The organism is Streptomyces sp. NPDC023481 (assembly GCF_055560195.1).
Window position 1 is genome coordinate 55,049 of sequence record NZ_JBVHJE010000001.1, and the last position, 55,938, is coordinate 110,986.

At 71.3% G+C, this 55,938-nt stretch carries 55 protein-coding genes (2 of these 55 only partly in view); 37 read left to right on the forward strand and 18 right to left on the reverse strand.

All coding sequences use genetic code 11. The annotated features are described in order from the left end of the window. Positions 1-724 carry the 5' portion of an aminotransferase class III-fold pyridoxal phosphate-dependent enzyme gene (locus tag ACZ3ZD_RS00285; protein ID WP_467391915.1) on the reverse strand. Its footprint begins 632 nt before the window's first position, so only the first 724 of its 1,356 coding nucleotides appear in the window; its start codon is at positions 722-724; its stop codon lies off the left edge, out of view. Positions 725-931: 207 nt separating this feature from the next. Here ACZ3ZD_RS00285 and ACZ3ZD_RS00290 point away from each other — a divergent pair, with 207 nt between their 5' ends. Next, positions 932-2,803 carry a serine/threonine-protein kinase gene (locus ACZ3ZD_RS00290; protein WP_467391917.1) on the forward strand — a complete coding sequence of 624 codons (1,872 nt, stop codon included), beginning with the start codon at positions 932-934 and terminating at the stop codon, positions 2,801-2,803. Between the two features lie 7 nt (positions 2,804-2,810). Here the strand turns inward: ACZ3ZD_RS00290 and ACZ3ZD_RS00295 are convergent, their stop codons facing one another. After that, on the reverse strand, positions 2,811-3,560 hold the full coding sequence (locus ACZ3ZD_RS00295) for an SLATT domain-containing protein (protein ID WP_467391919.1): 750 nt from the start codon (positions 3,558-3,560) through the stop codon (positions 2,811-2,813). A gap of 246 nt (positions 3,561-3,806) precedes the next feature. Here ACZ3ZD_RS00295 and ACZ3ZD_RS00300 point away from each other — a divergent pair, with 246 nt between their 5' ends. The 7 genes from ACZ3ZD_RS00300 (at position 3,807) to ACZ3ZD_RS00330 (ending at position 10,214) form a co-directional block, all read left to right on the forward strand. Beyond that, positions 3,807-4,151 (forward strand): YbaB/EbfC family nucleoid-associated protein, encoded by a 345-nt coding sequence (locus ACZ3ZD_RS00300; RefSeq protein ID WP_361468534.1) that lies wholly within the window; start codon positions 3,807-3,809, stop codon positions 4,149-4,151. Positions 4,152-4,224: 73 nt separating this feature from the next. Beyond that, the gene (recR, locus tag ACZ3ZD_RS00305; RefSeq protein ID WP_030619515.1) at positions 4,225-4,824 is read left to right on the forward strand and encodes a recombination mediator RecR; all 600 of its coding nucleotides are present in this window, start codon (positions 4,225-4,227) and stop codon (positions 4,822-4,824) included. Continuing rightward, positions 4,817-5,479: a DUF5063 domain-containing protein gene (locus ACZ3ZD_RS00310; RefSeq protein WP_030342448.1), complete on the forward strand. Its 663-nt coding sequence runs from the start codon at positions 4,817-4,819 to the stop codon at positions 5,477-5,479. Before recR ends, ACZ3ZD_RS00310 begins: the two co-directional genes overlap by 8 nt. Before the next feature lie 171 nt (positions 5,480-5,650). Further along, a complete protein-coding gene (locus tag ACZ3ZD_RS00315; RefSeq protein WP_467391923.1) occupies positions 5,651-6,922 on the forward strand; it encodes an aspartate kinase in 1,272 nt (423 codons plus the stop codon). Continuing rightward, the gene (locus ACZ3ZD_RS00320) at positions 6,922-8,001 is read left to right on the forward strand and encodes an aspartate-semialdehyde dehydrogenase (RefSeq protein WP_467391925.1); all 1,080 of its coding nucleotides are present in this window, start codon (positions 6,922-6,924) and stop codon (positions 7,999-8,001) included. Before ACZ3ZD_RS00315 ends, ACZ3ZD_RS00320 begins: the two co-directional genes overlap by 1 nt. A gap of 312 nt (positions 8,002-8,313) precedes the next feature. Then, positions 8,314-8,994, forward strand: coding sequence for a SigE family RNA polymerase sigma factor (locus tag ACZ3ZD_RS00325; protein WP_467391927.1), 681 nt, complete (start codon positions 8,314-8,316; stop codon positions 8,992-8,994). Positions 8,995-9,137: 143 nt separating this feature from the next. Next, positions 9,138-10,214 (forward strand): hypothetical protein, encoded by a 1,077-nt coding sequence (locus ACZ3ZD_RS00330; protein WP_467391929.1) that lies wholly within the window; start codon positions 9,138-9,140, stop codon positions 10,212-10,214. Here ACZ3ZD_RS00330 and ACZ3ZD_RS00335 read toward each other — a convergent pair. After that, entirely contained in the window at positions 10,184-12,004 is a 1,821-nt protein-coding gene (locus ACZ3ZD_RS00335; RefSeq protein WP_467391931.1) for a S9 family peptidase, read from the reverse strand. The genes ACZ3ZD_RS00330 and ACZ3ZD_RS00335 overlap by 31 nt on opposite strands. Before the next feature lie 226 nt (positions 12,005-12,230). Here ACZ3ZD_RS00335 and ACZ3ZD_RS00340 point away from each other — a divergent pair, with 226 nt between their 5' ends. Beyond that, positions 12,231-13,019 carry an SURF1 family protein gene (locus ACZ3ZD_RS00340; RefSeq protein ID WP_467391933.1) on the forward strand — a complete coding sequence of 263 codons (789 nt, stop codon included), beginning with the start codon at positions 12,231-12,233 and terminating at the stop codon, positions 13,017-13,019. Between the two features lie 34 nt (positions 13,020-13,053). Here ACZ3ZD_RS00340 and ACZ3ZD_RS00345 read toward each other — a convergent pair whose 3' ends face one another. Next, positions 13,054-14,883: an NAD-binding protein gene (locus tag ACZ3ZD_RS00345; RefSeq protein ID WP_467393223.1), complete on the reverse strand. Its 1,830-nt coding sequence runs from the start codon at positions 14,881-14,883 to the stop codon at positions 13,054-13,056. Between the two features lie 158 nt (positions 14,884-15,041). Here ACZ3ZD_RS00345 and ACZ3ZD_RS00350 point away from each other — a divergent pair, with 158 nt between their 5' ends. Beyond that, entirely contained in the window at positions 15,042-16,052 is a 1,011-nt protein-coding gene (locus tag ACZ3ZD_RS00350; protein ID WP_467391935.1) for a permease, read from the forward strand. Beyond that, positions 16,049-16,762, forward strand: coding sequence for a TIGR03943 family putative permease subunit (locus ACZ3ZD_RS00355; protein ID WP_467391937.1), 714 nt, complete (start codon positions 16,049-16,051; stop codon positions 16,760-16,762). The genes ACZ3ZD_RS00350 and ACZ3ZD_RS00355 overlap by 4 nt, the downstream gene beginning before the upstream one ends. A gap of 208 nt (positions 16,763-16,970) precedes the next feature. Here the strand turns inward: ACZ3ZD_RS00355 and ACZ3ZD_RS00360 are convergent, their stop codons facing one another. Together ACZ3ZD_RS00360 and ACZ3ZD_RS00365 are read right to left on the reverse strand one after the other, a co-directional pair. Beyond that, on the reverse strand, positions 16,971-19,037 hold the full coding sequence (locus tag ACZ3ZD_RS00360; RefSeq protein WP_467391939.1) for an NAD(+) synthase: 2,067 nt from the start codon (positions 19,035-19,037) through the stop codon (positions 16,971-16,973). 280 nt (positions 19,038-19,317) lie between these two features. Further along, positions 19,318-20,010 carry a cysteine hydrolase family protein gene (locus tag ACZ3ZD_RS00365; protein ID WP_467391941.1) on the reverse strand — a complete coding sequence of 231 codons (693 nt, stop codon included), beginning with the start codon at positions 20,008-20,010 and terminating at the stop codon, positions 19,318-19,320. 68 nt (positions 20,011-20,078) lie between these two features. On the opposite strand from ACZ3ZD_RS00365, the gene ACZ3ZD_RS00370 reads away from it, so the two are divergent. After that, on the forward strand, positions 20,079-20,591 hold the full coding sequence (locus tag ACZ3ZD_RS00370; protein ID WP_467391943.1) for a PadR family transcriptional regulator: 513 nt from the start codon (positions 20,079-20,081) through the stop codon (positions 20,589-20,591). Positions 20,592-22,191: 1,600 nt separating this feature from the next. Here ACZ3ZD_RS00370 and ACZ3ZD_RS00375 read toward each other — a convergent pair. The 3 genes from ACZ3ZD_RS00375 to ACZ3ZD_RS00385 form a co-directional block, all read right to left on the reverse strand. Then, a complete protein-coding gene (locus ACZ3ZD_RS00375; RefSeq protein WP_467391945.1) occupies positions 22,192-22,389 on the reverse strand; it encodes a dehydrogenase in 198 nt (65 codons plus the stop codon). A 215-nt stretch (positions 22,390-22,604) separates the two neighbouring features. Beyond that, entirely contained in the window at positions 22,605-23,729 is a 1,125-nt protein-coding gene (locus ACZ3ZD_RS00380) for a hypothetical protein (protein ID WP_467391947.1), read from the reverse strand. After that, positions 23,695-24,582, reverse strand: a complete 888-nt coding sequence (locus ACZ3ZD_RS00385; RefSeq protein WP_467391949.1) for an ATP-binding protein — start codon at positions 24,580-24,582, stop codon at positions 23,695-23,697. Before ACZ3ZD_RS00385 ends, ACZ3ZD_RS00380 begins: the two co-directional genes overlap by 35 nt. Positions 24,583-25,499: 917 nt before the next feature. On the opposite strand from ACZ3ZD_RS00385, the gene ACZ3ZD_RS00390 reads away from it, so the two are divergent. Next, complete coding sequence (locus tag ACZ3ZD_RS00390; protein ID WP_465934818.1) at positions 25,500-25,646, forward strand: hypothetical protein; 147 nt, start codon at positions 25,500-25,502, stop codon at positions 25,644-25,646. A 147-nt stretch (positions 25,647-25,793) separates the two neighbouring features. Here ACZ3ZD_RS00390 and ACZ3ZD_RS00395 read toward each other — a convergent pair whose 3' ends face one another. The 4 genes from ACZ3ZD_RS00395 to ACZ3ZD_RS00410 form a co-directional block, all read right to left on the reverse strand. Further along, positions 25,794-26,420, reverse strand: a complete 627-nt coding sequence (locus ACZ3ZD_RS00395) for a TRADD-N-associated membrane domain-containing protein (RefSeq protein ID WP_467391951.1) — start codon at positions 26,418-26,420, stop codon at positions 25,794-25,796. Positions 26,421-26,772: 352 nt separating this feature from the next. Continuing rightward, positions 26,773-27,150 carry a hypothetical protein gene (locus ACZ3ZD_RS00400; RefSeq protein ID WP_467393225.1) on the reverse strand — a complete coding sequence of 126 codons (378 nt, stop codon included), beginning with the start codon at positions 27,148-27,150 and terminating at the stop codon, positions 26,773-26,775. Further along, entirely contained in the window at positions 27,150-27,578 is a 429-nt protein-coding gene (locus ACZ3ZD_RS00405) for an ATP-binding protein (RefSeq protein ID WP_467391953.1), read from the reverse strand. The genes ACZ3ZD_RS00400 and ACZ3ZD_RS00405 overlap by 1 nt, the downstream gene beginning before the upstream one ends. Positions 27,579-27,624: 46 nt before the next feature. After that, a complete protein-coding gene (locus ACZ3ZD_RS00410) occupies positions 27,625-28,032 on the reverse strand; it encodes an NUDIX hydrolase (protein ID WP_467393227.1) in 408 nt (135 codons plus the stop codon). A 109-nt stretch (positions 28,033-28,141) separates the two neighbouring features. Here ACZ3ZD_RS00410 and ACZ3ZD_RS00415 point away from each other — a divergent pair, with 109 nt between their 5' ends. From ACZ3ZD_RS00415 to ACZ3ZD_RS00465, 11 genes are all read left to right on the forward strand, one after another. Then, complete coding sequence (locus ACZ3ZD_RS00415; RefSeq protein WP_467391955.1) at positions 28,142-28,930, forward strand: GntR family transcriptional regulator; 789 nt, start codon at positions 28,142-28,144, stop codon at positions 28,928-28,930. 168 nt (positions 28,931-29,098) lie between these two features. Further along, entirely contained in the window at positions 29,099-29,455 is a 357-nt protein-coding gene (locus ACZ3ZD_RS00420; protein WP_053710567.1) for an SCO3933 family regulatory protein, read from the forward strand. Next, a complete protein-coding gene (locus ACZ3ZD_RS00425) occupies positions 29,455-30,831 on the forward strand; it encodes an FtsK/SpoIIIE domain-containing protein (RefSeq protein ID WP_467391958.1) in 1,377 nt (458 codons plus the stop codon). Before ACZ3ZD_RS00420 ends, ACZ3ZD_RS00425 begins: the two co-directional genes overlap by 1 nt. Positions 30,832-30,864: 33 nt before the next feature. Continuing rightward, complete coding sequence (locus ACZ3ZD_RS00430; RefSeq protein ID WP_467391960.1) at positions 30,865-31,485, forward strand: DUF2637 domain-containing protein; 621 nt, start codon at positions 30,865-30,867, stop codon at positions 31,483-31,485. Between the two features lie 10 nt (positions 31,486-31,495). Continuing rightward, on the forward strand, positions 31,496-31,687 hold the full coding sequence (locus tag ACZ3ZD_RS00435; RefSeq protein ID WP_101417899.1) for a mobile element transfer protein: 192 nt from the start codon (positions 31,496-31,498) through the stop codon (positions 31,685-31,687). A 16-nt stretch (positions 31,688-31,703) separates the two neighbouring features. Further along, positions 31,704-31,898 carry a hypothetical protein gene (locus ACZ3ZD_RS00440; RefSeq protein ID WP_020940615.1) on the forward strand — a complete coding sequence of 65 codons (195 nt, stop codon included), beginning with the start codon at positions 31,704-31,706 and terminating at the stop codon, positions 31,896-31,898. A 25-nt stretch (positions 31,899-31,923) separates the two neighbouring features. Then, on the forward strand, positions 31,924-32,169 hold the full coding sequence (locus tag ACZ3ZD_RS00445; RefSeq protein WP_467393229.1) for a SpdD protein: 246 nt from the start codon (positions 31,924-31,926) through the stop codon (positions 32,167-32,169). 157 nt (positions 32,170-32,326) lie between these two features. Further along, on the forward strand, positions 32,327-33,607 hold the full coding sequence (locus ACZ3ZD_RS00450; protein WP_467393231.1) for a replication initiator: 1,281 nt from the start codon (positions 32,327-32,329) through the stop codon (positions 33,605-33,607). Beyond that, a complete protein-coding gene (locus ACZ3ZD_RS00455; RefSeq protein ID WP_467391961.1) occupies positions 33,600-33,839 on the forward strand; it encodes a helix-turn-helix transcriptional regulator in 240 nt (79 codons plus the stop codon). The genes ACZ3ZD_RS00450 and ACZ3ZD_RS00455 overlap by 8 nt, the downstream gene beginning before the upstream one ends. After that, positions 33,839-35,068 (forward strand): tyrosine-type recombinase/integrase, encoded by a 1,230-nt coding sequence (locus tag ACZ3ZD_RS00460; protein ID WP_467391963.1) that lies wholly within the window; start codon positions 33,839-33,841, stop codon positions 35,066-35,068. The genes ACZ3ZD_RS00455 and ACZ3ZD_RS00460 overlap by 1 nt, the downstream gene beginning before the upstream one ends. A 535-nt stretch (positions 35,069-35,603) precedes the next feature. After that, positions 35,604-35,771: a hypothetical protein gene (locus tag ACZ3ZD_RS00465; RefSeq protein WP_467391965.1), complete on the forward strand. Its 168-nt coding sequence runs from the start codon at positions 35,604-35,606 to the stop codon at positions 35,769-35,771. An 86-nt stretch (positions 35,772-35,857) separates the two neighbouring features. Here ACZ3ZD_RS00465 and ACZ3ZD_RS00470 read toward each other — a convergent pair whose 3' ends face one another. Beyond that, positions 35,858-36,619, reverse strand: a complete 762-nt coding sequence (locus ACZ3ZD_RS00470; RefSeq protein ID WP_467391967.1) for a phosphoglyceromutase — start codon at positions 36,617-36,619, stop codon at positions 35,858-35,860. Positions 36,620-36,813: 194 nt separating this feature from the next. Between ACZ3ZD_RS00470 and ACZ3ZD_RS00475 the strand changes: the two genes are divergently transcribed. From ACZ3ZD_RS00475 to ACZ3ZD_RS00490, 4 genes are all read left to right on the forward strand, one after another. Beyond that, positions 36,814-38,508: a stealth family protein gene (locus ACZ3ZD_RS00475; RefSeq protein ID WP_467391969.1), complete on the forward strand. Its 1,695-nt coding sequence runs from the start codon at positions 36,814-36,816 to the stop codon at positions 38,506-38,508. 12 nt (positions 38,509-38,520) lie between these two features. Then, positions 38,521-40,656, forward strand: a complete 2,136-nt coding sequence (locus ACZ3ZD_RS00480) for a stealth family protein (RefSeq protein ID WP_467391971.1) — start codon at positions 38,521-38,523, stop codon at positions 40,654-40,656. Between the two features lie 156 nt (positions 40,657-40,812). Then, positions 40,813-42,108 carry an MDR family MFS transporter gene (locus tag ACZ3ZD_RS00485; protein WP_467391973.1) on the forward strand — a complete coding sequence of 432 codons (1,296 nt, stop codon included), beginning with the start codon at positions 40,813-40,815 and terminating at the stop codon, positions 42,106-42,108. Positions 42,109-42,270: 162 nt separating this feature from the next. Continuing rightward, positions 42,271-43,083 (forward strand): GAF and ANTAR domain-containing protein, encoded by an 813-nt coding sequence (locus tag ACZ3ZD_RS00490; protein WP_467391975.1) that lies wholly within the window; start codon positions 42,271-42,273, stop codon positions 43,081-43,083. 41 nt (positions 43,084-43,124) lie between these two features. Here ACZ3ZD_RS00490 and ACZ3ZD_RS00495 read toward each other — a convergent pair whose 3' ends face one another. Together ACZ3ZD_RS00495 and phoU are read right to left on the reverse strand one after the other, a co-directional pair. Then, positions 43,125-43,373 (reverse strand): SCO4226 family nickel-binding protein, encoded by a 249-nt coding sequence (locus ACZ3ZD_RS00495; RefSeq protein ID WP_467391977.1) that lies wholly within the window; start codon positions 43,371-43,373, stop codon positions 43,125-43,127. A gap of 483 nt (positions 43,374-43,856) precedes the next feature. Further along, positions 43,857-44,546, reverse strand: a complete 690-nt coding sequence (gene phoU, locus ACZ3ZD_RS00500; RefSeq protein ID WP_467391979.1) for a phosphate signaling complex protein PhoU — start codon at positions 44,544-44,546, stop codon at positions 43,857-43,859. 180 nt (positions 44,547-44,726) lie between these two features. Here phoU and phoR point away from each other — a divergent pair, with 180 nt between their 5' ends. Next, positions 44,727-45,974, forward strand: coding sequence for a two-component system sensor histidine kinase PhoR (gene phoR / locus ACZ3ZD_RS00505; RefSeq protein WP_467391981.1), 1,248 nt, complete (start codon positions 44,727-44,729; stop codon positions 45,972-45,974). Positions 45,975-45,979: 5 nt separating this feature from the next. Next, entirely contained in the window at positions 45,980-46,651 is a 672-nt protein-coding gene (gene phoP / locus ACZ3ZD_RS00510) for a two-component system response regulator PhoP (protein WP_467267396.1), read from the forward strand. A 913-nt stretch (positions 46,652-47,564) separates the two neighbouring features. Here the strand turns inward: phoP and ACZ3ZD_RS00515 are convergent. Next, positions 47,565-48,245, reverse strand: coding sequence for a copper chaperone PCu(A)C domain-containing protein (locus ACZ3ZD_RS00515; protein WP_467391983.1), 681 nt, complete (start codon positions 48,243-48,245; stop codon positions 47,565-47,567). A gap of 624 nt (positions 48,246-48,869) precedes the next feature. Between ACZ3ZD_RS00515 and ACZ3ZD_RS00520 the strand changes: the two genes are divergently transcribed. The 7 genes from ACZ3ZD_RS00520 to ACZ3ZD_RS00550 all read left to right on the forward strand — a co-directional run bounded on the left by ACZ3ZD_RS00520 (position 48,870) and on the right by ACZ3ZD_RS00550 (position 55,704). Further along, complete coding sequence (locus ACZ3ZD_RS00520) at positions 48,870-49,352, forward strand: CarD family transcriptional regulator (protein ID WP_003953493.1); 483 nt, start codon at positions 48,870-48,872, stop codon at positions 49,350-49,352. 278 nt (positions 49,353-49,630) lie between these two features. After that, positions 49,631-50,383: a 2-C-methyl-D-erythritol 4-phosphate cytidylyltransferase gene (ispD, locus tag ACZ3ZD_RS00525; RefSeq protein ID WP_467391985.1), complete on the forward strand. Its 753-nt coding sequence runs from the start codon at positions 49,631-49,633 to the stop codon at positions 50,381-50,383. Further along, positions 50,373-50,870: a 2-C-methyl-D-erythritol 2,4-cyclodiphosphate synthase gene (gene ispF / locus ACZ3ZD_RS00530; RefSeq protein WP_467391987.1), complete on the forward strand. Its 498-nt coding sequence runs from the start codon at positions 50,373-50,375 to the stop codon at positions 50,868-50,870. Before ispD ends, ispF begins: the two co-directional genes overlap by 11 nt. 57 nt (positions 50,871-50,927) lie before the next feature. After that, complete coding sequence (locus ACZ3ZD_RS00535) at positions 50,928-51,332, forward strand: PPOX class F420-dependent oxidoreductase (protein WP_467391989.1); 405 nt, start codon at positions 50,928-50,930, stop codon at positions 51,330-51,332. Between the two features lie 102 nt (positions 51,333-51,434). Next, positions 51,435-52,838 carry a cysteine--tRNA ligase gene (gene cysS / locus ACZ3ZD_RS00540; RefSeq protein WP_467391991.1) on the forward strand — a complete coding sequence of 468 codons (1,404 nt, stop codon included), beginning with the start codon at positions 51,435-51,437 and terminating at the stop codon, positions 52,836-52,838. Positions 52,839-52,936: 98 nt separating this feature from the next. Continuing rightward, the gene (gene rlmB / locus ACZ3ZD_RS00545; protein ID WP_467391993.1) at positions 52,937-53,878 is read left to right on the forward strand and encodes a 23S rRNA (guanosine(2251)-2'-O)-methyltransferase RlmB; all 942 of its coding nucleotides are present in this window, start codon (positions 52,937-52,939) and stop codon (positions 53,876-53,878) included. A gap of 149 nt (positions 53,879-54,027) precedes the next feature. Beyond that, positions 54,028-55,704, forward strand: coding sequence for a DoxX family protein (locus ACZ3ZD_RS00550; protein WP_467391995.1), 1,677 nt, complete (start codon positions 54,028-54,030; stop codon positions 55,702-55,704). A gap of 94 nt (positions 55,705-55,798) precedes the next feature. On the opposite strand, the gene ACZ3ZD_RS00555 is transcribed toward ACZ3ZD_RS00550, so the two are convergent. Further along, positions 55,799-55,938, reverse strand: the final stretch of a protein-coding gene (locus ACZ3ZD_RS00555) for a nucleotidyltransferase family protein (protein WP_467391997.1). Its footprint extends 592 nt past the window's final position; the window shows 140 of its 732 coding nt (coding positions 593-732); its start codon lies off the right edge, out of view; it ends in the stop codon at positions 55,799-55,801.

The window sequence follows — 55,938 nt, forward strand, 5'->3', positions numbered from 1 at the left end:
CGCAGATCTCGCGGACGCCGGCCAGGTAGCCGGGCGGCGGGACCATGATCCCCGCGGTGCCCGGAATGGTCTCCAGGATGATCGCGGCGATCGTCCCGGGGCCCTCGAAGGCGATCGTCGTCTCCAGGTGCTCCAGCGCCCGGGCGCACTCCTGCTCCTCGGTCTCGGCGTAGAAGCGGGAGCGGTAGAGGTACGGAGCCCAGAAGTGGACGACGCCGGCGGCGGCGCCGTCGGAGGCCCAGCGGCGCGGGTCGCCGGTGATGTTGATGGCCTGCTGGGTGCCGCCGTGGTACGAGCGGTAGGCCGAGAGCACCTTGGGGCGGCCCGTGTGCAGCCGGGCCATGCGCACCGCGTGCTCGACGGCGTCCGCCCCGCCGTTGGTGAAGAAGATCTTGTCCAGGTCGCCGGGGGTCCGCTCGGCGATCAGCCGGGCCGCCTCGGAGCGGGCCTCGACGGCGAACGCGGGCGCGAAGGTGGTCAGCTTCGCGGCCTGCTCCTGGATCGCGGCGACGACCCTGGGGTGCTGGTAGCCGATGTTGGTGAAGACGAGTCCGCTGGTGAAGTCGAGGTACCGGGTGCCGTCGTAGTCCCAGAAGTACGACCCCTCGGCGCCGGCGACGGCGAGGGGGTCGATGAGGTCCTGGGCGGACCAGGAGTGGAAGACGTGCGCGCGGTCCGCGGCCTTCACCGCGGCGCCGGTTTCGGGGCTGGGCTGAGGGGTCATGCCGGTGAGGGTAGATGTCCGCGATGCGGAAGTCCTATCGGCGTCCTGTTCCGTGGACGACGGCAATCCGCGACAGGTTGTCGAAGGAAGGGGGGCCCGGGAGGGGGATGGCCTGTTACGGAACCGTGGAGACGGGGCCGGGACCGCTGCCGTGCCGCCGCACTATTCTCGGTCGGCGTGGACCGATGGGGGGAAGGCGGCGCGGGGATGGAGAAGCTGGGACCGGGGGATCCCCCGCGGATCGGGGCGTACCGGCTGCTGGCACGGCTCGGCGCGGGCGGCATGGGGCACGTGTACCTGGCCCGCTCGGACCGGGGGCGGACGGTCGCCGTCAAGCTCGTCCGGCGGGAGCTGGCCGCGCGGGAGGAGTTCCGGGCGCGGTTCCGGCAGGAGGTGCAGGCCGCGCGCCGGGTCGGCGGTCACTGGACCGCGCCCGTGCTGGACGCGGACACCGAGGCGGCCGTGCCGTGGCTGGCGACGGGCTACGTGGCCGGACCGAGCCTGCAGCAGGTCGTCGGGCACGACCACGGGGCACTGCCCGAGCGGTCGGTACGGATCCTGGCGGCGGGGCTCGCGCAGGCGCTGAAGGACATCCACGCGGCCGGGATCGTGCACCGGGACCTCAAGCCGTCGAACGTGCTGGTGACCATCGACGGTCCGCGCGTGATCGACTTCGGCATAGCGCGGGCCCGGGAGACGGCGACCGCCGGCGGCGAGGGGCTCACCCGCACCGGGGCGCTCGTCGGCTCGCCCGGGTTCATGGCGCCCGAGCAGGTGCGCGGGGACCGGATCACCCCGGCCTGTGACGTGTTCTGCCTGGGGTCCGTGCTGGCGTACGCGGCGACCGGGGCGCTGCCCTTCGGCGGCAGCGAGAGCGGGGCGCACGCCCTGATGTTCCGCATCGCCCAGGAGGAGCCGGACCTGACGGGGGTCCCGGAGGGGATCGCCGACCTGGTCCGGGACTGCCTGCGCAAGGACCCGGGGGGCCGGCCCTCGCTCGACGCCATCCTGGAGCGGACCGGGGTGGAGGACACCGTGACCGGGGGCCGCTCCCGGGACCCCTGGCTGCCGGGTGCGCTGGTCGCGCAGCTGGGGCGGCACGCGGTGGGGCTGCTGGAGGTGGAGGACCCGGAGCGGGACGGGACGGCCGCCGAGAACGCCAGTGGTGCCGGTGCCGCCCCGGGTGCCGCCGGTGCCGGCGCGTCCCCCGAGCACGCCCCCGTGTCCGACGGCGGCCAGGCCGCCTCCCCCGACGACCGCCGGCCGACCGGGACCGCGCACGGGACCCCGCCGTCATCCGCGTTCGGGGCGCCGTACGGGGCCCCGCCGCAACCCCAGCCGCATCCCCCGCACCCGCAGCCCGCCGCGTACGGCTATCCGCCCCAGCCCGGCAGCTGGGGCGGGGCCCAGCCGTCGTACCCCTACGCGGGGCCGGGCGGCGGGTTCGGTGCCACCCCGCCGTACGGGCCGTCGGCCACCGGTACCCCGGCGGAGCCGGAGCGGCGCAACGGGCGGTCCACCGCGCTGCTCGTCGTCATCGCGCTGGTCGTCGCGCTGGGCTCGGGCGGCTCGGTGTACGCGCTGATGAACAACGGCGGTGCGACGGACGCCAAGGGCGACGGCAGGGCCACCGCGGCGCCGACCACCGGCTCCGCGTCACCGGACGGCTCCGGCGCGGCCGCCCCGGCCGACGCGACGCCGTCCCCGTCCGCCTCCACCGCCGGGGCGGTCCCGGAGACCTACCTGGGCACCTGGCGGACGGCCATCGACAGCGCGAACGGCTCCCACACCCGCCGACTGACCATCCGGCAGGGCGAGGTGGGCGACCCCGTGCTGACGCTGGTCGCGGACGGGCCGACCGAGAGCGGCGGGTCGTACCACTGCGTCTTCGCGGCGCGGCTCACCGAAGTGCCCGGCGGCGGCGGGCCGTTGGAGATCGGGCCGTCCACCGTCACCAGCGGTGAACCCGCCGCCTCCTGCACCCCGGGCGAGGCCACCGAGATCAGCCTGCTGCCCGACGGACGGCTCGAACGGGAGAAACGGAACGGCGGGGAGAGCCTGGTCTACGACAAGGGGTAGCGCACGTCTAGCGAGGCTCCGGCGGGCGTTGCCGGGGCATGTTCGGGCGGCTGCCGTTCGCCGGGGGCAGCGGGAGCCGGCCGCCGCCGCCCCCGACCTCCTGCCGTGGCACCGCCGCCACCGCCGTCTGGATCCCCAGGGGCGCCGACCCGGTGCGGAACTCCACCATCCAGTCGGTGGTCTCCGCGCGGACCAGCTCCGTGACGTCCTCCGAGAAGCGCCGCAGCACCGTCAGGCACCGCTCGGCCGCCTCGCTCGCCGTGCCCTCCGCCGGCCCCAGCACCTCCCGTACGCTCTCCGAGGCCCAGTCGAACTGGAACGCCTGCAGCCGCCGCTGCACCGCCTGCGCGGACGCGATGTCCCTCATCCAGCCGGACGTGACCCCGAAGAACCGGTCGACGCCGACACACGCGGCCGTGACCAGCAGCGCCAGACAGCCCCAGGGCGCCACCCCGCCGGCCACCCCGGTCAGCTCCAGCAGGGGCAGCGCCGCCCCGGCCACCGCACCGGCCGCCGCCCCGATCCGCAGCACGCGCGCCCCGCGCCGCTTCCAGACCCGGTCCCGCAGGTACCAGGCCGCCGTCTCCAACGCCCGCCGCTCCGCCCACCGGTACAGCTCGTCGAGCCGCTCGGCCGGCTCGCCCCAGTCGCCGAGCGGAAAGGGCCGCCCGATCAGATCGCCCGGCCGCAGCCCGGCCGCACCCTCGCCCCGCCCGTCCTGAGGCGGACCCTCGGGCTGCATCTCCGGCTGACCCACCCGGCACTCCCTACTGATCACTGATGCTCACCACCGGTCACTTTGCGTGACATTCCATGTCGGCGCGCGGCCCCCTTCCTACCGCCCAACGGGTGGCGGAGAGGGAGCTTTCCCGGCTTTTCCGCCCGGAAGAGGGCCTTGATCAGGTATACGACTGCCGAACTTGTCACTCGAAAGAGTGGCGGGGCGATGGGGGCGTGGACCACGTAGGCTCGTGCTCAAGGAGAAGACGCAGAGGAGCTGATCGTGTTTCCCGGTGGTGGCCAGGCCAATATGCAGCAGTTGCTCCAGCAGGCCCAGAAGATGCAGCAGGATCTGCAGCGGGCCCAGGAGGAGCTGGCGAACACGGAGGTCGACGGGCAGGCGGGCGGCGGTCTGGTGCAGGCCACCGTCACCGGTTCCGGCGAGCTGCGTGCGCTGAAGATCGACCCGAAGGCGGTGGACCCGGAGGACACCGAGACCCTCGCCGACCTGATCGTGGCGGCCGTCCAGGCGGCCAACGAGAACGCCCAGGCGCTCCAGCAGCAGAAGCTGGGCCCGCTCGCGCAGGGCCTGGGCGGCGGCAGCGGCATCCCGGGCCTGCCGTTCTGACGCCTCCGCCTTCCGGGCGGAGGCGGGCGCCGACTACCGTACGTACCGAAAGGTCTCCAGGAAGGGCAGTGCGTTGTACGAAGGCGTGGTCCAGGACCTCATCGACGAGCTGGGGCGGCTGCCCGGCGTCGGTCCCAAGAGCGCGCAGCGGATCGCCTTCCACATCCTGCAGGCCGAGCCGGCGGACGTGAAGCGGCTCGCGCACGCCCTCCTGGAAGTGAAGGCGAAGGTCCGCTTCTGCGCCACGTGCGGCAACGTGGCGCAGGAGGAGCTGTGCGGCATCTGCCGCGACCCGCGCCGCGACCCCGCCGTCATCTGTGTGGTGGAGGAACCCAAGGACGTCGTCGCGATCGAGCGCACCCGCGAGTTCCGGGGCCGTTACCACGTGCTCGGCGGCGCGATCAGCCCCATCGAGGGCGTGGGACCCGACGACCTGCGTATACGAGAACTTCTCGCGCGGTTGGCCGACGGGACCGTCACGGAACTGATCCTGGCCACGGATCCCAATCTGGAAGGCGAGGCCACGGCGACGTACCTCGCCCGCATGATCAAGCCCATGGGCCTGAAGGTCACCCGCCTGGCCAGCGGCCTCCCGGTGGGTGGCGACCTGGAATACGCGGACGAGGTGACCCTCGGCCGCGCCTTCGAGGGGAGACGACTCCTAGATGTCTGACGCCACGCTGCACGCCTCGACGCAGAACCCGGACGACTTCGTGGTCCAGATCGCGGACCAGGTCGAGAGCTTCCTGGTGGCCGTCACGGAGGTGGCGAGGGGCGACGAACCGGAATCGGCCGTGCCCTTCCTCCTCCTTGAGGTCTCCCAGCTCCTGCTGGCCGGCGGCCGGCTGGGCGCCCACGAGGACATCGTCCCCGAGGAGCGCTACGAGCCCGACCCGGGCCCCGAGCCCGACCTGGACGAGCTGCGGGAGAACTTCGCCCGGCTGCTGGACCCGGTCGACGTCTACTCCGAGGTCTTCGACCCCTACGAGCCCCGCAAGGCGCCGGTGCCGGCCCGGATCTCCGACGACCTCGCCGACATCATCACCGACCTGCGGCACGGCATGGTCCACTACCGGGCGGGCCGCACCACCGAGGCCCTGTGGTGGTGGCAGTTCTCCTACTTCTCCAACTGGGGTCCGACGGCCTCCGCGGTGCTGCGCGCCCTCCAGTCCGTCCTCATCCACGTCCGCCTCAACCAGCCCCTGGAGGAGCTGGACGGCCTTGACACCGACCAGGCGGACATCGGCGACGAGACGCTGGAGTTCGAGGCGGGCCGGGTCATGGCACAGGAGATCGGCGGGCCGCTCGGGATCCGGCCGGGGAAGTAGTCCGGCCGTCCCGCGGCGGCTGTGACACCGGGCACGTTCCGAGTGTCCGGCGGTCCGCTGGGCAGGTGCCGGGGGCGGGCGTCCGGACGTCTCACCATGCGGGAGCACGGTGGTGGAATGCGGACGCTCGATAGACTGAGCCGACACAAACGAACCGAGCGAGGAGCGCACGTGGGCCTTGTCGTGCAGAAGTACGGAGGCTCCTCCGTAGCCGATGCCGAGGGCATCAAGCGCGTCGCCAAGCGGATCGTGGAAGCGAAGAAGAACGGCAACCAGGTGGTTGTCGTCGTTTCCGCGATGGGCGACACGACGGACGAGCTGATCGATCTCGCCGAGCAGGTCTCTCCCATGCCTGCCGGGCGCGAATTCGACATGCTGCTGACCGCCGGAGAGCGGATCTCCATGGCCCTGCTGGCGATGGCGATCAAAAACCTGGGTCACGAGGCCCAGTCCTTCACCGGCAGCCAGGCCGGCGTCATCACCGACTCGGTCCACAACAAAGCCCGGATCATCGACGTCACGCCGGGCCGGATCAGGACGGCGCTGGACGAGGGCAACATCGCCATCGTCGCCGGTTTCCAGGGCGTCTCGCAGGACAAGAAGGACATCACCACGTTGGGCCGCGGCGGGTCCGACACCACGGCCGTGGCGCTGGCCGCCGCGCTCGACGCCGAGGTGTGCGAGATCTACACGGACGTCGACGGGGTGTTCACCGCCGACCCGCGTGTGGTGAAGAAGGCGAAGAAGATCGACTGGATCTCCTTCGAGGACATGCTGGAGCTCGCCGCCTCCGGTTCCAAGGTGCTGCTCCACCGCTGTGTGGAGTACGCCCGCCGCTACAACATCCCGATCCACGTCCGGTCGTCCTTCAGCGGACTGCAGGGCACGTGGGTCAGCAGTGAGCCGATTGGGGACAAGAAGGTGGAGCAGGCCATCATCTCCGGTGTCGCGCACGACACCTCCGAGGCCAAGATCACGGTCGTCGGTGTGCCGGACAAGCCGGGTGAGGCCGCCGCGATCTTCCGGACCATCGCCGATGCCGAGATCAACATCGACATGGTCGTGCAGAACGTGTCCGCCGCCTCCACGGGACTGACGGACATCTCCTTCACGCTGCCGAAGACCGAGGGCCGCAAGGCCATCGACGCGCTGGAGAAGAACCGCCCCGGCATCGGCTTCGACTCGCTGCGCTACGACGACCAGATCGGCAAGATCTCCCTGGTCGGCGCCGGCATGAAGACCAACCCGGGCGTCACCGCCGCCTTCTTCGAGGCGCTCAGCGACGCCGGTGTGAACATCGAGCTGATCTCGACCTCCGAGATCCGCATCTCGGTGGTCACCCGCGCCGACGACGTCCCCGAGGCCGTCCGCGCCGTGCACACCGCCTTCGGGCTGGACTCCGACTCCGACGAGGCCGTCGTCTACGGAGGCACGGGCCGCTGATGGCACCGACCGGCAAGCCGACGCTCGCGGTCGTGGGGGCGACCGGGGCCGTCGGCACGGTCATGCTCCAGATCCTGTCCCAGCGGGCCGACATCTGGGGCGAGATCCGCCTGCTCGCCTCCCCGCGCTCGGCCGGCCGCAAGCTGACCGTGCGCGGGGCGGAGGTCGAGGTGGCGGCCCTGACGGAGGACGCCTTCGCCGGGGTCGACATCGCGCTGTTCGACGTGCCCGACGAGGTCGCCGCCGAGTGGGCGCCCGTCGCCGCCGCGCGCGGCGCGGTCGTCGTCGACAACTCCGGCGCCTTCCGGACGGACCCGGACGTGCCGCTCGTCGTGCCCGAGGTCAACGCGCACACCGTACGGTCCCGCGCGCGCGGGATCGTCGCGAGCCCCAACTGCACCACCCTGACGATGATCGTCGCCCTTGGCGCGCTGCACGCCGAGTTCGGGCTGCGCGAGCTGGTGGTGTCGTCGTACCAGGCGGTGAGCGGGGCCGGGCGGGCCGGTGTGCAGGCGCTGCGGGCCCAGCTGTCCCTGGTGGCCGGGACCGAGCTGGGCACCAAGCCCGGGGACGTGCGCCGGGCCGTCGGGGAGGACACCGGGCCGTTCCCGGAGCCGGTCGCGCTGAACGTCGTCCCGTGGGCCGGCTCGCTGCGCGAGGACGGCTGGTCGTCGGAGGAGATGCAGGTCCGCGACGAGTCCCGGAAGGTCCTCGGCCTGCCGCGGCTGCCGGTCGCCGTGACCTGTGTGCGGGTGCCGGTGGTCACCACGCACTCGCTGACCGTCCACGCCCGCTTCCAGCGGGAGGTGGGCGTCGACGGCGCCCGGGAGATCCTCGCCACCGCGCCGGGCGTGGTGCTGTGCGACGACCCGGCCGCCGGCGAGTTCCCCACCCCCGCCGACGTGGTGGGTACCGACCCGACCTGGGTGGGCCGGGTGCGGCGGGCGCTGGACGACCCGACCGCGCTGGAGCTGTTCGTGTGCGGCGACAACCTGCGCAAGGGGGCCGCCCTGAACTGCGTGCAGATCGCGGAGCTGATCGCGGCGGAGACCTCGGCCCACGCTCCCCACCCTTTGTAGGATCTGTGGACGAAGTGTGGCCAGGGGCATGGTCCAATCCACTTGAACCGGCCCCCCTCGGCGACAGAGGATTTCACTCCCCGTCTCCCGCAACCGCGGGGAGGCGGGGAGCGTCTTTGCGGTCACCCTTGCGGGGCCTGGGGACGTGGTGATCCTGGCGTGGGGACGCCGTGATCGGGGCGTGGGGACGCCCGTTCAAATGGGACATAAGGGAAGAGCGGGACGCATGACGGCACTTGAGGCACCGCCGGTCGTCGCACATGTGACGCCCGGCACGTACAACCCCCGAGGGGGGAAACGTGTCCAACAGGCGTGGCAGAGGTACTCGAACTCACTGCGGTCCGCGGCGCTACGGCCCTGCGTCCCCGCGCGGCGCTCCGGCCCCGCACGCCCGGCGGCATGCCGGTGATCGCGCCCATGCCCGCAGCGCGGCCCGCCCGCATACCCAGTCAGCGCGACGGCGCCGAGGAGACCGCGGGCGCCGTGGCCACCGAGGCCGCCGGGACGACCGTCGACCACCTCACCGAGACCTACCGGGCGCACTACCGCTCGCTGCTCGGCCTCGCCGCGCTCCTCCTCGACGACACCGCCTCCTGCGAGGACGTCGTGCAGGAGGCCTTCATCCGCGTCCACTCGGCCCGCAAGCGCGTCCGCGACCCCGAGAAGACCCTCGCCTACCTGCGGCAGACCGTGGTCAACCTCTCCCGGTCCACGCTGCGCCGGCGCATCCTCGGCCTGAAGCTGCTCTCCAAGCCGATGCCCGACATGGCGAGCGCGGAGGAGGGCGCCTACGACCAGCTGGAGCGCCGGGACCTCATCAAGGCGATGAAGGGCCTGCAGCGCCGCCAGCGCGAGGTGCTCGTGCTGCGCTACTTCGCGGACATGACCGAGGCCCAGGTCGCCGAGAGCCTCGGCATATCACTGGGCTCGGTGAAGGCGTACGGCTCGCGGGGCATCGCCGCGCTGCGCGTGGCCATGGAGGCACCGGCATGAGCGACCACGCCGAAGGGGGCGACCGGAATGACGGTCACTCCGCTGACCACCACTCCCACGATCGACACGAGCCCTACGCCTGGCACGAGCCTACAGAGCGCACCCGGCACGAGCACACGCCATCGCACCCTGGGAACGGAACTGTGAACCACGGCCCCGAGGACAAGGGTCCCGAAAGGCTCGGCGGAGTCCACAGCCTGGACGGGCTCGACACGGACGAACAGGCCCTGCGCCGGCTGCTGCACTCGGCGGTCGACGACGTCCAACCGCGCACCGGCGCCCTGGACCACCTGCGCCGCGCCGTCCCCGCGCGCCGCGCCCGCAAGCGGCAGGCGGTCGTCGGCGTGGCCGCGGCGGCCCTGTTCATCGGCACCGCCGTCCCCGCCCTGGTGCACGTCTCGCAGTCCGGCGGCACCGACCCCAACACCGCCATGGCCGGCCAGAGTTCCCAGGCCCACGGCGGCACCGGCAAGGGCAGGGACAAGAGCGGCGACAAGGGCGGCAGGAAGGACGGCCCCGGTACGACGGTCAAGCCCGGCAAGGAGCAGGGCAAGAGCGGCGAGAAGAGCGACAAGGGCGGCCACACCGGCGGCACCGCCGGCGGACCCAACCCCTCCGCCACGTTCGCCTCGGGCACCCCGGTGTGCACGGCGGCCCAACTGGGCTCGGCCACCGGCACGGTGAACGCCCCCGACACCGCCGGCGTCGTCTACGGCACCTTCCGCGTCACCAACACCTCCGGCACCGCGTGCACCCTCGACGGCCCGGGCAGCGTCACCGCGACCGCCCAGGGCGCCGCCGACCCGGCCAAGATCTTCAGCGCCCGGCATGTCGCCGGTGACGCCGCGACCTCCCTGCCCGACCCCTCCCTCGAAGTCACCTCCCTGGTCCTGCAGCCCGGCTCGGCCTACGAGGAGAAGTTCGCCTTCGTCCCCTCGGAGACCTGCCCCACCGGCGGCGGCACCAGCACCGGCGGCACCGACCCGAGCGAGCCGACGCCGGACCCGACGCCGACCCAGGACGCGAGCGCCTCCGGCGGGACGACCGACGCGGGCGGCTCCGCGGGCACCACCACCCAGCTGGCCACCGAGGACGGCCCCGCCGACGGCAGCGTCGTGGTCACCCACACCGCCCAGGGCGGCGCGCCGTCGGCCACGGCGGTCGTCCCGGGCGCGTGCGCGGGCACGGTCTACTTCACCGGGGCACTGCCCGGCGCGTGACGCTCCGCGAACTCCAGTTCCAGCCTCACCTGCTTGATCCGCTCGTCCACGACCAGGGAACCGTGTCCCGCGTCGTACCGGTACACCTCGTGGACCGCGCCGCGGGCCTCCAGTCTCCTGACGTAGTTGTCGATCTGGCGGATCGGGCAGCGGGGGTCGTTGACACCCGCCGAGATGTAGACCGGGGCCTTGACCTGGTCGACGTAGGTCAGCGGGGAGGACGCGGCGAAGCGGTCCGGGACCTCCTCGGGGGTGCCGCCCAGCAGGGTGCGGTCCATGGCCTTCAGGGCCTCCATCTCGTCGTGGTACGCCGTCACGTAGTCCGCGACCGGCACCACCGCGATGCCCAGCGTCCAGGCGTCCGGCTGGGTGCCCAGCCCGAGCAGGGTGAGGTAGCCGCCCCAGGAGGCACCGGTCAGGACGAGACGGTCGGGGTCGGCGAGACCGGAGGAGACCGCCCAGTCGCGCACCGCGGCCACGTCCTCCAGCTCGATCAGGCCGACCCGGTGCTTGAGGGCGTCGGTCCAGGCGCGGCCGTAGCCCGTGGAGCCGCGGTAGTTGACGCGGACCACCGCGTACCCGTGGTCCACCCAGGCGGCCGGGCCCGCGGCGAAGGAGTCGCTGTCGTGCCAGGTCGGGCCGCCGTGCAGGTCGAACACGGTGGGCAGCGGGCCGGTGGCGCCCGCCGGCTTCTGCACCAGGGCGTGGATCCGGCCGCCGGGGCCCTCCACCCACACGTCCTCCACCGGCACCGACGGCGGGCACACCAGGCCCGGCGGGTCCAGCACCACACCGCCGGACGTGGACCGCACCGCCGGCGGCTCGGCCGCCGACGACCACAGGTACTCCACACTGCCGTCCGGGCGGGCCGTCGCACCGGAGACCGTGCCGGGCAGGGTGGGGATGCGGGTCAGCTCGCGGGCCGCCAGGTCGTACCGGAACAGCTCGCTGCGGGCCTCGAAGCCGTGGGCGACGAGCAGGGCCGAGCCGTCCGGATACCACTCGGCGCTGACGTCACCCGGCAGGTCCAGGACCAGGTCCGTCTCCTCACCCGTCGCCACGTCCCACACCAGGGGCTCCCAGCGGCCCCGGCGCTGGTGGCCGATGAGCAGCCGGGTGTCCCCGTCGACCGGGGCGAAGCCCAGCACCTCCAGGCCCAGCTCCCGCGTGCCGCCCTCGGTGTCGTCCAGCTCGGCGACCGTCGTGCCGTCCGGGCGGAGCACCCGCAGCGCCGCGTGCATGGCGTCGCCGTGCTCGGTGTGCTCGACGGCGATCAGGGAGCCGTCGTGCGAGAGGTCGCCGACACCCGCCGACTCGCGGTGCCGGTAGATCTCCACCGGGGCCGCGTCCCCGCTCGCCAGGTGGATCGTCGTACCGTCCTCGTCCGTGGAGCGGCCGACGACCGCCGTGCGGCCGTCGCGGGACAGGGCCAGGCCGGCCGGGTAGGACGGGTCGAGGCCGGGCACGGCCGGCTCGTCCGGGCCGCCCGCGAAGGGCTGGCGGCGCCAGATGCCGAACTCGTCGCCGTCCTTGTCGTCGAACCACCAGATCCACGCGCCGTCCGGCGAGAGCACGCCGTCCGTCGTGCCGTTCGGCCGGTCGGTCGCCTGCCGCTGCTCACCTGTCGCTCTGTCCCAGGCGTACAGCTCGTACGTCCCGGTCGCGTTCGACACGAACAGGGAACGGTCCGGGGCGTCCTCCGCCCAGTCGGGCAGGGAGACCCGCGGCGCCCGGAAGCGCTTCTCCCAGTCCGGCATGTCCGGTGTCCCCGGCGTCCTGCTCTCACTCATGGCCCCAGTCATGCGCCCATACTGCCTGGCCGCGCCGACAATCGGGGGACGGGTGTGCCCAGCCTGTGGACAACCTCCCGCGCGGGCGGTCCGGGCCGGGCGGGCGGAGGCCGGCCCGCGGTCCGGGCACAGGGCGACTCGCAGTCCGGGCACAGGGCGACTCGCGGCGCGGGCAAAGGCCGACCCGCGGCCGAGCGGCCGGCGCGGGAGCCGTACCGTGGAGGGCGTGTACCGGTTTCTGCTGACACCCCGCTGGTGGGGCATCAACGTCTTCGTGCTGCTCGCCATCCCCTTCTGCGTCTTCATGGGGTCGTGGCAGCTGAGCCGGTTCGAGGACCGGGTGCAGGACCACCGTGCCGTGACCGAGCAGGTGGCGGCCGGCCGCAGGGAGGCCGCGCGCCCGCTGGACTCGATGCTGCCCGTCGACAAGAGCACGGCGGGCCGGCGGGCCACGGCCAGCGGGCGCTACGGCAAGCAGCTGCTGGTGCCCGGGCGCGAGCTGGACGGCAAGCGCGGTTTCTACGTGCTGACGCTGCTGCGCACCGGCACCGGTAAGGCGCTGCCGGTGGTGCGGGGCTGGCTGCCGGGTACGGCGGACGCGGCCAGGGCGCCCGCGCCGCCCGCCGGCGAGGTCACCGTCACCGGGGCGCTGCAGGCGTCCGAGACGCCCGGGGACAACGGGGTGAGCGCGCAGGGCGGGCTGCCGGCCGGGCAGACCTCGGCGATCAGCTCGGGCACGCTGGTGAACCTGGTGCCCTACCGGCTGTACGACGCGTGGATCACCCTGGACAAGGGCGACGCCGGGATGCGGGCCGTGCCCGCGAGCGCGCCGAGCGGCAGCGGGCTGGACCTGAAGGCGTTCCAGAACCTCGGTTACACGGGTGAGTGGTTCGTGTTCGCCGGGTTCGTGGTGTTCATGTGGTTCCGGTTGCTGCGGCGGGAGATCGAGTTCCGGCGGGACGCGGCGCTCGGCCTGGTTCCCGACGAGGACCGGGCACCGGTACCCACCAGCTGACCGGCCCCGGCGCGGGCCCCGGGCGGCCCCCGGGTCAGCGCAGCTCGGCCAGCCCCCGCCGGGTCGCCGCCACCACCACCCGGTCGTCCTTCGTCAGGACGTGGTCGGGGGAGGTGGAGTGGCGGCCCAGCAGGGCGAGGACCCGCCACGAGCCGGAGTGGAAGGCCTCGCGGACGGTGCGGCCCTCCAGCCGGGGATGGCCGTCCACGTCGATCGCGGCGAACAGCAGCACCCGGCGTTCCACGGCGATCGCGCCCAGCACCTGGCGGCCCAGCATCGCCCCGGCGAAGGCCGGGGCGGCGAGGTGGGTGACGCTGCGGCTGCGGGTCAGGGCCTGCGGGTAGGCGGTCCGCAGGGTGCGGTAGACGGCGGTGGCGAAGTCGTCGTCGTACAGGCGCAGGACCACGCGCAGGTCGGGGCGTACGGTCCGGGCGTAGAGCACGGCCTCCAGGTTGGTGGTGTCGGAGCTGGTCACCGCGAGCAGGGCCTGGGCCCGCTGGACCTGGGCGCCCTCCAGGACGCCCTCCTGGGTGATGTCCCCGAGGACGACCGGCACCCGCAGCCGGCGGGCGGTGGCGAGGCCGCGCGCCTCCGGGTCGGACTCGACGCACACCACGGGGATGTTCAGTTCCCGCAGCCGGGTCAGCACCCGGGTGCCGATCTTGCCGAGGCCGAGCAGGACCACGTGCCCGCTCAGGCCGCGCGGGGGCCTGCGCAGGGAGGAGGCGGTGCGGAAGGTGCCGAACGCCTCCAGCGCGGCGGCCAGCAGCAGCGGCAGGAGCAGCAACCCGGTGAGCGCGGAGAGCAGTTGGAGGAGCTGGCGGCCGAGGGGCTCCCGCAGGGCCGGGTCGTCGATCGCGAACAGGTCGAGCAGGGTGACGTAGAAGGCGCGCAGCGGGTGGATGCCGGTGACCAGCCACAGGGCGACGGCGAGGCCGACCACGCAGCCGACCAGTCCGGCCAGGGACCAGCGCAGCCGGCGGGAGAAGAGGGAGGCGAGCGGCATCACGCCGGTCATCCGGCGGGTGGGCGCGGCGGACCGCGCACCGGTCGGGACGGAGACGTGTTCCAGCACCACGGCCTGGCGCCCGGCGGCCTGCCGTACCTCCTCGTCGTCGGGGAGCAGCCGCGGGTGGTGTTCGCCGCCGCCGTCCGGGTCGCCGCCCGACAGCAGGGCGAGGGTGCACAGGCCGGGTCCGGTGCCCGGTCCGGTGCCGGGCTCGTCGTCGCCGGTGAGCGGTCGTTCGACGGCCCGTAGCAGCAGGTCCTCGGTCTGTACGACCCGGCCGGTGCCGGCGACGGCGGTGGCGGCCAGCGCGGGCGCCGCGGTGTCGGCGTCGGACAGCACGGTCGTGGAGGCCTCGGCACCGGCGCCGAGGCCGCCGTCGTCACCGCCGGCGGCCAACGCGGCGGCCTGGTCGAGGAGTTCCTCGATGTGCTGGCCCAGCCGCCGGTTGTACAGGCGCAGGACGAGCCGCAGCCGGGGGTTCAGCCGGCGGGCGGACAGGGCGGCCCGGATGTTGGTCTCGTCGTCGTCGTACACGAGGGCCAGCGCGGCGGCCCGGCCCACCCCGGCCTCCGCGAGCACCTCCTCCGTCAGCTCGGCCGCCTCCAGCACGCCGTCCGTTGCCGGGCGTTGGGGGAGCGGGCCGTCGACGGCCGGCCCGGTCCGGCCGACGGTGCCCACCGCGGCGCTGACCACACGGTCGAACAGCGCCGCCGACGCGGCCCGGGCCCGGCCGACCACGGGGGGCCGGGCGGTGCGCCCGTTCGGCGGTACGACGAGGGTGACCGCCTCGCCGTAGACCCCGCGCAGCTCGGCGGCCAGCCGGTGCGCGAGCCCGTCGTCACCGCACACCACCATGTGCGCCGGCCGGCCCCCCGGGCCCCCCTGCTGCGGAACGCTCGTCACAAGGGAAAAGAGTGCCCCAAGGAGACGCGTGGTTCCAGCAACGTCCTGAACGCCCGTGCGACGGCTCGCGTACGCAGGGGAGGCAGCCCAGCAGCCGGAGGTAACCACCCGTGGCCATCACCGAAGACGCCCCGCCCGGCGCCGACCTGGACCGTCCCGCGCCCCCGCGGGAGCGGCGGCTCAGCTCCCCGCTGGTCCTGGTGCTGACGCTGCTGCTGGCCGTGCTCGCCCAGTCCCCGATCCGCGGGCTGCTCGGCACCCCGGCGATGCAGAGCTGGATGACGGTGTTCGTGGCGGTGACCGTGCAGGCGCTGCCCTTCCTGGTGCTCGGCGTGCTGCTGTCGGCGGCGATCGCCGTGTTCGTCCCGGCGTCCTTCTTCGCGCGCGCCCTGCCGCGCCGGCCCGCCCTGGCCGTGCCCGTGGCCGGGATGGCGGGCGCGGTGCTGCCGGGCTGCGAGTGCGCGTCGGTGCCGGTGGCGGGCGCCCTGGTGCGCCGGGGCGTGACCCCCGCCGCCGCCCTCGCCTTCCTGCTGTCCGCGCCCGCGATCAACCCGGTCGTGCTGACCGCCACCGCCGTCGCCTTCCCCGGACACCCGGAGATGGTCCTGGCCCGGTTCGCGGCGAGCCTGCTGGTGGCCTGCGCGATGGGCTGGCTGTGGCAGCGGCTCGGCCGCACCGACTGGCTGCGCCCGCCCGCCCACGGCGCGCACGAGGGCGCGAGCAGGGGAGAGGCGTTCTGGGACGCGGTCCGGCACGACGTCATGCACGCCGGCGGTTTCCTGGTGCTCGGCGCGACGGCCGCGGCCACGCTGAAGGCCGCCGTCCCGGCGGCCTGGCTGCGCGCGGCCGCCGGCACCCCGCTGGTCTCCGTGCTCGCCCTCGCCGTCCTGGCCGTCCTGCTGTCCATCTGCTCGGAGGCGGACGCGTTCGTCGCGGCCTCCCTCACCCAGTTCTCCCCGACGGCCAAGCTGGTGTTCCTGGTGGTGGGCCCGATGATCGACCTCAAGCTGTTCGCGATGCAGGCCGGCACCTTCGGCCGCGGCTTCGCGCTCCGGTTCGCGCCCGCCACCTTCGCGCTGGCCGTCACGGGCGCCGTACTGACCTCGGTGGTGCTGCTGTGAACCGCCAGGCCCAGGCGGCCGTCCAGTTCCTGCTCGGCGCCGCCCTGCTGCACGCGGGCGCCACCGACCTGTACCTGCGCTACGTCAAGGCGGGCCTGCGCCCCCTCCTGCTGGCCTCCGGCGCCGTCCTGATCGCGGCGGCCGTGGCGACGGCCTGGTACGAGCGCCGCCGCGCCGGCCGGCCCGGCCCGGGGCACACGCACCCCGAGCCGCGCGTGTCCTGGCTCCTGCTGCTGCCGCTGCTCGCGCTGATCCTGATCGCCCCGCCGGCCCTCGGCTCGTACAGCGCCCTGCGCTCGGGTACGGCCCTGCAGAAGCCGTACGCCTACGGCCCGTTGCCCGCCGGCGACCCGGTGCCGCTCTCGGTCGTGGACTACGCCTCCCGCGCGGCCTACGGCCACGGCCGCTCCCTGCACGGCCGCCCGGTCCGGGTCACCGGCTTCCTCGCCCTGGACCGGGCGGGCCGGCCCTACCTGGTCCGCATGGCCCTCAACTGCTGCGCCGCGGACGCCCAGCCGGTGAAGATCGCGCTGACCGGGACGCTGCCGCCGGTGCTGCGCCCGGACGCCTGGCTGGAGGTCACGGGCACGTACGCCCCCCGCCTGACCCGCGACCCGGTCAACAACGGCCCGATCCCGTACCTGTCGGTCACGGCGAGCCGACCGGTGCAGGCCCCGCGGGACCCGTACGACGAGACGTGGAACACCTGAGCCGGGGCGCGGAGTTCAGCATCTCGCCGTTGAGCGGGGGCCGTTGAGCGGGGCCGGCGAGCCGGGGCGTCGAGCGGGGGCCGGGAGGGGGCCTCCGCGCCGCCGGGTCGGCGGGCCGGCGATCCGTCTGGCTGCCGATCCGTCTGGTTGCCGATCCGTCTGGCCGCGGATCCGTCGAGGCAGGGGGCCGTCGAGTCCGTGGGGTCGGTCAGTGGTCCGTGGCCGCGCCGTCCAGGTCGAAGCAGTCCAGGTCGGCCAGCCATGCCCGGGCGTTGCCGTCGGAGGGGGCGCGCCAGTCGCCGCGCGGGGAGAGCGAGCCGCCCGCCGAGACCTTCGGTCCGTTCGGCATCGCCGAGCGCTTGAACTGGGAGAACGCGAAGAAGCGGCGGCAGAAGACCTCCAGCCAGTGCCGGATCTCGGCCAGGTCGTACGCGACCCGCTTGGCCTCCGGGAAGCCGGGCGGCCAGGCGCCGGCGTCCGCGTCGTGCCAGGCGTGCCAGGCCAGGAAGGCGATCTTCGAGGGCCGGAAGCCGTAGCGCAGCACCTGGAACAGGGTGAAGTCGTGCAGCGCGTACGGGCCGATCTTCGACTCGGTGGACTGCATCTCCTCGCCCGGCACCAGCTCCGGGCTGATCTCGGTGTCCAGGATCGCGGCGAGGACCTCGCCGGTCTCCTCGTCGAACTGCCCGCTGCTGACGACCCAGCGGATCAGGTGCTGGATCAGGGTCTTAGGCACCCCGGAGTTGACGTTGTAGTGACTCATCTGGTCGCCGACGCCGTACGTCGACCAGCCGAGCGCCAGCTCGGAGAGGTCGCCGGTGCCGAGGACGATGCCGCCGCGCTGGTTGGCCAGCCGGAACAGGTAGTCGGTGCGCAGGCCGGCCTGGACGTTCTCGAAGGTGACGTCGTACACCGGCTCGCCGGAGGCGAACGGGTGGCCGATCTCCTTCAGCATCAGCCGCGCGGTCGGCGTGATGTCCAGCTCGGCGGCGGTGACGCCGAGCGCGCGCATCAGCCGGTGCGCGTTGTCCTTGGTGTGGTCGCTGGTGGCGAAGCCGGGCAGGGTGAAGGCGAGGATGTCGCCGCGCGGCCGGCCGGCCCGGTCCATCGCCCGGGCGGCGACGATCAGCGCGTGCGTGGAGTCGAGCCCGCCGGACACACCGATGACGACCTTGGGCCCGCCGATCGCCGCGAGCCGCTGCTGGAGCCCGGCGACCTGGATGTTGTAGGCCTCGTAGCAGTCCAGGGCGAGCCGCTCGGGGTCGGCGGGCACGAACGGGAACCGCTCGACGCGCCGGCGCAGCCCGAGGTCGGTGAGCGGCGGGTCCAGCTCGAAGGAGACGGTCCGGAAGTCCGAGGTCCGGGCGGTGTGGGCCCGGCGGTTGTCGTCGAAGGTCCCCATCCGCTGCCGCTCCTGCCGCAGCAGGTCGAGGTCGACGTCGGCGACCGCGTACTGGTCACCGACCGGGAAGCGGTCGGACTCGGCGAGCAGCACCCCGTTCTCGTAGATCATGGTCTGCCCGTCCCAGGACAGGTCGGTGGTCGACTCGCCCAGGCCGGCCGCCGCGTACACGTAGGCGGCGAGGCAGCGCGAGGACGCCGAGCGGCACAGCAGCCTGCGGTCCTCGGCCCGGCCCACGGTGATCGGACTGCCGGAGAGGTTGACGAGCACCGTCGCCCCGGCGAGGGCGGCCTCGGCGCTCGGCGGCACCGGCACCCACATGTCCTCGCAGATCTCCGTGTGCAGCACGAGACCGGGCACGTCCTCGGCGGCGAACAGCAGGTCCACCCCGAACGGCACCTCGGCGCCGGCGACCCGGATGGTGCCGCCCCGCTCGTCGTGGCCGTCGGCGATCTGCCGGCGCTCGTAGAACTCCCGGTAGTACGGCGGGTACGACTTCGGTACGACCCCGAGGACCCGGCCCCGGTGCACCAGCACCGCGCAGTTGTAGACCCGGTTGCGGTGGCGCAGCGGGGCGCCGACGATCAGCACCGGCAGCAGCTCGGCCGACCCGGCGACGACGGTCCCCAGGGCCTCCTCGACCCGGTCGAGGAGGGCGTCCTGGAGCAGCAGGTCCTCGATCGAGTAGCCGGTGAGGCCCAGCTCCGGGAAGACGGCGACGGCGACGCCCTCGTCCGCGCAGTCGCGGGCCTGGCGCAGGACCGCTTCGGCGTTGGCCTGCGGGTCGGCGATGACGGTGTGGCCCGTACACGCGGCGACGCGCGCGAAGCCGTGGTGGTAGAGCGACCAGAAGTTCAACGGTGCTTCCTTCATGCCTGGAAGCCTAGATCCCGTCCCCGCCCGGACACCCGGCCGCACCCGAGCCCCTCCACTCCAGGCACCACCGTCCGCCCGAGCCCGGAGCACTCCACGGCGCTCACCCGGGCGAGGAGGAGGCCAGGAGGTCGATGCCGCAGAGGCCGGCGAGATCACCGGCCACGCAGGTGAGCGGCTCGCGCAGTGCGGCGAGGTCGGCACGCATCTCGTCCGTCCTCGCCCGGGGTCCGGCGCCGCCTGGTGCGGTGTCGTAGGGCGGTATGGCCGGCATACCGCATCAGGCGACGTCCGCCCCGCCCCCGTCCTCCTCCGGTGGGGGCGCGGTCGCGCGGAGACGGTCGGTGATCTCCTCGGCGGTCAGTACCAGCGCGAAGCCTTTGCGCAGGACGGCGAGTTCCGGTTCCTGGCGGGACTCGTCGTCGGTGGCGGTGGTGTCGGATCCGAAGACGACCTTGTACCCGCGTTCGTAGGCCTGCCGGGCCGTGGTGCCGCAGCAGTAGTTGGTGAGGGTGCCCGTAACGATGACCGTGTCGCGGTTCAGGTTGCGCAGCATCGTGTCGAGCGGGGTGTCGTAGAACGCGCCGTAGGAGGGCTTGCGGATCAGGGCCTCGTCGGGGCGGCGGCCCATCGGAGCCCATACCTCGGCCGGCCCCGGGCGGCGCCAGTCGGTGTCGGCGTGGGGGAGGAAGCGCAGGGCGTTCGGCCGGTCCAGTCCGAGATGGGTGTCGTCGAAGATGGTCCAGATCACCGGCACCGAGGCGGCCCGGCAGTCCTCGGCCAACTGTTGCAGCCGGGGTGCCATGCGGGTGGCCGCGGGCACCCAGTAGGGGCTCCACCCGGGGCGGACGAATTCGTCCTGCATGTCGATGACCAGCAGCGCTGTGCGCTCGGGCCGTACGTCGAACGATGCCCGGCCGTGCTCGTAGGCGTCGCGCGCTCGCGCCGCCACCCATTCCTCGGTGTATGCCATACCGCTACCCACTCCGATTCGCGTACCTCGATTCGTTGTACCTCGATTCGATGTGTCACGCTAGCAGCATGCTGGAACTCGCGATCCTGGGATTCCTGGCCGAGGGGCCACTGCACGGCTACCAACTGCGCCGGCGGATAGCGCACTTGTCCGGTCATGCCCGCCCGGTCAGCGACGGCAGCCTCTACCCGGCGATCAACCGCCTGGTCAAGGCGGGCCTGCTCGACCGCAGGGCCGAGCCAGGCGCCTCGGCCGTCCAGCGGCACACTCTCAGCCTGACCGCCGCCGGCCGCACCGAGCTGCTGCGGCGGCTACGCGAAGCCGACGGCCTGGACATCAGCGACAGCACCCGGTACTTCACGGTCCTGGCCTTCCTCTCCCGCCTTCCCGACCTCGCCGACCAGCACGCGGTACTCCGTCGGCGACTGGACTTCCTGGAACAGCCCGCGAGCTTCTTCCACGACGGGGACCGTCCCCTGGGCGCCGAGGACGTCGACGACCCCTACCGCCGCGGCATGCTCACCCTCGCCCGCTCCACCAGCCGCGCCGAACGGTCATGGCTGCGGGAACAGCTGACCTGACGCCGACACGGCGGGCCCATCGACCCCGCGGGGCTCCGTAGGCGCCCCGGACTTCCGCCATAGCGCTGTCGGCCGTGAGACACGGCGCACCCTCACCACGAAGGGCGACGCTCACCGGGACATGGACCACGGCTGCTCTGCCGACCGCGCACCCTGACCGGCCGCCTCCAGCACCGTCCGCGCCACCCGTGAGCCCGCCCCCGGCCGGAGCGAGACCCGCGCGTATGCCTAAGCGGAACCCCCGTAACGCTCAGGGCCGGTAGGGATGCGTCGGAGCCCTACGGTGCCTGAGGACCTGGAGACGGCCCATACGCAGGCCCTCCACAACAGCCAAGCCCCCCACCCGCGGCAGATCGCAGGCAAGGGGCTTGATCAGTGAAGCCCTACTTCTTCTTGCCCTGGGTCTTGCCGGGGATCTTGGTGAACTGCGTTTTCGCTGCTCGGAGGCGGAGGGCTCGTACGCCTGGTGGTCGTCGTTGGTCGTCAGTGGCCACTGTCGAGCGACCTCGGACGGCCCAGAGACGGCCCAGCTCCGCCGTACTCACTTGACGGCCGACACCCTCGATGCGCCTCGTCTGAACCTTAGTCGGCGACAGCCAGCCACGACGGCGGGTGCGCCGACCGACCACGCACGTGTGTGCCTCGCTGCACTCCCACCGGCCTTGGCCACGCTGCCCATGCCGTCGACCAGAGCGAGCCACGACGGCCGGGCCGCTATGACGGTGCTGAGCAGCTTTTGGGGCTGGTTCCGGCACTGACGTGGGCGGACGGTTCTCGCCGGCCTTCACCTCAAGGGTGCTGGCGGAGTGGTTTCACAAGTGTGTAACAGCGAGGGGGACTTGCAGCTTCTGCCATGAGTCTCAGAGCAAAATTCTGAACGGAGCGGCTTACACCAAACGGCATGTCCATGCACGAGCCACTCGACCAGGGCCAGGCCAGGCTTCTGTCCGAGACTCGCGGATATGACTATGGGTCCCTGGCCTCTCTGTTTCTCGCTGCCCCTGCCAGGGCGGGAAGCTCTGACTGCCTGAACTGGAGACCGCCATCTCCGGTCCGATCGAAAGGACTATGTGCGATGGCCAGCACCATCGACCCGTGATCCGCGGGTTGCTGATCACGCTGAGTGGATCAGCGTTGATAGCAGCCGCCCCCTGGTGGATCACGGCTTTCCTGCTGGGCCTTCCACTGATCGTGCTAGCTGCGATCTTCCTGCCGGCCGTGTGGTCGCGCAGGCCCGCTCGAAGGCGAGCCGCACGCCTCCTTTCCGAACGCATCCTCAGTACGTTCGGGAGGGGGCGCTGATGATCCCTACGCGATCAGGCCGTGCGCCGCCGTGCTAGTCCGAGCCCTGCTGCTGTGATTGAGCAGCAGGGCTCTCTGTGTCAAACGATCGCCAACTTGTACCGACCGCTGAGTCGCTGCAGTACCCGAGGCGGTCAATGCTGTGCTGTCCCACCATGACTGAGGACCACTCGCGTGCGACCACTGCTTTAGGAGTTCGATCTACCCTCGGCCTGGTCGGGTTCGCCTCGTGCACCACTGCCGTGCGCGGGTGCCGTGTGCCGCCGCCGTCCGGGGTCGTTGATGTCAGCGTTGGATGTCAGCGGAAGAGCTTCGGCATCGGGCAGGCCTCCAGCGGCTCCTCCGGACGGTCGTCCCAGCGCCACCAGGCATGCCGACCGGTACACCTCCACAGCGCCCGGCAGCTCCGCCGGCCATCGTCCTCCCGATCGACGAGGACGAAGCCGCCGAACTTCATGGGCTGGCTGCACTCGGGACAGTCCGGGGCCTCGGTCATGCAGCGCACCCTAACGGAGCGACCGCTTCGTCCCGAACGCGATGAGCCCCGCTGTGACCTTCGCTTGGGGGTCATCTGACCAGTGCCACTGCTTCAGAGCAGTCCACTACCGTCCGGGAGCGTCTTGGCGTGCGTGGCTGCCACGCGTGGCTCCCCGTTTGGCCCCCATCCCCGCGCGACTGGACCGGACCGGCACCGCCCACAATCCCATCACGCTAGTCCGCCGCGGAAGGCGCATGCGGCGCTAGCTCGCCATCGCGTGGAGACGGGACGGTCGCGGCTTGCTCCTCCACGACATCCTCGTCATCAGGCAGGAGCACGGTCGGTGTCGCATTCGGATGCTTGCGCACCAGGTATTCCAGAGCATGCTCATCCGTGGACTGATAGTCGAGCCTATCCCGGTAGAAGTGAAGCCGCTGCTTACACTCCTGGATAACTTCGCTCCACTCGCGGACCCACAGTCTTGTGTTAGCGCCAATCGCGCTAGCTTGGCCTGGGGGCAGGTGAGGCTGACGCGTAAGGCTCCGCAAGACGTCATCCATGGAATTCCCGATGAGCCAGAAGTCCCAGTTCGCCTCGGTGCTCCGAAAGCGTTCATCCGCGATGACGGTGGTTGCATATTTCACAAGCTGGGCATACTCGGCCATTCCCAGTCTTACGTTGGGGCGCTTGAGTTCTACGACCAAGTGATGAGGTTTTTGTACCCAAACCGTCGTCTTCGAGAGCATGAGGTCGACTCTACCGGCGTGCCCGTCCAGGAGACGAACATTAGTGTCTTCGGGCTCAGGCACCCTTAGAATCGAAAGGTGCTTCCGAAGAACTTCCGAGAGTCCGCGCTCACTGACCATGAGCGAATATTCTTCACCAAAGACCCAAGCCTCGTTTTCCAGGATCTTATGCAACTGGTCCCGCTCTCGCGTCACCTTTTTCGCTTCGGTGTCGAAGAGTAGTATCTCCAGGGCGCGAAGGAAATCAAGACGGTCAGTAACCTCTGTGGACGTGCGGATCAAAGAGGTCAGACTTGTACGCTTCAGTAGAAGTCCAAGCTCCTCTTTTTCCTGACGAGTCAAGGAGAAAAAGCGCTCAAGGATTTCCGGTGTGTGATCTGGCTTCGCCGCAAGTGTCTCCTTCAGGAGACCCAACGTCGCCCTTCTGGCGTTACGAGCCTTAGGGATATGCTTCGCGATAGTCGTCGCTACCGTATCGAAGGCTTCCCGCTCAGTGATCTCCGTCGGTTCTGTAGCCTCTCCCTCGTAGGGGTAGACCTGCTCCCTCTGCCACTCCTGGACCTGCTCCCGGCGACGGTCATCGACCCTGCTCCGAAACTGGGGAATCCTCATCCCAGTCGACGAAAGCCAGATCCTGCGGCCTATCCTCAAAACCCTGCCACGACAGATAGGCCGTGAAATTGAATCCTGGTGCCTGAATCTCCGGGCGGAGCTTCACCAAGGGCATCCGCCTTGAGTCGCAAAGCGCAAGCTCGCGCGTTACACCTTTGCGCCACTCTATAACTCTGAGTTCGGGAGCAGGGAACTCGCCGACTTCGTCAAGATTGTAAACGGCTGAGTGGACTTGCACCTGCCCAGGATCAACCCGCGCACCATCGTATGTCACTGATGAGTCCGGGTAGGTTTCGAGATACAGAGCAAATTCCGTCGTCAACGCTGAGAGCACCCTTGAGGTGTTCAGCAATCGATCCAGATTAGGAACTGCCCCCCACGCCTCGACTGTCGTTCCGGTAACCTCATCAGTTAACCCGAGCGTATCAATGCGATAGTTTCGCATCGCTGTACGATCGGCCTCAATGACGGTCTTAACTTTCCCGGCAACGCCCTTACCAATGGTCGTCCAGCGCACGTGCTGCCCGAGCGCAAATGCGCGCACGCGACCCTGGCCATTTCTCCCATGCATTGCCCGGTGCTTATCCAGGGAAACCAGGGCAGTCTTCTTCCATGAGCCGCCCAGCTTATCGAAATAGGAGGGGCAAGATTCAGACGGCATGCCATGACCGTCGTCCGAAACGAGCACCTTGCTGACGCCGTCGAACTCATTCCGCTCGATATCCACGGTGACGGTAGTCGCGTCCGCGTCCAGTGCGTTCCAGATAAGCTCGATCACCGCACCGACTGGATCGTTTAGCTTGGCAACGCCCTCGACGTGGTCCTGTTCGACCCTCAGCGTGATGCTCCCCATGGCCCCTCCCCTGATGGTGCATCGAGCGGCACCAACCCCGCGTCGACTACAGTCAGTATCGGCACCATGACGCCCGTTGTGAACACCACGATCACCTGATTTTGGATCACATCGCTGCGGCTCACCTTGAGGTGCTCAGATCGGCACCGTCGAGCGGGCCGCATGAACCCCAGCTACCGACAGCTAGCCACGACGGCGGGCGCGCCGACCGACTAGGTGCGCGTATGTCTCGCCGCACCCCAACCGGCCTCGGCCACGGTGCAGTGCCGTCGACGGGAGCAGCCACGCCGGCCGGGCCGCGGAGGCGAGTCGGAAGGGGCGAGGTGATCAAGCCCGATGACACGGAGGTGCCGCCGCCCCCGGTGACGGTCCCGGCGGACGATGAGGAGCCGCCCACCGCCGCGTAGGTTTGGCCCGTTCACGCCGCCACTGCCCCGGGGCAGTGGCGTTTTGGCAGCTCACAGTCCAATTCACCGTTTAAACAGCCGCATTGGCGATTGGTGCGCTATGCTCGTCGGCGTGCCCCAGGTGGGCGGAGCTGCGAACTCCCTACTGCTTGGGCACTAAGCAAGATTGCTTTTCCGTTCTTGGCGACGTCCGCATCTTCAGGTGCGAACTAGTCAGTGGGTGGGCTGCTGAGTGGGCTACTGAGAGGCCCGCTTATCCGATGTCGGCCAGCCGTAGCGGTATGTGATCTGGGCTTATTTGCTAGGCCTCACCCGGCTAGCGCTACCTTATTACTACGTTAACGATCTACGGCAGGGCTTCGGTCATGCCGCCTGAGATACCCGGCGATACGTCGGACGCAGGGCTTCTCAGTTCGAGCCACTTCATCGTGGTCGAGCTGACGAATGCCCTGCGCAAGAGTCCCGGCTCGGTCACTCGAACGGAAGGTACCGAGACCGTTGGACGGGGCCATGACGCTCGCCATCCTCGCCGTCTTCGGCGTTCTGTCGATCTTTCTCTACGCCCTCAAGGGCTTCGTTGATCAGCTGCCCGAATTCTTCGCGTCCATCCGGCGTGCCTGGGAGGCGTGGCAGGAGCTGAAGCGCGCCCGGAGGTAGGTAGTCCAGCGGGAGGGATCCGCAGGCCCAGCCGTCCGCGTAGTCCCGTTCCGGGCTCCCGTGAGGTCTCTCGCCTCACGAGAGCCCGCCCCGGGCCCGGGGCCGGCCAGCGCACTAGCATCCCCGGGGGCCCTGGCCTAGTGCTGCTCAACCCAAGGAGTCGCCCGGCTCGATCTGCTTGGACTGCTGGTCGGGAAGCAGCCGGTTGACCATGGTCTCGGGCTGCGCGTCCATGCCCAGCGCCTTCAAGGCAGCGGCCGAGTGTAGGCGGTCCTTGGTCTGCGGATCCTGGACGCGGTCGATGAAGGTTGTCGCCACTTCGAGCTTATGATCGATGTCGATCTTCCTCTCGTTGTCCTCGGCCGCCTTGGTGAGGTTGGTCATCGTGCGCTTCGAGTGCAACGCCAACGCACCGCCACCGACCGTGATCAACGCGCCGGTCAGACTCGTCACAAGTGGCAGGTAACTGAGGTCAGGGTTCCCAGCGTGGATTAACGCGAGCACGGCTCCGGCCAGGATGACCAGCGCCCCGCCGGTCATGAACCACACGCTCAGCCGGAACGTCCACTCGGCCTGCTTCAGCGTGTGGTTCAGGAAGTCGAAGTGGAACTTCTGCCGCCGCTGGGCCAGGCTACCGCCGAGCTCAACATTGTGTTGGTAGATGACGTTACTGATGACACCGCTTTGCACCACTCCCTGCTGTCGCTGCTCGAACACGGCGCCGCCCGTGGCCTCGGACTTCGAGGTGCCGTCATCGTCTGTGTCGTTCGCCATCCCGGCCCACCCCGCTTCACCGCAACTGACGCCACGCCAACTAGTGCGAGGGTAGCGCCAAGTAGAAAAGCTTCGGGTGCAACGGTAGTTCTGACAGGTAAGAGTCGCACGGGCTACAAGCTCCCTCAGCACGGTTAGCGGAACATGCCGTGCCAGTCTGCCAGTCGTGGAGCCGACCGCCCCAGCCGCGGAGTACCCCTTCTCTGGCGTCAGGCGGCTGATTGCTCTGAGCGCGGCACGGACGCCGGCCGGGCTGGAGCGGGGCGGAGACAGGAGCGCAGGCCCGGCCGGGGGCCGGGCCGCGCGCGGTGAGCGGAGCGAGCCGCCTTGAACCAGTAGAGAAAGTTGTAACTCAGTCGCTCGCGTGGGCCTTGAAACGGTATGCGCACGCCGGTAGTTCGGCGCCTTGGCGGTGAGCCAGCGGCAGGAAAAGCACTGGTCGGATAGTCCACGTGATCCGGGTCCTGGCGTGGGCGACAGACACTGTGCACGGCTCCGCCCGCAACAGGGCTCGTCGGGTCTCGATGCGGCCCTCGTACAGCCACTCCCACGCCGCATCCGATGCGTCCGCGTCAAGTGACGGTGAGATCGTGCGGAGTACGACCGCTACCCAACGGTCCGCTTGCGGCGCGGAGTAGGCATCGAAGGATGCCAGCAGTGCCGGCGGCCACTCCTCGGTCAGGTCCTCGGTCCAGCACTCGCACCAGTAGCCCCGCTGCGGTGGCCTCATCAGCACGGGTGGCCTCCCCGCCGGGCGTCCGCGTACAGCTCCGCGGTGACCGTGTGGCCCTGGTCGCTGTCGTGCACGACGACCCGGTGAGCGATGACGCTGACCATGCCCAGGCCCCGGCCGTGCTCGGCGTCCTGGTCCTGAGGCTCGACCTTCGGGGCCGTCCTCGTACCACCGTCATCCGTGACGGAGACCGCCACCACCTGAGCGGAGACCGCGACGGCCAGGTGGAAGCTGCCGTACTCCCGACCGCTCGCCGTGTGAAGGATCGCGTTCGAGCTCAGCTCGCTCACGATCAGTTCGGCGTCCTCCGCTAAAGGGGAGCCGCTCAGGATGTCACGGGTCCATCGACGGGCCCGGCTCACCTCTTCCGGGAATCCTGGGCAACTCAGCCCCCAGACCCGAGCTGTACTCATATACTCGTGCATACAAGTTCCTTTACGCTGGTAGGCCGCCATGTGCAGCGGGTTCGGGCTAGACGAGTTTCACGCCGTCGTGGGCGCGGATGGCCGGCGGGGTCGTCGCGTCGAGTGCGTCCAGGACGCGGATCGAGTACGCCTCGTCGGCAAGCTCGGTGACCTCTTCGCGGGTGGCCCAGCGCAGCGCGCGGGTCTCGTCACCGGTGGTGGGCACACCGTCGGCGGCTTCACAGCGGAAGACCAGCGAGACGATCAAGCCCTTCATGTTCTTGTAGACGCCGGTCAGAGTCGCGGGAAGTGCGATCTTGATTCCGGTCGCTTCGAGGACTTCGCGCTGAAGAGCTTCCGGGATGGTCTCCTCGCGTTCGAGGACACCGCCCGGCGGCTCCCAGTGACCGTTGTCCCGGCGCTGGATCAGGAGGGCCCGGCCCTGGTCGTCCACGACGACCCCGGCGACGCTCACGGAGTGCGGGCGTTCAGTGCTCACGTTCCTCGGCCCTCTCGGCTGGCTAGGCTCTCCACCGTAGCAACATAACTCGCCCACTCGTCTAGATACCTAAAGGAGTACTCACGTGAGCCCTCTTCCTTCGGGCCTCCTCGGTGATCTCGACCCCACGAGCGATCGTGCGGTCTTCCGGCAGATCGCCGACCAGCTGCGCGACGCTATCGACCGTGGGCGATTCCGCGAGGGCGAGAAGCTGCCCTCCGAAGCCGAGCTGGTCGAGCACTACGGCGTCTCACGGATGACCGTGCGGAACTCCTTCTCTGTCCTCACGGGCGAAGGCCTGGTGCACGCCGAGCACGGTAAGGGTGTCTTCGTCCGGCCGCGCCCCCCGGTGCGCCGGCTCGCCTCCGACCGGTTCGCCCGGCGCCATCGCGAGCAGGGTAAGTCCGCCTTCATCGTGGAGGCCGACGCCGCAGGCAGTCATCCGACGGTCGACAGCCTTGAGGTTAAGGAGGAGAAGCCCAGTCAGGACATCTCCGCCCGGCTCGGGTCGGTGCGGCGCGTCCTCGCTCGTCGGCGCCGGTATCTCCTCGACGGGCGGCCGGTCGAGTTCGCGACCTCCTACCTCCCCCTCGACATCGCCCGCGGTACTCCTATCGCCGAGCCCAACCCGGGCCCCGGCGGCATCTACGCCCGCCTCGAAGAGCTGGGGCACCACCTCGACCACTTCGAGGAAGAGATCCGCGCCCGCATGCCCTCGCCCGCAGAGGTCAAGCTCCTGCACCTGGCGGCCGGCGTGCCTGTCATCCACCTGATCCGGACCGCCTTCGACACCGAGGGACGTGCCGTCGAGGTCTGCGACACGGTCATGGCAGCGGACGCGTACGTCCTGGCGTACCAGCTCCCGGCGACCTGATCCCCGGGAGCGGCGGTAGTGCGCGGGGACGCTTCTCCGAACTCGTACACACCGACACGCTTACTCGTATAGACGAGTGGGCAAGTTGTGTGTCAAGGTGATCCACGTGACCCGGAGATCGGGCTCACAGATCGACTCTTGTATAGACGAGTAGATAGGGGTAGTACCTTGCGCACCATCCGCGTTGAGACCTCCGCCGCGACGATCCTCCTCACGGAGGCTCCGGAGCCGAAGGTCCGTGACCGGCAGACCGGCGAGATCGCCAAGGACGCGACCAGCGGCGAGGCACTGATGACCATCGGCGTCGTCTACATCGAGGACGGTGAGTCCTCGCTCATCAAGGTCACCGTTCCCGAGGGTGGCGTCTCCGAGGGCCTGATCCTCGGCTCGCCGGTGTCGCTGCCCGGCCTCGTCGCCCGGCCGTGGGAGTCCGTCTTCAACGGCCAGCAGCGCCACGGCATCGCCTACCGGGCCGCCGCCGTGACCCCGGCCGCCTTCCCGGCCGTCTCCGGGGCCGCGGCCTGATGCTTGACCTGACGACGCTTTTCGAAGTGGGTGGTCCTGTCGCCGCACTCGGCGGCGGGGCCGCCTACGCCCGGACCAAGCACCCGGCGGCGTACTCGTCCAGGGTCGGCCTCCCGGCGTCGACGGTCCGGCTGCTCAGCTCGTACGGCTCGGTCATGGAGGCATGCGGCCTGACCGTGGCGCCCTCCCGGCTGCGGGTTCTTGCCGTCAAGGCCATGACCCAGCGCGAAGTGCGGCCCGTGCCGCCGCGCCGGGGCATCATCCGGCCCACCACGACCGGACTGCGCATCCGTCTCCGCCTGGCGCCGGGCCAGGAACCCGCCGACTTCGCGGCCTCCGCCGAGCGGCTGCGGCATGCCTGGGGCGTTCACGCCGTCTACGTCACCACCGTCAAGCCGGGGGTCGTCGACCTGCGGCTCGTCGGCTACGACGTCTTACGGCGGGTGCGCATGCCCCGCAAGGTCGCGCACGGTCCCCTCAAAGTGCCGGTCGCACTGCGAGAGGACGCCACACCCTTCATCCGGGACTACCGCACCATCCCCCACCAACTCACCCTCGGCGCCACCCTGTCCGGGAAGTCCATGTACCTGCGGCATCTGATCGCCGGACTCGCCTCTCAGCCCGTCGCCCTGGTCGGCATCGACTGCAAGCGGGGTGTCGAACTGGCCCCCTTCGCACCCCGGCTCTCCGCACTGGCCACCGACCCGGAGCAGGCGGCCGAGCTGCTGCCCGTGCTGGTCAACGAGATGGAGCACCGGTACGACCTGATCAAGGCCCGGCAGGGCATCGCCCCTGGCACTCCGGACGAGGAGATCACCTCCGACATCTGGGGCCTGCCCGACGACGAACGCCCCGTGCCCGTCGTCCTGTTCGTGGACGAAGTCGCTGAACTCTTCCTCGTCGCGACCAAGAAGGACGAGGGACGCCGCGACGAGATGGTCACCCAGCTCATTCGGCTCGCCCAGCTCGGCCGCGCCGCCGGCATCTATCTGGAGGTCTGCGGGCAGCGCTTCGGCGCTGAACTCGGCAAGGGCGCCACCATGCTCCGCGCCCAGCTCACCGGCCGCGTCTGCCACCGCGTCAACGACGAGGCCTCCGCGAAGATGGCCCTCGGCGACATCGCACCGGAAGCTGTCCAGGCAGCCTGTTCCATCGCTCCCGAACGGCCCGGCCTGGCCGTAGCGGGCGACACCACCGGCGGCTGGTCCCGCATCCGCACGCCGTACCTGTCCCTCGGGGACGCTGCCGAGACCTGCCGCGAGTCGGCCCACCTGGTGCCCGACCTGCCCGCGCTGAAGCCCTTCCGGCCCGACGTACCCGTGCGTCCGGTCGAGACCGCGGCCCCGGTCTTCCTGCCCCGCCCGGTCACCGACTGATTCCCTCCGCTCGACTCCGGAAGGAGCCGCATCATGCGCGCCCGCTTGGCCCGCGTCGACGCGGTGCTCGTCCAAGCGCTCATCGCCGCCGCACTGTCCTTCGCCCACCTGCATGACGTCGCCGTGGCGGCCGGACAGGACGGCTGGAAGGCCTGGGCCTACCCCGTCTCCGTCGACCTGCTGCTCGTCGCCGCCTGGCGTCGACTGCGCTCCGGTACAACCAAAGCGGCGGCCTGGTGCTGGTTCGTCGTCGCACTCACCGCATCTCTCGGCGCCAACGTCGCCACCGCCGGCCTCCTCGACCTCGGCAACGTCCCGGCCTGGCTGCGCATCCTCGTCGCGGGCTGGCCCGCCGTCGCCTTCCTCGGCGGGACCCTCCTCGCGCACACGGCGCCGAAGACGGGCCCCGGTGGGGAGGTCATCGAGGACCAGGAGGACGAGCCCGAGGCCGCGCCCGAACCGCTTGCCCACCCCACCATCGAGGCACCGCCGCAGCCCCCGCCCGTACCCGTGCCGTCCGCTCTGGTCGCCCACGCCCGCAAGGTCGCCGCCGAGCACCACGCCCGCACCGGCGCCCCGATCGACACCCCGACCCTGCGCGCCCGCCTCGGCGTCCCGGTGCTCATGGCCGAAGCCATCGCCGCCCACCTCTGAGAGGAGATCCATGGCCGCCAACCGCAGCTTCCGCAACGTCACCCGCATCGGCCCCGTCCAGGTCGGCACCGCCTACGACAACCGTGGCCGCGAGAAGCACACCGCTGCCTGCACCGCACCGCGTTGTGGCTTCTCCGCGGACTACGACAGCCGGGCCGCCGCCGAACTGGCCGCCCGCACCCATCGCTGTCCCGCCCGCTGAAAGGAACCCGACCACCGTGACCGTCAGCCTGCCGCTCGTCGTCGTTCTCGGCTTCTTCGCCTGGGGAGCGATCAAGTTCCTCGGCGTCCGCACCTGGATCGTCGTCCTCATCGCCCTGTTCGGCTTCTGGCTCTCGCACACCTTCCTCGCGCCCGCCATCGAGTCCGGCACGCGGTCCGGCGTGGGTGTCGTAAACGGCTCACATGACTAGACGAGTAGGCAAGGAGAAGCCCGCCGTGTTCCTGCCCAAGTACCCGGACAACCCGACCCCGCCGCCGGTTCACACGCACGCCCCGACCGACCAGGCTCCCGCCCGACGCGCCCTGCCGTCGATCTCCATCGACCAGAAGACGGTCGCGGCCGTGGTCGTCGCGGGTGTGGTCCTCACCGCGCTTCTGGCCGCCGTCGCCGTCACGGCCATCTCTGTAGCCATCGCCGCCGTGGTCGTGCGCTCGCTGCTCCACGAGCACAACCGGCGCTGAGGCGCCCAGACCTCCGGGGCGGCGTGACACGGCCAAGCATCCGCCGCCCCGGTGGCCCATCCCTCCCGACAGTGCCCGTCAGAAGGAGACCGCCATCTTCGCCCGCACCACCCCGCCGCCACTCCCGGAACTCTGCAACCTCGCCGCCGACGGCACCCTGCCGGGTATCCTCCGTCAGCTCTCCGGGCTCGGCGGCTGCACGCACCCCATCCGGCTGGACGGCCACCGCACCGAGTACGACGTCGACACCACGACCGGCGAGATCGGCCGTGTCCTCCAGCACCTCGACTCGACGGCCCTCCCGGCCGGCCAACTCCTCGTCCGCTGCAACAACCGTCGGACCACTCGCTGTCCGGCCTGCGCCGAGGTCTACCGCCGCGACACCTTCCACCTGATCACCGCTGGACTGCGCGGCGGCAAGGGCACCCCGGAACACGTCGCCGCCCACCCTCGCGTCTTCGCCACCTTCACCGCCCCCGGCTTCGGCCCGGTCCACAACCGCCGCACGGACGGCCGCTCCTGCCGCTGCGGCACTCACCACGACCAGGACGACGACGCCCTTGGCACACCGCTCGCCCCGGACACGTACGATTACGAAGCAACCGTCCTCTGGAACGCGCACGCCGGACAGCTCTGGCGGCGCTTCTCCATCTACCTCCGCCGAGAGGCCGCCAAGCGCGCGGGCCTGTCACAGCGCCACTTCCGCCAGCACGCCCGCGTCTCCTTCGCCAAGGTCGCCGAGTACCAGAAGCGCGGAGCCGTCCACTTCCACGCCGTGATCCGCCTCGACGGCCCCGGCGGCGGCGACACTCCGCCCCCGGCCTGGGCGACCGCCGAACTGCTCACGGACGCCATCGAGGCCGCCGCCGCCAAGGTCCGCGTCGACGGCCCCGTCATCGACGGCCGTGCGCACACCTTCGCCTTCGGCCGACAGCTCGACGTGCGCACCATCCGCTCGGCCGACTTCGACGGCGGCCAGGAGCTGACCGAGCGGGCCGTCGCCGCCTACATCGCCAAGTACGCCACCAAGGGCGCCGAGACCGCCACGGGAGCTCTCGACCGCCCGCTCAAGTTCGTCGCCGAGCTCGCCCAGCTCGACATCAGCGAGCACGCCCGCCGCCTCATCCGAACGGCCTGGACCCTCGGCGCCCGCAAGGACCTCGAACACCTCCGCCTGCGCGCCTGGGCTCACATGCTCGGGTTCCGCGGCCACTTCTCCACCAAGTCCCGCCGCTACTCCACCACCCTCGGCGCCCTCCGCGACGCCCGCGCCGAATGGCGCCGAGTCCAGGCAGCAACCGACGAACGGCCGACGGGCACGACGTACGTCCTCGCCCACTGGGTGTTCGCCGGCACCGGTCTGTCCGACGCCGAAGCCTGGCTGGCCGCATCCCTCGAACCCGCCCCCGGAACCGAAGGAGAGCCCACCCATGGGTAGCCGACGCCTCGCTGTCGCTGAAGTGGCCTCCGGATCCGGTGGCCTGCCGTCGAGGTACCTGACTCCTGACGACCTCGTGGTGATGTTCGACCTCCCCAGCGTCGAGACGGTGTACCAGTGGCGTCGCAAGCGCACCGGTCCCCGCGGCTTCCGGGTCGGCCGGCACCTTCGCTACGACCCTGCGGACGTTCGAGCCTGGGTGGAGTCCCTGCGTGAAGGAGCTGCCGCCTGATGGCCGGGCACATTCAGGACCGGTGGTACCGGACCGAGACTGGCCCGGACGGGAAGGTGCGCAAGGTCAAGACCGAGCGTTGCGGGTCCGGCCTGCGCTATCGCGCTCGCTACGTCGGCCCGGACGGCACGGAGAAGTCCAAGAGCTTCCCCGACCGTCAGAAGCGGCTCGCTGATCAGTGGCTGGCGCACATCGAGGCGGACATGGCGCGCGGGCAGTACATCGACCCGCGCGCGGCCCGGATCACCTTCCAGCAGTACGCCGAGGAGTGGGTGACCCACGCGCCGGACCCGAACACTCAGGCGTCGATGGAGTCGCAGCTTCGGTTACACGCCTACCCGTACCTGGGTTCGCGCCCTCTCGGCTCCTTCCAGCCCGCTCACATCCGCGATTGGGTGCGGCAGCTCCAGGAGAACGGCGTCCGTGGCTCGTATGCCCGGACGATCTACTCCAACGTGCGTGCCGCCTTGAGCGCGGCTGTGGACGACGGGCACCTTCCCCGGAATCCCTGCGCCGCTCGCTCAGTCCGTCCACCGACTGTGGACAACAAGCGCGTCGTGCCCTGGACGCCGGAACGGGTCTTCGCCGTCCGGGCCGGCATGCCCGAGCGCTACCAAGCCATGGTCGACCTCGGCGGGGGCTGCGGCCTTAGGCAAGGCGAAATCCTGGGCGTGGCCATCGACGCGATCGACTTCGAGTCGGACACCCTCCACGTGGTCCAGCAGCTCAAGCTGAGCCGCAGCAAGCCAGTCTTCGCCCCGCCGAAGGGTGGCAAGCTCCGGGACGTACCGCTGCCCGGCCCAGTCGCCGACGCTCTCCGCGCTCACATGAAGCGATTCCCACCGGTAGAGATCACCTTGCCGTGGAAGGTGGCGGACGGGCCTCCGGTGACCAAGCGGCTGATCTTCACCGGTCCGCGCGGCGGGCACGTCTGGCGTACGTCGCTCAACGAGGAGGTGTGGAAGCGGGCCCTCGCCTCGGCCGGCGTGATCCCCGAGCGGAAGCCAGGCGGGTCGTACGCCGAATCGCGCGAGAACGGCATGCACGCCCTCCGCCACTTCTACGCCTCGGTGCTCCTGGACGCCGGGGAGAACATCAAGGCCCTCGCCGAGTACCTCGGCCACTCGGACCCCGGCCTGACCCTCCGCGTCTACGCGCACCTCATGCCGTCCAGCCAGGAGCGCACTCGCAAGGCCGTCGCCGCCGTCTTCGGCGAACCATCAGCGTAGCTTTCAAAACACTTTGTCACGAAACGAATTGGCGACACCGCTTCATTTCACCACACTTCATGAAACGTGATTCACGCCTGGTTTCGCGATTACCGAATCGTGCTCCCTGGTCGGCAATCACAAGCTCCAAAACGACATCGATTTCACGTTTGGTGATCCTGAATCCTGTCCGCGTGATTCGTCGGAGATGAATTTACTGACGGCAAAACCGATCCAACGCCCGTTTGCAGCCAACCGACGCGCACCTGGACGTCGAGCAGGCCTGCCACCTGCACATCAACGCCTCACGTGGCGAGGGAGACGGCGCAGGCAAGCCCCTTCGCACGTATGCCAGCTTCATCCGAGAGCCGACCGACACCCCTTATAGGGTAGATATAACACCCCTGAGCTGACGTTTTGTTAGTAGCCGCCCGAATGCTCTATGGTCAAGCCACTAAACAACGGAGAGGCCGCCCGGCCAGGGGCAGCCTCTCCTCTCCATCACGCAAATATTGACCGAGAGCTGGTGCAACACATGACGTATATGGAGAAGCCCATGGTGCCACGTCCAGGCCTCCGCATCGACCTCACCCTCCGCGATCTGCCGTTCCCCTACATCGGCATCGGCGGAGCAGGGATCGGAGCTCGGGCGGGAACGGGCACCCTCGCTGCAGCAGTGCTGGCGTTCCTGGTGTCGTTCCGCGTGAAGGTCAGCCGCATCTAGGTTCCACGGCCCAGAGACGGCCCCGGCGCAGCAACAAGCCCCCTACCAGCGGACAACCCGCAGGTAGGGGGCTTGATCGTGGTGCGTTACTTCTTCTTGCCCTGGTTCTTGACCGCCTCGATCGCCGCCGCGGCCGCCTCCGGGTCGAGGTACGTGCCGCCCGGGGTGAGCGGCTTGAAGTCGGCGTCCAGTTCGTAGGAGAGGGGGATGCCGGTCGGGATGTTCAGGCCCGCGATGTCGGCGTCGGAGATGCCGTCCAGGTGCTTGACCAGGGCGCGCAGGCTGTTGCCGTGGGCGGCGACGAGGACCGTGCGGCCGGTCAGCAGGTCGGGGACGATGGCGTCGTACCAGTAGGGGAGCATCCGGATGACGACGTCCTTCAGGCACTCCGTGCGCGGGCGCAGCTCCGGCGGGATGGAGGCGTAGCGGGCGTCGTGCGCCTGGGAGAACTCGGAGTCGTCCGACAGCGGCGGGGGCGGGGTGTCGTACGAGCGGCGCCAGAGCATGAACTGCTCCTCGCCGAACTCGGCCAGCGTCGCCGCCTTGTCCTTGCCCTGGAGGGCGCCGTAGTGCCGTTCGTTCAGGCGCCAGGAGCGGTGGACGGGGATCCAGTGGCGGTCCGCGGCCTCCAGGGCCAGCTGGGCCGTGCGGATCGCGCGCTTCTGGAGGGACGTGTGGACCACGTCGGGCAGGAGGTCGGCGTCCTTCAGCAGTTCGCCACCGCGGACCGCCTCCTTCTCGCCCTTCTCGTTCAGGTTGACGTCCACCCAGCCGGTGAACAGGTTCTTCGCGTTCCACTCGCTCTCGCCGTGGCGGAGGAGGATCAGCTTGTACGGTGCGTCGGCCATGGTGTCGAGCCTACCTAAGGGGGTCCCCGAGGGGTCCGGCGCGCGGGCGGCATAGCACGGCCGTACAAGAGCCGGCTTCGAGTGTGTCGCACGTCCCACTAAGTTTCGGTTAATTCTCGTACAACCATTCGCCACGTCCGTGTGTCTGCTTATCGCCAGGAAGGTTGTGGGGGACAGGAAGAGGAGCACAGAACGTGACCGTGCGTTCCTTTGCGCGGCGGATACGACCGCGAGTCGAGCGGAAGGCCGCCGAGCGGGTGTGGCAGCTCCGCACCATGCGCCGGCGCCGCAAGGCCGCGGTCACCGATCCGGTGCTGCGCCCGGTCGCGGTGCGCGGCCAGCAGTTCTACGGCCGGGTCGTGGACCGGTTCACCGCCGCCGAGGCGGCCGCCTCCAACCTGGACCTGGTGCTCGGCGCGCTGGAGCAGGAGGGGATCGCCTACTTCCTGGTGTCGTCCCGGGCCCGCTACACCGTCGGCGTGAACGCCGTGGACCGGGAGCGGCTGATCACCGCCCTGGAGACGCGGCTCGCGGGTACGGCCGTGTTCATCGGCCGGCCGCTGCCCGGCGGCCAGCTCAAGCACCCCGCCCTGTTCCTGGACGGCGTCCTGCCCGCCGCCCTGCGCACCGCCCCCGTGCTGCGTGTCGGCGAGAACCACCTCGGCCCCGCCGGCCAGCTGCTCGCCGGCCCGGAGCTGGCCTGTGACGTGGAGTTCTGGGAGGACGGCGGCCAGCTGCTGGCCTCCGCCGACGGGCCCCGCCGGCTGGCCAAGGTGCAGCCGCAGGCGTCGGAGGACATCTTCGCCGAGTCGCTCGTCACGCCCCGCAACAACGGGATCACGGACGTGCTGCCGGTCAGCGAGCAGAAGCCGGTCACCGTGCGGGTCGGCGAGCGCGAGCTGCCCAGCTTCGCCCCGCTGACGCTGCCCACCGTGAACCAGGTGACCTTCCCCGTCGACGTCGTCTACACCTGGGTGGACGGCGAGGAGCCGGCGATGCGGCTCAAGCGGGCCCGGTACCAGGAGCACGGCATGGCCGAGATCCTGGACAAGGAGACCAACGCCTCCCGCTACACCAGCCACGACGAGCTGAAGTACTCGCTGCGCTCGCTCGCGATGTACGCCGACTTCATCCGGCACATCTACATCGTGACCGACGGCCAGAAGCCGCACTGGCTGGACGACACCGCCCCCGGGATCACGGTCGTCGACCACCGCGACATCTTCCCGGCGGACGTGCTGCCCGTCTTCAACTCGCACGCCATCGAGACCCGGCTGCACCACATCCCGGGCCTGTCCGAGCAGTACCTCTACTTCAACGACGACGTCTTCGTCGGCCGCCGGGTCACCCCGGAGCACTTCTTCTTCGGCAGCGGCCTGATGAAGATCCCGGTGTCGCCGCTGAAGATCGGCGTCGGCAAGCCGCACGCCGAGGAGACCGCCACCAACTCCGCCAGCAAGAACGTACGGCGGCTGCTGCTGGAGAAGTTCGGGCGGATGACCACGAACAACTTCATGCACACCCCGCTGCCGCAGCAGCGCGGCACCCTGCTGGCGCTGGAGGAGCTGTTCGCGCAGGACATCCGGCGCACCACCGCGTCCCGGTTCCGCTCGCCGCAGGACATCGCCATGACCGCGCCGCTGCTCTACCAGTACGCGCTCATGACCGGCCAGGGCGTCCCCGGCAAGTTCAACTTCCGGTACGTGAACATCAGCCGGCCGGACGCCGAGCGCCGCCTGGCCGACCTGCGCCGCAACCGCCGCTTCGACTTCTTCTGCCTGAACGACGTCGACGTGCCGCCGGAGGAGCGGGAGCAGGTCAGCGTGCGGATGCACGAGTTCCTGGAGAACTACTTCCCCTTCCCGAGCCCCTTCGAGAAGCAGAGCTGACGGGCCGCTGCCATGGCCATCGACATCCGTCACCGTCTCGCGGCGCCGACGCCGGGACTGCGGGCCGTCCGGGACCTCCTGGTGCGCCTGCGGCTGTGGCTGTCGGCCCGCCTGTGGGGGCTGCGCGTCGCCCCGGCCCGCCGTCGGCTGCGCGCCGCCGTCCCGGGACTGCGCCGGGTCGCCTTCGGGCCGGTACGGCTGTACGGGCGTACGGTCGCCGGCTACACCGCGGCGCAGGCCGCCGCCGCCGACCTGGAGCAGGTGTGTGCCCTGCTGGAGTCGGCGGGCGTGCCGTACTTCCTGGTCCCCGCCGAGCAGGGGCCCGGGGTGCCGCGGCCGGTGGTCGGGGTGGCGGAGTCGTACCGTGGCGCGCTCCTCGCCCGGGCGGGGCAGCACTTCGCGCGCAGCGCCGTGTACGTCGGTGCGGTGGGGGCCGACGGCGCGGTGACGAGCGCGGTGCACTGGGCCGACGGCAGGCTGCCGCGGGCGCTGCGCGCGGCGCCGGTGCTGCGGTCCGGGCTGGTGCGGCTGGGGCCCGGCGGGCAGGTGCTCGGCGGCCTGGAGGCGGGCTGCGACATCGAGTTCTGGCGGTACGGGCGTGAGCTGGGCACGGACCCGGCGCACCTGACGGTGCCGGGGACCCGCCTGCAGGACGACTTCGGTCCGGCCCTGGTCGCCCCGCGCCGCAACGCCGTGTCCGAGGTGCTCCCGACGGACTCCTGGCAGCCGGCCGCGCAGGGCCCGGGCGCGGCGCAGGCTCCGGGTGCGATGCCGGCTCCGGGCGCGGCGCGACAGGTCCCGGGTGCGGCGCAGGGCCCGGACCCGCGTACGGCACTGGACCCGCGTACGGCACCGGTAGCTCCTTCGGCACAGGACCCGCGTACGGCACCGGAAGCTCCTTCGGCACTCGACCCGCGTACGGCACTGGACCCGCGTACGGCACAGGAACCCCGTACGGCACAGGACCGCGCCCTGGCCGCGTTGCCCGAGCAGCGGCGCCCGGAGCCGGAGGCGGGAGCGGGGGCGGAGACGGTGACCGAGGTCGTCGGAGCCCGCCGAGCCCTCCCCACGTTCGCCGCCTTCGCCGAGCCCGGGATCGACCAGGTCTGCTTCCCCGTCGACGCCGTGTACACCTGGGTCGACGGGGACGACCCGGTGATGGCCGTGAAGCGCCGGGCGCACCAGGCGCTCTCCGAGAACGTCATCGCCCCGCGCGAGACCGGCGCCTCCCGCTACACCAGCCACGACGAGCTGAAGTACGCGCTGCGGTCGCTGGAGATGTACGCCGGTTTCATCCGGAACGTCTATCTGGTCACCGACTCGCAGACACCGTCCTGGCTGGACCCGGACGCGGCGGGCCTGACCGTGGTCGACCACCGGGACATCCTCCCGGCCGACGCGCTGCCCGTCTTCAACTCGCACGCGATAGAGAGCCGGCTGCACCACATACCCGGCCTCTCCGAGCACTACCTCTACTTCAACGACGACGTCTTCATCAACCGCCCGGTGCGCGCCGAGCACTTCTTCCACGGCAACGGCATCGCCCGCATCCCGCTGTCCCCGCTCAAGCTGGGCGTCGGCGCCCCGCACCCGCTGGAGCCGGCGCCGAACTCGGCCGGGAAGAACGCCCGCGAGGTGATCCGGCGCTTCCACGGCAGGTACGCCACGCACAAGTCGCTGCACACCCCGCACCCCCAACTGCTGTCGGTCATGCGGGAGATGGAGAGCGCCGGCATCGAGGAGCTGGAACGGACGTCGTACTCGCGCTTCCGGTCCACCACCGACGTCGCCCCCGCGTCCACGCTGCACCACCACTGGGCGATCGCGACGGGCCGGGCGGTGCCGGCCGAGTACAGCTTCCGTTACGTCCAGTTGGGCACCCCCGACATGCGACGCCGCCTGGCGCGTCTCGCGGCCGGTGAGGACGTGGACTTCTTCTGCCTCAACGACGTGGACACCGCCCCCGCGGACCGGGCGGCGGCGCAGACGGCGATCCGCGCCTTCCTGGAGCGGAAGTACCCGTTCCCGAGCCGCTTCGAGCGGGCGCCGCGGACCCCGTCGTACCCGGCCGCGGGACGGGAGGCGCCCGCGCGGCGCCGCGCCTCCCGACGCACGTCCGCCCGCGGCCCGATGGACGCCGTGTGCTGATGGGGTGGCACCCCTGATGGCGCGGCACAGCTGATGGGGCGGCACAGCCGACCGGGCGGCACCGCTAATTGGGTGGCGCCGCCGTGATCCCCGTTTGTAAGTTGTGCCTGCCCTAGGGGCCGCTTACACACAGCTTGCGAACGTGGGGGATCCTCGATGTCACCAGCCCGAGTGAGACATGCCGTCCGCGAATCCGTCTCCGGGCTGCCCCCCGCGTTCTGGTGGCTGTGGACCAGCACCCTCGTCAACCGACTGGGCGCGTTCGTGGCCACGTTCATGGCGCTCTACCTCACCCTCGACCGCGGGTACTCGGCCTCGTACGCCGGTCTCGTCGCCTCCCTGCACGGGCTCGGCGGGGTCGTCTCCTCGCTGGCCGGCGGGGTGATGGCCGACCGGCTCGGCAGGCGCCCCACGCTGCTCCTCGCGCAGACCGCCACGGCCGTCTCCGTCGCGCTGCTCGGCTTCGTGACCGACCCGGCCACCATCGCCGGCGTCGCCTTCCTCGTGGGCATGGCCTCCAACGCCTCCCGGCCGGCCGTGCAGGCGATGATGGCCGACATCGTCCGCCCCGAGGACCGGGTGCGGGCCTTCTCCCTCAACTACTGGGCGATCAACCTCGGCTTCGCGGTCTCCTCCATGGCCGCGGGCTTCATCGCCGAGGTCAGCTACCGCGCCGGCTTCCTGATCGAGGCCGGGATGACCCTGGCCTGCGCGGTCGTCGTCCTCGCGAAGCTGCCCGAGTCGCGGCCCGCGCCCGCGGCCAGGCAGACGGAGGCGGCGGTCGGCCTCGGCACGGTGCTGCGGGACGGGCGGTACATGGCCGTCGTCGGGCTGTCCTTCCTCGTCGCCCTGGTCTTCCAGCAGGGTTCGGTCGGACTGCCGGTCGCCATGGGACGGGCCGGGTTCTCACCCGCCGACTACGGCCTGGCCATCGCCGTCAACGGCGTCCTGATCGTCGCCCTGCAGCTCCCCGTCACCCGGTTCATCGAGCACCGCGACCCGCGCACCCTGCTGGTCGTCTCCTCGATCCTCGCGGGTTACGGCTTCGGGCTCACCGCCTTCGCCGGCTCGGTCGGCGTCTTCATGCTCACCGTGTGCGTGTGGACCCTCGCCGAGATCGTCAACGCCCCCACCCAGACGGGCCTGGTCGTCCGCCTCTCCCCGCTCCACGGCCGCGGCCGCTACCAGGGCGTCTACACCCTCTCCTGGTCCGTCGCCGCGCTCGTCGCCCCGCTGATGTCCGGCGCGGTCATCGACCGCCTCGGCGCGGACTGGCTGTGGGGCATGTGCGCGGCCGTCGGAACGGCGGCGGGACTCGGCTACGGCGTCCTCATGCGCCACCTGCCCCAGGAACAACCGGCACCGGGCCGGACGGAGACGGGGCCGGAGACGGAGGCGGGGCCGGAGACGGAGGCGGGGCCGGCTCCGGGCGCGGAGGTCCGGACGGCGTAGGGCCGAACGGGAGGCCGCCGGGCGATGGCGACGCTCACCGCTTCGCCCGCGTTTTTGCCGCCTGTCCGCCGGTTACTTCCGTCGTCCTGGGAACCCGACACCCGTATACGTACGCGCGTGGATCACCTGCTCGACAACTGAGCTGCGGCGGGGGTGATGAGCATGCCGCCCGAGAAGTCCGGGCCGTCCGCCGGCGGTGGCGGCCCGCCCGACGCCGAGGTACGGCTGCGGGTCCGGGAGACGCTGGACGCCGCCGCCCGGGGTGCCGACGACCCACGGGCGGTGCCCAGCGCGCTGTGCGCCGCGTGCGTGCGGCTGCTGCCGGTCACCGGGTCCTCCGTGTCGATCTCCGGCGGCACCGGCGTCCGCGTGACCTGGTGTGCCAGCGACCGGGTCGCCGCGCGGCTGGCGGAGCTGCAGTACACCCTCGGGGACGGCCCCTGCCAGGACGCCCTCGACCGGGGTGCGCCGGTCTTCGCGGCCGACCTCACCCGGGGCCACGACGCCCGCCGCTGGCCGATCTTCGCGCACGAGGCGGTGGCGTTCGGCGTCCGCGCGGTGTTCTCCCTGCCGCTCGGCGTCACCGGCACCGCGATCGGCACGCTCGATCTCTACAGCGAGCAGGCGGGCGGTCTCGCCGCGCCCGATCTGCGGGTCGCGCTGTGGGTACGGGACGCGGTCACCTTCGCGCTCATGAACCTCCACGACACCGCCTGCGGCGGCGGCACGGACGAGGACGCGGAGAACGCGGTGGCGTCCTGGGTGGCCGCCTCCGAGGCCGACCACACCGAGGTGTACCAGGCCGTCGGCATGGTGATGGTGCAGTTGGACGTCGACTCCGAGCAGGCCCTGGACCGGCTGCGCGCCCGCGCCTACGCCGACGGCCGCACGGTCAGCCAACTGGCCCGGGAGGTACTGTCCCGCCGCCTCAGCTTCCGCCCGGAGCCGCACGACGGCGACCCGGCCTGGCCGTGACCCTCTCACCGGCCGTGATCCTCTCACCGGCGGTTCTGCTCTCACGCCTCCAGCGGTACCGGATGGACCTCGTCCGCGCGGTGGCCGGCGCGTTCGTGGACGCGCTGGACCGCCTCGGCCGAGGGGGCGTCGGAGAGGCAGTAGACGGTGCCGGACTCCGGGTCCGCCCAGGCGTGCTCGAAGTGCACGGACTCGTCCTTCTCGATGGCGAGGTCGGCCCGGTGCGCCTCCATCAGCTGGTCGGCCGTGATGCCCTGCATGCCGCGGTGTATGTCCATGAACTTGCCCATGGCCCTACACCTCCTGTTCTCGCTCACGTCCATGGTGCGCCCGCCGGGCGGGAGGGGCATCCGGGACGGCGAAGGGCCGGTGCGAACCCCGTTCACACCGGCCCGGTGTCGTTCAGCCGCACTGACACGGATTGCCCGACTGGCACCCGCATCCGCATCCGGAGCCGCAACCGCACGCGCCGAACAACGGAAGGCTCCTGATCTCGGCGGGCTGCTCGGTCTCGCGCTCCTGCGTGGGATCGGGCGTGGTACTGGGCGATTCGGCCATGGACCCTCCTAGACCTCGGGCAGGGATGCCCTCACCTATTCCATGCCCATTCCCCCGGGCGCATCAACGGCGCACGGAGGCGTTCCGGCCCCACGCCCTCGCCCCCCGACGCCCCCACCTCCCCTCCCGGGGCCCCGAGCCGTCGCGGCGGCCGGCGCCCCGCCTTCCCTCCTGAGGGGGCCCGAGCCGGCTGGACCCCCGCGCCCCCGGAGGGGCTACGCGCCGTCGGCCCCCGTCGTCGGCTGGATGTCCTGCTGGAGTTCGTCCGCGTGTTCGCCGGTGACCAGGTAGACGACGCGCTTGGCGACGGCCACGGCGTGGTCGGCGTACCGCTCGTAGTAGCGGCCCAGGAGGGTGACGTCCACGGCCGTCTCGATGCCGTGCTTCCAGCGGTCGTCGATCAGGTGCTGGAAGAGGGTGCGGTGCAGCAGGTCCATCTCGTCGTCGTCCTGCTCCAGCTGGAGCGCGAGGTCGACGTCCTTGGTGATGATGACCTCCGCGGCCTTCGCCATCAGGCGCTGCGCGAGCTGGCCCATCTCCAGGAGCGTGGCGTGCAGGTCGTGCGGGACCGCCCGATTCGGGAAGCGCAGCCGCGCCAGCTTGGCCACGTGCTGGGCGAGGTCGCCGGACCGCTCCAGGTCGGCGGACATCCGCAGCGACGTGACGACGATCCGCAGGTCCGTCGCCACCGGCTGCTGCCGGGCCAGCAGTGCTATCGCCCGGGCCTCCAGGTCGTGCTGGAGCTGGTCGACCTTCTGGTCGGCCTCGATCACGCTCTCCGCCAGCTTCAGGTCGGCGTCCAGCATGGCCGTCGTGGCGCGCCCGATCGCCGAGCCGACCAGCCGGGCCATCTCCACCAGTCCGTCGCCGATCGAGTCCAGTTCCTCGTGGTACGCGTCCCGCATCAGGGTTCCCTCTCATAGGCGTGCTTGGTCCCCACGCTCCCACGTTCCGTCCCGCACGCGTCTGTTTCCGCCACCCCGAATGAACCAGCACTGGCTGCAAGGTGAACTCTGGGCGACGAGTGTTCGAGGTCGCACCTCGACGGCTGTGGGCATGTCGTACCCCGTGCCTAACCTGGAGACATGGACGTGAACGCGGCGGTCGCCGCAGCGGCAGCGATCGCCGGGGTGCTCACCGGTGTCATCGCCGTCCTGGCGTTCCGCTGGAGCGAACGCGACCTCAAGCGACCCACCAGGACTTCCTTGCACACCGACCCCGTACTCCCCCCCGGCGTGGACACCGTGCTCTCGGTGCTGCGCTCCTCCGCCGTCGTCCTCGACGAGGCCGACGCCGTGGTCAAGGCCAGCTCCGCCGCCTACGCCCTCGGGCTGGTCCGCGGTGGCAAGCTCGCCGTCGAACCCATGCTCCAGATGGCCCGGGACACCAGACGGGACGGGGAGATACGGCAGGTCGAGCTGGACCTGCCCCGGCGCGGCACCGGACGCGGCGAGGCGCTGGCCGTCTCCGCCCGCGTGGCCCCGCTCGGCTCCCGCCTGGTCCTGCTGCTGGTCGAGGACCTCACGGAGGCCCGCCGTATCGAGGCGGTGCGACGCGACTTCGTGGCGAACGTCAGCCATGAGCTGAAGACGCCCGTCGGCGCGCTCTCCCTCCTCTCCGAGGCCGTCATGGACGCCTCCGACGACCCCGAGGCCGTACAGCGCTTCGCGGGCCGCATGCAGATCGAGGCGACCCGGCTGACCAACCTGGTCCAGGAGCTGATCGACCTCTCCCGGGTGCAGAACGACGACCCGCTGGAGGACGCCGAGCCGGTCGGGGTGGAGGAGCTGGTCGCCGAGGCCATCGACCGCTGCCGGCACCAGGCGGGCACCAAGCAGATCACCATCGCCGCCGGAGGCGCGGCCGACCTGCACGTCTGGGGCAACCGGGGGCAGCTGGCCGCCGCCCTCGGCAACCTGGTCGAGAACGCCGTCAACTACTCCCCGGCCCGCACCCGGGTGGGCATAGCCGCCCGCCGGGTGGCCGCGCCCGGCGGTGACATGATCGAGCTGGCCGTGACCGACCAGGGCATCGGCATCTCGGAGAAGGACAAGGAGCGGGTCTTCGAGCGCTTCTACCGCGTCGACCCGGCCCGCTCGCGGGCCACCGGCGGCACCGGCCTGGGTCTCGCCATCGTCAAGCACGTGGTCGCCTCGCACGGCGGGGAGGTCACGGTCTGGAGCGCCGAAGGCCAGGGCTCCACCTTCACCCTCAGGCTGCCGGAGGCGGGCGCGGCCCGCGACCGCGCACAGCAGCACCCGGACCTCGAAGACGAGGCCGGCACCGATTCATCCCCGTACGAACCGCTTCCCGCCCCGGAGGTCCTTCCGTGACCCGAGTGCTCGTCGTCGAGGACGAGGAGTCCTTCTCCGACGCCCTGTCGTACATGCTCCGCAAGGAGGGCTTCGAGGTCGCCGTCGCGGCGACCGGCCCCGACGGCCTGGACGAGTTCGAGCGCAACGGCGCCGACCTGGTCCTGCTCGATCTGATGCTGCCGGGTCTGCCCGGCACGGAGGTCTGCCGACAGCTGCGCGGTCGCTCCAACGTTCCCGTGATCATGGTCACGGCCAAGGACAGCGAGATCGACAAGGTGGTCGGTCTGGAGATAGGAGCCGACGACTACGTCACCAAGCCGTTCTCCTCACGCGAGCTGGTCGCCCGTATCCGCGCGGTGCTGCGCCGGCGCGGCGAGCCGGAGGAGGTCACCCCGGCCGCGCTGGAGGCGGGCCCGGTCCGCATGGACGTCGACCGGCACGTGGTGACCGTCGCCGGTGCCAAGGTCGACCTCCCGCTGAAGGAGTTCGACCTGCTGGAGATGCTGCTGCGCAACGCGGGCCGGGTGCTCACCCGTATGCAGCTCATCGACCGCGTCTGGGGCGCCGACTACGTGGGCGACACCAAGACCCTCGACGTCCACGTCAAGCGCCTCCGCGCCAAGATCGAACCCGACCCGGGCGCCCCCCGCTACCTGGTGACGGTCCGCGGCCTGGGCTACAAGTTCGAACCGTAAACCCGTCGGCCTGACCGCCCTCCGCCGTGAGCTGCGCCGCGTGGACACGGCCGCCGTGCGCTGTCCCGCGCGGCTGCGGTGGCCGTGATGCACGCCGCGCGGCTACGGCCGCCGTGGCCATACCGCGTGCAGACGGCCGGCCCCAGGCCGTCTCCACGGGTCCCCACCGGTCCCCATGGTCCCCACGGGCACAACGCCGGTAGGCCGTACCGCCTGGCCACGGCGGCCAAGGCCCTCCGCCTGGACACGACCACCGTGGTCATACCGCGTGGAGACGGCCGGCCAGGGGCCTCCGCCCGGCTACGACCCCCGTGGCCGGGCCGCCTGGAGGCAGCCGCCGCAGGCCCCCCCGCCCGGGCATGACCGCCACAGGCCGCACCGCCTCGATACGGTCTCCCCGAACCGTCCGCCCGGCACGACCGCGAGAGGCCGTCTGCCTGGCTCCGACCGCCACAGGCCGATCCCCGGGCCACGACCGCCGTGCGACGCACTCTCCGGCACGACCGCCGCAGGCCCCGGGGCACGACCGCCACAGGCCGTCACCCGGACACGACCGCCGTGCGACGCACTCTCCGGCACCATCCCCGCACGCCGCACCGCCGGGCCACGACCCGCACGTGCCGCACCGCCGGGCCACGACCCGCACGTGCCGCACCGCCGGGCCGCGACCCCCACGTGCCGCACCGCCGGGCCGCGACCCCCACGTGCCGCACCGCCGGGCCACGGCCCCCACGCACACCGCCGGGCCACGCCCCCCACGCGCCCCCCCGGACACCCCTCCCGCGCAGGACCCCCGAACACACCCCCCGCGCGCCGCACCCCGAACACACCCCCCGCGCCCCGCCCCCACAAACACCCGAGGGCGGCCCCCCGCAGGGGTGCCGCCCTCAAGGACAGCCGCTCGGGGCGGTCGTCAGTGGCTCGTGGCCGACTGGGAGGCCGAGTCGGACGGAGTGGCCGACTGGGACTTGCTGGCCGACGGGGACGCGCTCGACGAGGAGCTCGCCCCGTGGGTCTTGGCCGGCTTGCCGGACGGCGTGGTACCCGGGGCGCCGCTGCTCGCGGAGGCCGACGGCGACGGGATCTGCGAGGGGCCCCACTGGTCGAAGTAGCTGGTGGCCGGGACCACGAAGGCGCGCAAGCTCACCTTGCCGGTCTTGCTGAAGGTGAAGGTGATCTGCTGGGCGTTGCCGTCCTGGACGGCCTCGCGGCCGCTGGGCAGCGACGCGGCGGCGTTGCCCTTGCCGCCGAGGACGAGCGAGCCGCCCGCCGGGACGGTCAGGCTCTGGCCCTTGGCCGGCTTCAGCTCGGCGGACGTACCGCTGCCGTCCACGGTGACCGACTGGAGCGTCTGGTCGGTGCGGCCGGCGTTGAACAGGGTCGCGGAGATCACGGCCGGCCCGCTCGCGTGCAGGTCGGGCTGGGTGATGACCAGGGCGTTCTGGATCTTGATGTCGCCCACACTGGTCGCCGCGTTGTCCGGCTTGATCTCCAGGGTCTGCGAGTCGTTTCCGGCGCCGCAGGCGGCGAGCGAGGCGATCGAGAAGACGATGGCGGAGGCGGCGAGGGCGCCGCGTCGAAGGCTGCTGCTCACGGCGGCGGCAACTCCTTGAACGCGCGGACGGCCTCTCTGAATAAAGCCGCCCTAAGGGTCTGTCAGCGGCCTTAGGTTACCGAGCCGTTCCCGGGCGCTCGCACCCGACCCTCCCCGAGCCCCGGGCTTCCCTCCAGGTGGGGGTACCTCGGGGGCCCGGGTGTCTCCCGGGTCACATTGCCCGGCCGTCCGTCCGTCTTTCACATAACGCGCACGTGAACCCCCGCAACACGCCTCCGACGCGCCCCGCACTTTTTCTGTGAAGGAATGCGTGACCTTCCCGATATTGATCACGGCGCGCCCGCCCGGCGGTCGTTGATCAATTCCGGATTCGGCTCACATCCGCCTCCGGTCACCGAACGGAGTAGCGGAAGTCGTACGCTTGAGACCGGACATATCGGGATGTTCCGCCACTTGGAACCGGCTCCGGAGGTGTGTAACGTACGCGTTTCACCCCGCCCGGACAGCCCCTCCCACCTGCGAATACCCGCTTCCGGAGGCCCGTCGCAGCACGTCCCGGTTGCTGTTGTCAAGCCCCGAGATATGCCCTGACCTGCGAAAACGCCATTCAGAAGACGCCGTATCCGTGTTACCCTGGATAGCCACGGAAGGGGTACCTGTCACATGACGTTCAAGGTTGGCGACACCGTGGTCTATCCCCATCACGGGGCCGCGCTGATCGAGGCCATCGAAACTCGTCAGATCAAAGGCGTGGACAAGACCTACTTGGTGCTGAAGGTCGCCCAGGGTGACCTCACGGTGCGTGTGCCAGCGGACAATGCGGAGTTCGTCGGCGTGCGTGATGTGGTCGGTCAGGACGGGCTCGACCGGGTCTTCGAGGTGCTGCGCGCGCCGTATGCCGAGGAGCCCACGAACTGGTCCCGTCGCTACAAGGCAAACCTGGAGAAGCTCGCCTCCGGCGATGTCATCAAGGTCGCCGAGGTCGTGCGCGACCTGTGGCGTCGTGAGCGCGAGCGCGGACTGTCCGCCGGTGAGAAGCGCATGCTCGCCAAGGCCCGCCAGATTCTGGTGAGCGAGCTGGCTCTCGCGGAGAACACCAACGAGGACAAGGCCGAGGCCCTGCTCGACGAGGTGCTCGCCTCCTGACGCGCAGCGGCAGCGAACCTTCGCTTCCGTCACGCTCAGCACAGTGAAATGCCGCGGTGCCCGATGACACTGATCCTGTCGCCGGGCGCTGCGGCATGTTCGTCCCCGCAGCGGGTGCTCTTCGGGAAAGCCTGCGGAACGCCCCCCGATACTTGAGATGCCGGGCCCGGGCGGATGGCTCGACCAGGGTCACGGAAAGGGTCCGGTCAAGGCGTCGCGCCCGGCACTCCTCCAGGCCATACCCACGTAGGTCGAGCACACAAACCTGACAGGATCCGATGTCTGACGAATCACGTCCTACGCCCGCGCAGACCCCCGTCGCCGCCGTGATTCCCGCCGCCGGCCGGGGCGTACGGCTCGGCCCGGGCGCCCCCAAGGCGCTCCGCGCGCTGAACGGCACCCCCATGCTGATCCACGCGATCCGCGCCCTCGCCGCCTCCCGGCACGTCTCGCTGGTGATCGTCGTAGCGCCGCCGGAGGGCGCCGCCGACGTCAAGTCGCTGCTCGACGCGCACGCGCTGCCCGACCGGACCGACTTCCTGGTCGTCCCCGGCGGGGAGACCCGCCAGGAATCGGTCCGGCTCGGCCTGGAGGCGCTGCCCCCGCAGTACGGGATCGTGCTCGTCCACGACGCGGCCCGGCCCCTCGTCCCGGTCGACACCGTCGACGCGGTCATCGAGGCCGTACGCGACGGCGCGCGCGCCGTGGTGCCCGCGCTGCCGCTGGCCGACACGGTCAAGGAGGTCGCGCCCGCGGCCGTGGCCGGCGAGCCCGAACCGGTCGTCGCCACCCCCGAGCGGTCCCGGCTGCGCGCCGTGCAGACCCCGCAGGGCTTCGACCGGGCGACCCTCATCCGCGCACACGAGAGAGTCACCGGGAACGTCACCGACGACGCCGGCATGGTGGAGCAGCTGGGGGAGCCGGTCGTGGCCGTCCCCGGACACGAGGAGGCCTTCAAGGTCACCCGCCCGCTCGACCTGGTCCTCGCCGAGGCGGTGCTGGCGCGCAGGAGGCTCAACGATGGCTTCTGAGGCGGGACTCGTGCTGCCGCAGGTCGGGATCGGCACCGACATCCACGCCTTCGAGGAGGGCCGCGAGCTGTGGTGCGCGGGCCTGAGGTGGGAGGGCGAGGGGCCCGGTCTGGCCGGCCACTCGGACGCCGACGTGGTCGCGCACGCCGCCTGCAACGCCCTCTTCTCCGCCGCCGGGCTCGGTGACCTCGGGCAGCACTTCGGCACCGGCCGCCCCGAGTGGTCGGGCGCCTCGGGGACCACCCTGCTCACCGAGGCCGCCCGGATCGTCCGCGCGGCGGGCTTCACCATCGGCAACGTCGCCGTCCAGGTGATCGGCCCCCGCCCGAAGATCGGCAGGCGGCGGGACGAGGCCCAGAAGATCCTGTCCGAGGCGGCGGGCGCGCCCGTCTCCGTCTCCGGCGCCACGACGGACGGCCTCGGATTCCCGGGCCGCGACGAGGGGTTGATGGCGGTGGCGACGGCACTCGTGGTGCGGGTGAGCTGACGGCGTGCGAGGGTACCCTCACGATCACCAGTGATCCCTGGACTCCGGAGGGTACCCATGTCCGCCGCACTGTCCGACCGCCTGAAGTCCGTGCTCGACGGCAAGGTGTTCATCGTCGTCGGCACCACCCAGCCCGACGGCAGCCCGCAGCTGTCCCCGGTGTGGGTGCTGCGCGACGGCGACGACCTCCTGTTCTCCACCACGGTCGACCGCCGCAAGTACCTCAACCTGGAGCGCGACCCCCGGGTGAGCGTCGCCGTCCTCAACCCCGACGAGCCCTACGAGTACGCCGAGATCCGCGGCACCGCCGAGATGACGACCGACGGCGGCCCGGAACTCATCGACCGGCTCAGCCGCAAGTACACCGGCAAGGACTACGCCGACTTCAACCCCGCCGCCGCCCAGGACGCCCAGCGCGTGGTGGTCCGCATCCGCCCGCGCAAGGTCGTCGGGAGGCTGTGAGAGGGGACCGTCGCCGACGAGGGGGCGGCCGCGCGGACGGCGCCCCGCCCCCGGGGGGCGGGAAGGGGCGTGGCACTGCCCGGGGCCCACTACTCTGGAGTGGTGACGATTCGCCTGTACGACACCAGCGCCCGGCAGATCCGTGACTTCACCCCGCTCGAGCCGGGCTGTGTCTCGATCTACCTGTGTGGCGCCACCGTGCAGGCCGCCCCCCACATCGGCCACATCCGGTCGGGCCTGAACTTCGACATCATGCGCCGCTGGTTCGAGTACCGCGGCTACCGCGTGACGTTCATCCGCAACGTCACCGACATCGACGACAAGATCATCGCCAAGAGCCACGAGCAGAACCGCCCCTGGTGGTCGATCGGGTACGACAACGAGCGCGCCTTCAACGAGGGCTACACCGCCCTCGGCTGCCTCCCGCCGACCTACGAGCCCCGCGCCACCGGCCACATCACCGAGATGACCGAGATGATGCAGGGCCTCATCGAGCGCGGTCACGCCTACGAGGCCGACGGCAACGTCTACTTCGACGTACGGTCCTTCCCGCGCTACCTCGAACTGTCCCGGCAGGAACTGGACAACCTGCTCCAGCCGTCCGGCGAGGGCGAGACCGGCAAGCGGGACCCGCGCGACTTCGCCCTGTGGAAGTCCGCCAAGCCCGGCGAGCCGACCTGGCCGACCCCCTGGGGACCCGGGCGCCCCGGCTGGCACCTGGAGTGCTCCGCCATGGCGCACAAGTACCTGGGCAGCGCCTTCGACATCCACGGCGGCGGACTCGACCTGATCTTCCCGCACCACGAGAACGAGATCGCCCAGGCCAAGGCCTACGGCGACGACTTCGCCCGGTACTGGGTGCACAACGCCTGGGTCACCATGGCCGGCGACAAGATGTCCAAGTCGCTCGGCAACAGCGTCCTGGTCAGCGAGATGGTCAAGCACTGGCGCCCGGTCGTGCTCCGCTACTACCTGGGCACCCCGCACTACCGCTCGATGATCGAGTACAGCGAGGAGTCGCTGCGCGAGGCGGAGGCCGCGTTCGCACGGATCGAGGGCTTCGTCCAGCGGGTCACCGAGCTGGCCGGCAAGACCGTCGACCCGGCCGCCGAGGTCCCGCCCGCCTTCGCCGAGGCGATGGACGACGACCTGGGCGTCCCGCAGGCCCTCGCCGTGGTGCACACCACCGTCCGGCAGGGCAACAGCGCGCTGGCCGCCGACGACAAGGAAGCCGCCGTGGCCCGGCTCGCCGAGGTGCGGGCCATGCTCGGCGTCCTCGGCCTCGACCCGCTCGACCCGCACTGGGCCGGCGACTCCGGCGACGCGGGCGAGGACCTGAACGCCGTGGTCGACAGCCTCGTACGCCTCGTCCTCGACCAGCGCGAGTCCGCCCGCGCCCGCAAGGACTGGGCCACCGCCGACGCCATCCGCGACCAGCTCAAGCAGTCCGGGCTGGCCATCGAGGACGGCCCGCAGGGCCCGCGCTGGAGCCTCGGGCCGCGCTGATCCCGTTTCGATCCGGTGATCGATTGTGCCGCCCGGCCCTCCGGGCGGCACACTGCATAGACGTACGTATCCGCACGCACCACGAAGACAGGTAGGTCATGGCCGCGAACAACCGTCGCATGTCCGGCAAGAAGGGCGCGCAGGTCGGCAGTGGCGGCCAGCGGCGCAAGGGTCTCGAGGGCCGGGGGCCGACCCCGCCGGCCGAGATGCGCAAGGGCCACAAGAAGAACCGCATCGCCAACGCCAAGGCGAAGCAGGCCGTGCGCCGCCCGGTGGCCCGCGGCCGCGGCGGCAGGTCCGCCTCCGAGCTGGTCGTCGGCCGCAACCCGGTCGTCGAGGCGCTGCGCGAGGGCGTGCCCGCCTCGACGCTCTACGTCCAGCAGTTCATCGACAACGACGAGCGCGTCCGCGAGGCCCTCCAGCTCGCCGCCGAGCGCGGCGGCATCAATCTCATGGAGGCCCCGCGCCCCGAGCTGGACCGCATGACCAACGGCCTGAACCACCAGGGCCTGGTCCTCCAGGTCCCGCCGTACGAGTACGCGCACCCGGAGGACCTGCTCGACGCCGCCGCCGACGAGGGCGCGGACCCGCTGGTCGTCGCCCTGGACGGGGTCACCGACCCGCGCAACCTCGGCGCCGTCGTCCGCTCCGTCTCCGCGTTCGGCGGCCACGGCGTGGTCGTCCCCGAGCGCCGCTCGGCCGGCATGACCGCCGGCGCCTGGAAGACCTCCGCCGGTACGGCCGCCCGTACGCCGGTCGCCCGTGCCACCAACCTCACCCGTGCCCTGGAGGCCTACAAGAAGGCCGGCCTCACGGTGGTCGGCCTGGCGGCGGACGGCGAGGCCGAGCTGGGCGACCTCCAGGCCCTCGAAGGGCCGGTCGTCATCGTCGTCGGCAGCGAGGGCAAGGGCCTGTCCCGGCTGGTCGGCGAGACCTGCGACCACCGCGTGCGCATCCCGATGCCGGGCGGCGCGGAGTCCCTCAACGCCGGTGTCGCCGCGGGCATCGTGCTGTACGAGGCAGCGCGCCGGCGCGGCTGACGGACGTTCCGGACGGGTGGAACACCCGTCCGGAAGTCCACCTTTGCGGGGGAAATCGGCCGTCCCTGTGGCGTTCGAGGCCGCTTTGACGGGGTCCGGACACATCCGCCCGGTCAAAGCAGTGTCCTAACGCCACGTCACTCGGTTAGATGAGTGTGGACACCAGAACACCCCGCACACCCACGGGGGACCGCTCGTCGGGATTCGACGACGCTCCCGCGCTGAGCATGGTGAAGGTGCCGAGCGATCCGGCGCAGGTCATCGTCAATCACGCCAGCTTCCGCGTGCAGTTGGGCGCGACGGCCAAGCGCACCCAATCCCCGCGGATCGCCCGGCACCTGAACGCCGGCCAGGACGCCGCCCGGATGCCCGCCGTGGGCACGGCGGCCCGGCCCGGCGCCACCGGCCGCCGCCGCCCGGTCGTGTGGAGCGGCAAGTCCGCCCCCGACGACACCGGCGCCCACCGGCTCCTCCAGGCCGTGCGGGGCAGCAGCGTCCGCCACGCCGACGAGTCCGAGACCGGCGCCACCCAGGTCATCCCGCGCCTGCAGACCGGCTACGCCGACACCTACGACCAGCTCGACCAGACCGTCGAGACCCCCGTCGTCGGCCACCAGCGCACCGCCCCCGACGCCGACGGCACCCGCCTGCTGCCCCACATGCGCACGGTCTCCGGCGCCTACGACGACGCGCCCTACCCCGACGCCGGCCACGAGCCCTACGACGGCTACGGGCCCTACGACGGCTACGCCGAACCGGCCGGCCCCGGCCACGACGGCCCGCGCACCGCCCGGCGCCAGAGCGACGACCCCGCCCGGCACGCCTACTACCCCGGCCGCCGGCTCAACCTCGGCGTCGTCCTCCTCCCGCTGCGCGTCTTCCTCGGCTTCATCTCCTGCTACGCCGGCATGGGCAAGCTGTGCGACCCCGTCTACTTCGACGGCGGCAAACGCGGCTCCATGGTCAAGTGGCTCGACACCCTGCACCCCTGGGACGTCGCCGAACCGCTGCGCCAGTTCGCCCTGCACCACCCCGTCGGCTCCGGCCTGGTCATCGCCTTCCTCCAGGTCGTCGTCGGCGTCCTGACCATCCTCGGCTGCTGGCAGCGCGTCACCGCGGTCGTCGGCGCCCTGCTCTCCGCCGCGCTGATCGTCACCGTCAGCTGGAAGACCGTCCCGGCCTACGACGCCCCGGACATCATCTACCTCGCCGCCTGGTCCCCGCTGATCATCGCCGGCGCCCCCGTCTACTCCGTGGACGGCCGCCTCGCGGGCAGCGCCTGGCGCCGGCTCGGCCCCCGCGCCGACATCTGGGACCTGCGCCGCTTCGTCCTGCGCCGTGGCGCGCTGATCACGGTCGTCACGGTCGGCCTGACCCTGCTGGTCGGCTCCCTGCTGGGCGGCGCGGTCCGCGACTCCAGCCGCGTGGTCGTCCCCGGCCCCGGCGAGGCGCCCCGCAACCACCTCCCCGGCTCCCCGCTCCCGCAGCAGCCCGGCCAGCGGCACAAGAGGACCCCGGCGGCCTCCACCTCGCCGACGGGCGGTGCCACGGCCGGCGCGAGCCCCTCCCAGTCGGCGACCACCCCGGGCACCGGCCGCAGCACCGCCGGCGCCACCGCCACCACCCCCACCCAGAGCCAGGGCACCACGGGCCAGGTCCCGCCCCGCCACACCTCCCCGACGGGCGGCGCCCCGAGCACGACGGCCGGCCCGACGAGCACCGGCGGCACCGGCACCGGCGGCTCGACCACCTCGGGCGGCACGTCCTCGGGCGGCAGCAGCACGCACACGGGCCAGCCGGGCCTGGTGGGCGGTCTGCTGGGCTGACCGGACGGAACGACGGCGAAGGGCCCCGCACCGGGAACGGTGCGGGGCCCTTCGCCACGGGGGGCTGCTCACGGGGACCGGCGCACGGGGGGGGCTAGCGCCCCAGAGCCGCCAACTCCCTGGCCGCCTCCGTCAGGTCCTTCGCGGTGTCGATCGCCCGCCAGTAGGCGCCCTGCGGAATGGGGAAGCCGGCCAGCTTCTTCTCCCGGGCCAACCGCGGGAACGTGGTCCGCT

Coding starts and splice junctions, on each gene's coding strand:
- ACZ3ZD_RS00290 (WP_467391917.1), top strand. CDS start 932: ATGGAGAAGCTGGGACCGGGGGATCCCCCGCGGATCGGGGCGTACCGG.
- ACZ3ZD_RS00380 (WP_467391947.1), bottom strand. CDS start 23,729: ATGAGGATTCCCCAGTTTCGGAGCAGGGTCGATGACCGTCGCCGGGAG.
- ACZ3ZD_RS00470 (WP_467391967.1), bottom strand. CDS start 36,619: ATGGCCGACGCACCGTACAAGCTGATCCTCCTCCGCCACGGCGAGAGC.
- ACZ3ZD_RS00455 (WP_467391961.1), top strand. CDS start 33,600: ATGGGTAGCCGACGCCTCGCTGTCGCTGAAGTGGCCTCCGGATCCGGT.
- ACZ3ZD_RS00360 (WP_467391939.1), bottom strand. CDS start 19,037: ATGAAGGAAGCACCGTTGAACTTCTGGTCGCTCTACCACCACGGCTTC.
- ACZ3ZD_RS00310 (WP_030342448.1), top strand. CDS start 4,817: ATGTCTGACGCCACGCTGCACGCCTCGACGCAGAACCCGGACGACTTC.
- ACZ3ZD_RS00390 (WP_465934818.1), top strand. CDS start 25,500: ATGACGCTCGCCATCCTCGCCGTCTTCGGCGTTCTGTCGATCTTTCTC.
- ACZ3ZD_RS00320 (WP_467391925.1), top strand. CDS start 6,922: ATGGCACCGACCGGCAAGCCGACGCTCGCGGTCGTGGGGGCGACCGGG.
- ACZ3ZD_RS00400 (WP_467393225.1), bottom strand. CDS start 27,150: ATGAGGCCACCGCAGCGGGGCTACTGGTGCGAGTGCTGGACCGAGGAC.
- ACZ3ZD_RS00385 (WP_467391949.1), bottom strand. CDS start 24,582: ATGGGGAGCATCACGCTGAGGGTCGAACAGGACCACGTCGAGGGCGTT.
- ACZ3ZD_RS00490 (WP_467391975.1), top strand. CDS start 42,271: ATGCCGCCCGAGAAGTCCGGGCCGTCCGCCGGCGGTGGCGGCCCGCCC.
- ACZ3ZD_RS00345 (WP_467393223.1), bottom strand. CDS start 14,883: ATGGTGGTGTGCGGTGACGACGGGCTCGCGCACCGGCTGGCCGCCGAG.
- rlmB (WP_467391993.1), top strand. CDS start 52,937: ATGGCCGCGAACAACCGTCGCATGTCCGGCAAGAAGGGCGCGCAGGTC.
- ispF (WP_467391987.1), top strand. CDS start 50,373: ATGGCTTCTGAGGCGGGACTCGTGCTGCCGCAGGTCGGGATCGGCACC.
- ACZ3ZD_RS00395 (WP_467391951.1), bottom strand. CDS start 26,420: ATGGCGAACGACACAGACGATGACGGCACCTCGAAGTCCGAGGCCACG.
- ACZ3ZD_RS00480 (WP_467391971.1), top strand. CDS start 38,521: ATGGCCATCGACATCCGTCACCGTCTCGCGGCGCCGACGCCGGGACTG.
- ACZ3ZD_RS00460 (WP_467391963.1), top strand. CDS start 33,839: ATGGCCGGGCACATTCAGGACCGGTGGTACCGGACCGAGACTGGCCCG.
- ACZ3ZD_RS00335 (WP_467391931.1), bottom strand. CDS start 12,004: ATGAGTGAGAGCAGGACGCCGGGGACACCGGACATGCCGGACTGGGAG.
- ACZ3ZD_RS00365 (WP_467391941.1), bottom strand. CDS start 20,010: ATGGCATACACCGAGGAATGGGTGGCGGCGCGAGCGCGCGACGCCTAC.
- phoR (WP_467391981.1), top strand. CDS start 44,727: ATGGACGTGAACGCGGCGGTCGCCGCAGCGGCAGCGATCGCCGGGGTG.
- phoU (WP_467391979.1), bottom strand. CDS start 44,546: ATGCGGGACGCGTACCACGAGGAACTGGACTCGATCGGCGACGGACTG.
- ACZ3ZD_RS00465 (WP_467391965.1), top strand. CDS start 35,604: ATGGTGCCACGTCCAGGCCTCCGCATCGACCTCACCCTCCGCGATCTG.
- ACZ3ZD_RS00435 (WP_101417899.1), top strand. CDS start 31,496: ATGGCCGCCAACCGCAGCTTCCGCAACGTCACCCGCATCGGCCCCGTC.
- ACZ3ZD_RS00495 (WP_467391977.1), bottom strand. CDS start 43,373: ATGGGCAAGTTCATGGACATACACCGCGGCATGCAGGGCATCACGGCC.
- ACZ3ZD_RS00405 (WP_467391953.1), bottom strand. CDS start 27,578: ATGCACGAGTATATGAGTACAGCTCGGGTCTGGGGGCTGAGTTGCCCA.
- ACZ3ZD_RS00375 (WP_467391945.1), bottom strand. CDS start 22,389: ATGACCGAGGCCCCGGACTGTCCCGAGTGCAGCCAGCCCATGAAGTTC.
- ACZ3ZD_RS00535 (WP_467391989.1), top strand. CDS start 50,928: ATGTCCGCCGCACTGTCCGACCGCCTGAAGTCCGTGCTCGACGGCAAG.
- ispD (WP_467391985.1), top strand. CDS start 49,631: ATGTCTGACGAATCACGTCCTACGCCCGCGCAGACCCCCGTCGCCGCC.
- ACZ3ZD_RS00485 (WP_467391973.1), top strand. CDS start 40,813: ATGTCACCAGCCCGAGTGAGACATGCCGTCCGCGAATCCGTCTCCGGG.
- ACZ3ZD_RS00520 (WP_003953493.1), top strand. CDS start 48,870: ATGACGTTCAAGGTTGGCGACACCGTGGTCTATCCCCATCACGGGGCC.
- ACZ3ZD_RS00370 (WP_467391943.1), top strand. CDS start 20,079: ATGCTGGAACTCGCGATCCTGGGATTCCTGGCCGAGGGGCCACTGCAC.
- ACZ3ZD_RS00430 (WP_467391960.1), top strand. CDS start 30,865: ATGCGCGCCCGCTTGGCCCGCGTCGACGCGGTGCTCGTCCAAGCGCTC.
- ACZ3ZD_RS00550 (WP_467391995.1), top strand. CDS start 54,028: ATGAGTGTGGACACCAGAACACCCCGCACACCCACGGGGGACCGCTCG.
- ACZ3ZD_RS00425 (WP_467391958.1), top strand. CDS start 29,455: ATGCTTGACCTGACGACGCTTTTCGAAGTGGGTGGTCCTGTCGCCGCA.